The 57,671-nt window shown below is 47.3% G+C and carries 45 protein-coding genes and 1 tRNA gene (2 of these 46 running past the window's edge); 28 read left to right on the top strand and 18 right to left on the bottom strand.

Annotated features, from left to right (window positions below; all coding sequences use genetic code 11):
• A protein-coding gene (locus tag BMZ54_RS02675) for a DMT family transporter (protein WP_089906596.1) crosses the window boundary here: on the bottom strand, positions 1 to 130 show its start. Its footprint begins 734 nt before the window's first position; only the first 130 of its 864 coding nucleotides appear in the window; its start codon is at positions 128 to 130; its stop codon lies off the left edge, out of view.
• Positions 131 to 258: 128 nt separating this feature from the next.
• Between BMZ54_RS02675 and BMZ54_RS02670 the strand changes: the two genes are divergently transcribed.
• The 8 genes from BMZ54_RS02670 to BMZ54_RS02635 all read left to right on the top strand — a co-directional run bounded on the left by BMZ54_RS02670 (position 259) and on the right by BMZ54_RS02635 (position 7,312).
• The gene (locus tag BMZ54_RS02670) at positions 259 to 1,008 is read left to right on the top strand and encodes a PPK2 family polyphosphate kinase (RefSeq protein WP_089906595.1); all 750 of its coding nucleotides are present in this window, start codon (positions 259 to 261) and stop codon (positions 1,006 to 1,008) included.
• 75 nt (positions 1,009 to 1,083) lie between these two features.
• Positions 1,084 to 1,515 (top strand): large conductance mechanosensitive channel protein MscL, encoded by a 432-nt coding sequence (gene mscL / locus BMZ54_RS02665; protein ID WP_089906594.1) that lies wholly within the window; start codon positions 1,084 to 1,086, stop codon positions 1,513 to 1,515.
• Between the two features lie 164 nt (positions 1,516 to 1,679).
• Complete coding sequence (locus BMZ54_RS02660; protein ID WP_202909122.1) at positions 1,680 to 2,621, top strand: DUF3078 domain-containing protein; 942 nt, start codon at positions 1,680 to 1,682, stop codon at positions 2,619 to 2,621.
• A 106-nt stretch (positions 2,622 to 2,727) separates the two neighbouring features.
• A complete protein-coding gene (locus tag BMZ54_RS02655) occupies positions 2,728 to 3,516 on the top strand; it encodes a segregation and condensation protein A (RefSeq protein WP_089906593.1) in 789 nt (262 codons plus the stop codon).
• Positions 3,517 to 4,443, top strand: coding sequence for a helix-turn-helix domain-containing protein (locus tag BMZ54_RS02650; protein ID WP_089906592.1), 927 nt, complete (start codon positions 3,517 to 3,519; stop codon positions 4,441 to 4,443).
• Between the two features lie 689 nt (positions 4,444 to 5,132).
• The gene (locus tag BMZ54_RS02645; protein ID WP_089906591.1) at positions 5,133 to 6,011 is read left to right on the top strand and encodes a pirin family protein; all 879 of its coding nucleotides are present in this window, start codon (positions 5,133 to 5,135) and stop codon (positions 6,009 to 6,011) included.
• 51 nt (positions 6,012 to 6,062) lie between these two features.
• On the top strand, positions 6,063 to 6,587 hold the full coding sequence (locus BMZ54_RS02640) for a YceI family protein (protein WP_089906590.1): 525 nt from the start codon (positions 6,063 to 6,065) through the stop codon (positions 6,585 to 6,587).
• Positions 6,588 to 6,901: 314 nt separating this feature from the next.
• A complete protein-coding gene (locus tag BMZ54_RS02635; protein WP_089906589.1) occupies positions 6,902 to 7,312 on the top strand; it encodes an OsmC family protein in 411 nt (136 codons plus the stop codon).
• A 9-nt stretch (positions 7,313 to 7,321) separates the two neighbouring features.
• Here BMZ54_RS02635 and BMZ54_RS02630 read toward each other — a convergent pair whose 3' ends face one another.
• Positions 7,322 to 9,214 carry a glycoside hydrolase family 3 protein gene (locus BMZ54_RS02630; RefSeq protein ID WP_089906588.1) on the bottom strand — a complete coding sequence of 631 codons (1,893 nt, stop codon included), beginning with the start codon at positions 9,212 to 9,214 and terminating at the stop codon, positions 7,322 to 7,324.
• Positions 9,215 to 9,374: 160 nt separating this feature from the next.
• On the opposite strand from BMZ54_RS02630, the gene BMZ54_RS02625 reads away from it, so the two are divergent.
• The 3 genes from BMZ54_RS02625 (at position 9,375) to BMZ54_RS02615 (ending at position 11,392) form a co-directional block, all read left to right on the top strand.
• Positions 9,375 to 10,088 carry a pirin family protein gene (locus BMZ54_RS02625; RefSeq protein ID WP_089906587.1) on the top strand — a complete coding sequence of 238 codons (714 nt, stop codon included), beginning with the start codon at positions 9,375 to 9,377 and terminating at the stop codon, positions 10,086 to 10,088.
• Positions 10,089 to 10,187: 99 nt separating this feature from the next.
• On the top strand, positions 10,188 to 10,898 hold the full coding sequence (locus tag BMZ54_RS02620) for an HAD-IIB family hydrolase (RefSeq protein ID WP_089906586.1): 711 nt from the start codon (positions 10,188 to 10,190) through the stop codon (positions 10,896 to 10,898).
• A 125-nt stretch (positions 10,899 to 11,023) separates the two neighbouring features.
• On the top strand, positions 11,024 to 11,392 hold the full coding sequence (locus BMZ54_RS02615; protein ID WP_089906585.1) for a hypothetical protein: 369 nt from the start codon (positions 11,024 to 11,026) through the stop codon (positions 11,390 to 11,392).
• Positions 11,393 to 11,536: 144 nt separating this feature from the next.
• Here the strand turns inward: BMZ54_RS02615 and BMZ54_RS02610 are convergent, their stop codons facing one another.
• The 3 genes from BMZ54_RS02610 to dxs all read right to left on the bottom strand — a co-directional run bounded on the left by BMZ54_RS02610 (position 11,537) and on the right by dxs (position 16,019).
• The gene (locus BMZ54_RS02610; protein WP_202909121.1) at positions 11,537 to 12,661 is read right to left on the bottom strand and encodes a PAS domain-containing protein; all 1,125 of its coding nucleotides are present in this window, start codon (positions 12,659 to 12,661) and stop codon (positions 11,537 to 11,539) included.
• A 159-nt stretch (positions 12,662 to 12,820) separates the two neighbouring features.
• Positions 12,821 to 13,879: a ferredoxin--NADP reductase gene (locus tag BMZ54_RS02605; protein WP_089906583.1), complete on the bottom strand. Its 1,059-nt coding sequence runs from the start codon at positions 13,877 to 13,879 to the stop codon at positions 12,821 to 12,823.
• A 214-nt stretch (positions 13,880 to 14,093) separates the two neighbouring features.
• Positions 14,094 to 16,019: a 1-deoxy-D-xylulose-5-phosphate synthase gene (dxs, locus tag BMZ54_RS02600; RefSeq protein ID WP_089906582.1), complete on the bottom strand. Its 1,926-nt coding sequence runs from the start codon at positions 16,017 to 16,019 to the stop codon at positions 14,094 to 14,096.
• Positions 16,020 to 16,326: 307 nt separating this feature from the next.
• Here dxs and BMZ54_RS02595 point away from each other — a divergent pair, with 307 nt between their 5' ends.
• A complete protein-coding gene (locus BMZ54_RS02595) occupies positions 16,327 to 17,364 on the top strand; it encodes a sensor histidine kinase (RefSeq protein WP_089908255.1) in 1,038 nt (345 codons plus the stop codon).
• 94 nt (positions 17,365 to 17,458) lie between these two features.
• The gene (locus BMZ54_RS02590; RefSeq protein ID WP_089906581.1) at positions 17,459 to 18,187 is read left to right on the top strand and encodes a LytR/AlgR family response regulator transcription factor; all 729 of its coding nucleotides are present in this window, start codon (positions 17,459 to 17,461) and stop codon (positions 18,185 to 18,187) included.
• Positions 18,188 to 18,437: 250 nt separating this feature from the next.
• Here the strand turns inward: BMZ54_RS02590 and BMZ54_RS02585 are convergent, their stop codons facing one another.
• A complete protein-coding gene (locus tag BMZ54_RS02585; RefSeq protein WP_089906580.1) occupies positions 18,438 to 19,196 on the bottom strand; it encodes a phosphoglycerol geranylgeranyltransferase in 759 nt (252 codons plus the stop codon).
• A gap of 530 nt (positions 19,197 to 19,726) precedes the next feature.
• Here BMZ54_RS02585 and BMZ54_RS02580 point away from each other — a divergent pair.
• Positions 19,727 to 23,086, top strand: a complete 3,360-nt coding sequence (locus BMZ54_RS02580; RefSeq protein WP_089906579.1) for a vitamin B12-dependent ribonucleotide reductase — start codon at positions 19,727 to 19,729, stop codon at positions 23,084 to 23,086.
• A 560-nt stretch (positions 23,087 to 23,646) separates the two neighbouring features.
• Here the strand turns inward: BMZ54_RS02580 and BMZ54_RS02575 are convergent.
• Positions 23,647 to 24,351 (bottom strand): Dph6-related ATP pyrophosphatase, encoded by a 705-nt coding sequence (locus tag BMZ54_RS02575; RefSeq protein WP_089906578.1) that lies wholly within the window; start codon positions 24,349 to 24,351, stop codon positions 23,647 to 23,649.
• A gap of 127 nt (positions 24,352 to 24,478) precedes the next feature.
• Here BMZ54_RS02575 and BMZ54_RS02570 point away from each other — a divergent pair, with 127 nt between their 5' ends.
• Together BMZ54_RS02570 and BMZ54_RS02565 are read left to right on the top strand one after the other, a co-directional pair.
• The gene (locus BMZ54_RS02570) at positions 24,479 to 25,066 is read left to right on the top strand and encodes a hypothetical protein (RefSeq protein ID WP_089906577.1); all 588 of its coding nucleotides are present in this window, start codon (positions 24,479 to 24,481) and stop codon (positions 25,064 to 25,066) included.
• A 34-nt stretch (positions 25,067 to 25,100) separates the two neighbouring features.
• Positions 25,101 to 25,580, top strand: coding sequence for a YcxB family protein (locus BMZ54_RS02565; protein WP_089906576.1), 480 nt, complete (start codon positions 25,101 to 25,103; stop codon positions 25,578 to 25,580).
• Here BMZ54_RS02565 and BMZ54_RS02560 read toward each other — a convergent pair.
• Entirely contained in the window at positions 25,573 to 25,983 is a 411-nt protein-coding gene (locus BMZ54_RS02560; RefSeq protein ID WP_089906575.1) for a helix-turn-helix domain-containing protein, read from the bottom strand. The genes BMZ54_RS02565 and BMZ54_RS02560 overlap by 8 nt on opposite strands.
• Before the next feature lie 216 nt (positions 25,984 to 26,199).
• On the opposite strand from BMZ54_RS02560, the gene BMZ54_RS02555 reads away from it, so the two are divergent.
• Positions 26,200 to 28,584 (top strand): ABC transporter permease, encoded by a 2,385-nt coding sequence (locus tag BMZ54_RS02555; protein WP_089906574.1) that lies wholly within the window; start codon positions 26,200 to 26,202, stop codon positions 28,582 to 28,584.
• A 133-nt stretch (positions 28,585 to 28,717) separates the two neighbouring features.
• Here BMZ54_RS02555 and BMZ54_RS02550 read toward each other — a convergent pair whose 3' ends face one another.
• The 4 genes from BMZ54_RS02550 to BMZ54_RS02535 all read right to left on the bottom strand — a co-directional run bounded on the left by BMZ54_RS02550 (position 28,718) and on the right by BMZ54_RS02535 (position 35,149).
• Entirely contained in the window at positions 28,718 to 29,452 is a 735-nt protein-coding gene (locus BMZ54_RS02550) for a DUF2490 domain-containing protein (protein ID WP_143080884.1), read from the bottom strand.
• A 122-nt stretch (positions 29,453 to 29,574) separates the two neighbouring features.
• Positions 29,575 to 31,038 carry a SusD/RagB family nutrient-binding outer membrane lipoprotein gene (locus BMZ54_RS02545; protein ID WP_089906572.1) on the bottom strand — a complete coding sequence of 488 codons (1,464 nt, stop codon included), beginning with the start codon at positions 31,036 to 31,038 and terminating at the stop codon, positions 29,575 to 29,577.
• A gap of 18 nt (positions 31,039 to 31,056) precedes the next feature.
• Positions 31,057 to 34,551 carry a SusC/RagA family TonB-linked outer membrane protein gene (locus BMZ54_RS02540; protein WP_143080883.1) on the bottom strand — a complete coding sequence of 1,165 codons (3,495 nt, stop codon included), beginning with the start codon at positions 34,549 to 34,551 and terminating at the stop codon, positions 31,057 to 31,059.
• A 154-nt stretch (positions 34,552 to 34,705) separates the two neighbouring features.
• On the bottom strand, positions 34,706 to 35,149 hold the full coding sequence (locus BMZ54_RS02535) for a GNAT family N-acetyltransferase (RefSeq protein ID WP_089906570.1): 444 nt from the start codon (positions 35,147 to 35,149) through the stop codon (positions 34,706 to 34,708).
• 354 nt (positions 35,150 to 35,503) lie between these two features.
• On the opposite strand from BMZ54_RS02535, the gene BMZ54_RS02530 reads away from it, so the two are divergent.
• Entirely contained in the window at positions 35,504 to 36,274 is a 771-nt protein-coding gene (locus tag BMZ54_RS02530) for a carboxypeptidase-like regulatory domain-containing protein (protein ID WP_089906569.1), read from the top strand.
• 152 nt (positions 36,275 to 36,426) lie between these two features.
• On the opposite strand, the gene BMZ54_RS02525 is transcribed toward BMZ54_RS02530, so the two are convergent.
• The 3 genes from BMZ54_RS02525 to BMZ54_RS02515 form a co-directional block, all read right to left on the bottom strand.
• The gene (locus BMZ54_RS02525; protein WP_162277452.1) at positions 36,427 to 37,746 is read right to left on the bottom strand and encodes a TolC family protein; all 1,320 of its coding nucleotides are present in this window, start codon (positions 37,744 to 37,746) and stop codon (positions 36,427 to 36,429) included.
• Between the two features lie 91 nt (positions 37,747 to 37,837).
• The gene (locus BMZ54_RS02520; protein WP_089906567.1) at positions 37,838 to 40,981 is read right to left on the bottom strand and encodes an efflux RND transporter permease subunit; all 3,144 of its coding nucleotides are present in this window, start codon (positions 40,979 to 40,981) and stop codon (positions 37,838 to 37,840) included.
• Positions 40,982 to 41,155: 174 nt separating this feature from the next.
• The gene (locus BMZ54_RS02515) at positions 41,156 to 42,253 is read right to left on the bottom strand and encodes an efflux RND transporter periplasmic adaptor subunit (RefSeq protein ID WP_089906566.1); all 1,098 of its coding nucleotides are present in this window, start codon (positions 42,251 to 42,253) and stop codon (positions 41,156 to 41,158) included.
• 403 nt (positions 42,254 to 42,656) lie between these two features.
• Between BMZ54_RS02515 and BMZ54_RS02510 the strand changes: the two genes are divergently transcribed.
• From BMZ54_RS02510 to rnc, 3 genes are read left to right on the top strand one after another with little or no spacing between them, the layout of a single operon-like run.
• Positions 42,657 to 42,893, top strand: coding sequence for an acyl carrier protein (locus tag BMZ54_RS02510; RefSeq protein ID WP_012788038.1), 237 nt, complete (start codon positions 42,657 to 42,659; stop codon positions 42,891 to 42,893).
• 24 nt (positions 42,894 to 42,917) lie between these two features.
• Positions 42,918 to 44,171, top strand: coding sequence for a beta-ketoacyl-ACP synthase II (gene fabF, locus BMZ54_RS02505; protein WP_089906565.1), 1,254 nt, complete (start codon positions 42,918 to 42,920; stop codon positions 44,169 to 44,171).
• A 4-nt stretch (positions 44,172 to 44,175) separates the two neighbouring features.
• Positions 44,176 to 44,895 carry a ribonuclease III gene (rnc, locus tag BMZ54_RS02500; protein ID WP_238386466.1) on the top strand — a complete coding sequence of 240 codons (720 nt, stop codon included), beginning with the start codon at positions 44,176 to 44,178 and terminating at the stop codon, positions 44,893 to 44,895.
• A gap of 45 nt (positions 44,896 to 44,940) precedes the next feature.
• Here rnc and BMZ54_RS02495 read toward each other — a convergent pair whose 3' ends face one another.
• The 3 genes from BMZ54_RS02495 to BMZ54_RS02485 all read right to left on the bottom strand — a co-directional run bounded on the left by BMZ54_RS02495 (position 44,941) and on the right by BMZ54_RS02485 (position 47,480).
• Positions 44,941 to 45,312 (bottom strand): VOC family protein, encoded by a 372-nt coding sequence (locus tag BMZ54_RS02495; protein ID WP_089908251.1) that lies wholly within the window; start codon positions 45,310 to 45,312, stop codon positions 44,941 to 44,943.
• A 74-nt stretch (positions 45,313 to 45,386) separates the two neighbouring features.
• On the bottom strand, positions 45,387 to 46,427 hold the full coding sequence (locus BMZ54_RS02490; protein ID WP_089906563.1) for a DJ-1/PfpI family protein: 1,041 nt from the start codon (positions 46,425 to 46,427) through the stop codon (positions 45,387 to 45,389).
• A gap of 93 nt (positions 46,428 to 46,520) precedes the next feature.
• A complete protein-coding gene (locus BMZ54_RS02485; protein ID WP_089906562.1) occupies positions 46,521 to 47,480 on the bottom strand; it encodes a helix-turn-helix transcriptional regulator in 960 nt (319 codons plus the stop codon).
• Positions 47,481 to 49,293: 1,813 nt separating this feature from the next.
• Here BMZ54_RS02485 and BMZ54_RS02480 point away from each other — a divergent pair.
• The 7 genes from BMZ54_RS02480 to BMZ54_RS02450 form a co-directional block, all read left to right on the top strand.
• On the top strand, positions 49,294 to 49,980 hold the full coding sequence (locus BMZ54_RS02480) for a YceI family protein (RefSeq protein ID WP_089906561.1): 687 nt from the start codon (positions 49,294 to 49,296) through the stop codon (positions 49,978 to 49,980).
• A gap of 111 nt (positions 49,981 to 50,091) precedes the next feature.
• Positions 50,092 to 50,781 carry a basic secretory protein-like protein gene (locus BMZ54_RS02475; RefSeq protein WP_089906560.1) on the top strand — a complete coding sequence of 230 codons (690 nt, stop codon included), beginning with the start codon at positions 50,092 to 50,094 and terminating at the stop codon, positions 50,779 to 50,781.
• A 274-nt stretch (positions 50,782 to 51,055) separates the two neighbouring features.
• Entirely contained in the window at positions 51,056 to 54,031 is a 2,976-nt protein-coding gene (locus BMZ54_RS02470) for a SusC/RagA family TonB-linked outer membrane protein (protein ID WP_089906559.1), read from the top strand.
• A gap of 10 nt (positions 54,032 to 54,041) precedes the next feature.
• Entirely contained in the window at positions 54,042 to 55,631 is a 1,590-nt protein-coding gene (locus BMZ54_RS02465; protein WP_089906558.1) for a RagB/SusD family nutrient uptake outer membrane protein, read from the top strand.
• 102 nt (positions 55,632 to 55,733) lie between these two features.
• Positions 55,734 to 55,820, top strand: a tRNA-Ser gene (locus tag BMZ54_RS02460).
• A gap of 218 nt (positions 55,821 to 56,038) precedes the next feature.
• Positions 56,039 to 56,947 (top strand): hypothetical protein, encoded by a 909-nt coding sequence (locus tag BMZ54_RS02455; protein ID WP_089906557.1) that lies wholly within the window; start codon positions 56,039 to 56,041, stop codon positions 56,945 to 56,947.
• Between the two features lie 126 nt (positions 56,948 to 57,073).
• On the top strand, positions 57,074 to 57,671 hold the 5' portion of the coding sequence (locus tag BMZ54_RS02450) for a tetratricopeptide repeat protein (protein WP_089906556.1). 521 nt of this gene lie beyond the right edge of the window; the window shows 598 of its 1,119 coding nt (coding positions 1-598); its start codon is at positions 57,074 to 57,076; its stop codon lies off the right edge, out of view.

The raw sequence follows: 57,671 nt of genomic DNA, 5'->3' as shown, positions 1-57,671 counted from the left end.
CTAGCATACGTACGCTGGCCACCTGGTAGGATTGCAGGCCTTCCATGCCTATTTTCATGAGTATAAAAGAGCTGCCCCAGGTAAGAGATAATAGTAAAAAGATGCTCCAGTGAACCAGGCGTTTATCCAAGACGGTAGATTTTTTGAGGAACAAAGGTCTGTATAAGCGGCCATTCCCCCAAGTGTTTTCATGGGCCCGCAACAGTTAAACAACTTATTTGTTAATTTTAGTCATAGCAAGCATATACCTTCCCTTTTATGGCAAAGATCAAACTGTCGGACATCAGCACTACGGCGCCCAAAAAACTGGATAAAGAAGTAATTAAAGCTAACACCCGGGAGCTGATCGCGGAGCTGGATGAGCTGCAGAACCTGTTGTATGCCCAGCGCCGGCATTCGGTGCTGGTGGTATTACAAGGCATGGATGCCAGCGGTAAGGATGGCGTGGTGCATAATGTGCTGGGGCAAATGAACCCGCTGGGCGTAAGGGTACAACCGTTTAAAGCCCCAACGGAGGAGGAAATGGAGCATGATTTTTTATGGCGCATTCATCGCCATGTACCAGGCAAAGGCATGATACATGTTTTTAACCGCTCGCATTATGAAGATGTATTGGTACAAAGGGTACACAAATGGGTAGATGAAAAGACCATTCAGAAAAGAATGGATGCGATCAACGATTTTGAAAAACTATTAACAGAACATAATGACACCCATATACTGAAGTTCTACCTGCACATATCCCCCGAAGCTCAGGCAGAGCGCCTGGAAGAGCGCATGCAGGACCCGCGTAAAATGTGGAAGTATAACGCGAATGATCAGGAAGAGGCTAAGCTGTGGAAACAATACCGCAAGGCTTATGAAGATGTATTTGAACAGTGTAACAACATACCCTGGACCATTGTACCGGCAGACCACAACTGGTATAAAGAATACATAGTGGCCAAAACGTTAAAGGATACCCTAAAAGGTCTGAAAATGAAATACCCTGGCCTAAAGCAGAAATAATGCCTTAATAATGAACCGGTTCCGGAAGATATGATTATTTTGTGCCCGTAATTCGTAACCATAAAACCTTTCCATATGTCGTTCTTTAAAGAATTCAAAGAATTTGCCGTAAAAGGCAACGTAATGGATCTGGCAGTGGGTGTGATCATTGGAGGAGCTTTTGGCAAGATCGTAACATCGTTGGTAGACAACATTATTATGCCTGTTGTAGGCTTATTCCTGCAAGGCAGAAGCTTTAAGGATCAGTTTGTGTTACTGGACAAAAGTAAAGGTGATTTTGCCACCCTGGATGCTGCCCAAAAGGCAGGGGTAGCTACATTTGCTTATGGTGCGTTTATTCAGAATATCATTGACTTTATTATTATAGCCTTCTGCGTGTTCCTGCTGGTTAAATTTATGAACCGCTTAACACGTAAAAAAGAGGCCGTTGCACCAGCCGGGCCCCCGGAACTTACTACACAGGAAAAATTACTCACGGAGATCAGGGATGCGCTTAAATCCAGGTAAGTATTACTGGTATCTTATGTTGCAAGCTCTTTATTCAATGAATAAGGGAAAGGAAACCAATTGTTGTAATCACTGAAACCTCTGTTACCATGCAACCATTATCGTGCAGTACCATCACCCCGCTGCCGCAAGGCCGGTTTATAAAAAAAACAAACTATTTGCTGATGAAATTGAAGTTTACAGGGTTATTCCTTTTATGCTTTTTAACAGGCATGTATACACTCCATGCCCAGGATTGGAGAACAGAACGTGAGGAGATGGAAAAGAAGTTCAAGCTCACACAGGAAGATACAGCCAAAGCGCGCTGGCGCAAAGGCGGCTTGTTTAATGTAAATATCAACCAGGGCACCCTTTCCAACTGGGCTGCGGGTGGCGATAAATTCACCTTCTCCGTAGCCTCTACCTTTACCGGTTATATTGCCTACCGGCAGGGGCGCAAAACCTGGGATAACGTGCTGGACCTGGCTTACGGTTATGTAAGGACCACCAGCTTAGGCAGCCGTAAAAGTGATGACCGTATAGACTTTACCAGCAAATATGGTTACGACATTGGTAACCATTGGTACCTGAGCGCATTATTTAACCTGCGCACCCAGTTCACTAAAGGTTACCTGTATGACAGTGTGCCGCCGCAGCTTACCTCCCGTTTCTTTTCACCGGCCTATGTACTGTTAGCGCCTGGTTTTGATTATAAGCCTAATGAGGCATTGTCGGTGTTCATGACGCCCATCTCCGCCCGTTTCCTGATTGTAATGGACGATTACCTCTCATCCATAGGCGCTTATGGGGTAGATAGCGGCAAACATGTGCTGTACCAGATGGGTGCTTACGTGTCCGTGAACTATGTAAAGGAGATCATGAAGAATATTACTTTCAAAACCCGGCTGGACCTGTTCTCCGACTACCGGCATAACCCCCAGAACATAGATGTGTTTATGACCAACGCATTGATGCTGAAGGTAAATAAATACATTACTGCCAACCTGAACGTAGACCTGATCTATGACGATGACGTTAAAGAATTTATAAACGAAAAAACCGGTGTAAAGGGGCCACGATTGCAGGTCAAGGAGGTCATAGGCATCGGATTCTCGGCCCGGTTCTAAAGGATTTTCACTATTTTTGGTAGATTACTTTTGCACTAACAGGCATAAATGGTATCATTTATGCCTGTAGTACATTAATTATTAATTCTTCATTATTAATTATAAGGTGAGCGATAACAGCTACAAAATAAAACTACCACAATTTGAAGGGCCTTTTGACCTGCTCCTGTTCTTTATAGAAAGAGATGAGCTGGATATTTACAATATTCCCATCAGCAAGATCACACAGGACTTCCTGGAGTACATTCATCACATGAAGTCCCTGAACATTGAGCTGGCCAGTGAATTCATCCTGTTCGTAGCCACCCTTATGCGCATCAAGGCCAAAACCCTGCTGCCCCGTAAAGAGGTTGATGAGCAGGGGAATGAAATTGACCCCCGCCTGGAGCTGGTGGATAAGATCCTGGAATACAAACGGTACAAGCAGGCCGCAGCAGAGCTGGCAGAAAAAGAGGCGGAACGTATGCTGCAGATAAAACGCGGTAATATAGCCAGGGAGCTGGCAGAAATAGGGGAAGTGACCAGCGAAGGTACAGAGGTGCAAACCCTCACGCTTTTTAAGCTCACCAAAACCTTTGAAAAGGTAATGCAGCGCATTAAGGCGCAGCAAAATAAACCCCAGCACGTGGTGTACAAGTATGATTACACCATGGAAGGTTCCCGCGAGTATATGATGGACCTGGCCCGGGTGGAAAAAACACTGGCCTTTGAAAAGATCTTTGACCACTGTAAAGACCGTATTCACGCTATTTTCCTGTTCCTGAGCATGTTGGAGCTGGTACAGCAGAAATACCTGGGTATTATGGTAGGCGAGGGCCGCAATAACTTTATTATTGATTACGTAGACCCTGCCGACAGGGAAGAAGAAGTAGCAGGCGTGTTTGAAAAAGATTAAATGGCTGAGAAAAGAGATCATATTGAAATAGTGTCCCTGCCGGAGTATGCCACGGCAGATGCGTCTTTTGTGGTATCCACCCTCTGCTCCCTGGGGCCTGATTTTTTTGCTCATAATGAAGCGCCTCACCGGCATGAGTTCTACACTATTTACTGGATCAAAAAAGGTGAGCTTACTCATACTATTGATACCGTTACCCACGTGGTAAAACGGAACACCCTTTTTTTCCTGGCCCCGCGCCAGGTGCATAAAATGCACTTTAGTGAAAAGGTGGATGGTTACATGATCGCTTTCCCGGATGCTTTTATGTGCCTGCAGGAAGCCGCTAATATGGCAGGTATCCAGTCCAGCCTGTTCATCAACAACCAGTTCAGCAGCGTTATTACGCTGGATGCAGAACAGGAAAAAGAGTTTGAGGTGATTGTACAGCGTATGATGCGGGAAATGCAGGAGAAAGAAGCCGGTTATGAAACCGCGCTCCATAGCCTGCTGCGTTATTTCCTGGTGCTGGCATCCCGTATAAAAGGCGCCAGCATGGCTGCTGTGCCGGAGCAGTTTGCCGCGCATAACAGCTCCGTATTCCTGCACTTTAAGAACCTGATAGAAGAGAATTATCACCATTTAAAAAATGTGTCCGACTATGCGGACCAGCTGCATATAAAACCGGTGCTGCTGAACGATATCAGCAAGCAATTATCCGGCATTACCGCCGGTGAGCATATCCGCAACCGCATTATACTGGAAGCCCAGCGCTACCTGTATAATACTGACCTTACGGCCAAGGAAATAGCCTATAAGCTGGGGTTTGAAGATCCGCACTACTTTAGCCGCTTTTTCAAGAAATACACCAATCAAAGCCCTTCTGAGTTCCGGGATGCTGCCCGTGCCGGTGCGCCGGTAAATGGGTTAAGCGCTCCTATCCTGTAAAAGATCATCCTTTTAAGATATGAATGAAGTTGATCCGGGTCAATATGCAGGCGCATATTGGTTTCGGTTAAGCATTCGTGTGCTATACTTCAAAGGCGTGGCACATTCATATGTAACCCCTGCGTAATTGCTGCGCAACCAGGGTACCGCCCTCCTAAAACAGCCCTTTTTCCCTACTGACATCCCTGCGCAACTCCTCCCCCCTACATAAAAACCTACCCTTTTTATCACTCAAGTTTATTCCTATAAGGTTTAGCCTGAAACGCGGAAGAAAAGACGGTTGAGCCGGAGGGTTACAGAAGGTTTATTCCTATAAGGTTTAGCCTAAAAACCCGACCCGAATTGCGCACGGGTTGCACCCGAATTGCGCCCGAATATCAGCCGCATTGCGGAGGGGGGCTCATCCGTCCTTATCTTACTTCATGTTCCTTCCATGTCTTTCTCATGTGTTTCTCATGTCTTTCCCTCCTAAATCCCATGTTTTTCTCTGGTCCATCTCTAGTGAAGTTCATGTCAGGGCCCTGTTAGTATGCTTAAACTGTTCATTTACAATAAATTAATTTGTAATAACCCTATCTTTTGCTTTCCTTGGCTTCCGGCATTTAAAAAAAGTACACCACTTACATCATTTAATCCATTTCCAACATTTGTTGCAACATGTAATTTTGTGTCGTATTCAGGAGGTAAAAATGAATATCACAAAAACAACAAAAAGGGTAATTGAAATATACAAAGCGCCGGCGCCGCATATGGTGGGAGACGGATTCAGTGTACAGAACGTGTTCCCGAACGGGAACCGGCTCGGAAGGCGCATCAGCCCCTTCTTTCTGCTGGATTATGGAGCGCCGGCCTACTTTCCGCCCAGCGATAAACCGCGCGGGGTAGATGAACATCCCCACCGCGGCTTTGAAACGGTAAGTATTGTATACCAGGGAGCCCTGGAACACCGGGATTCTGCCGGTAATTATGGTAAGCTCTATGCCGGTGATGTGCAGTGGATGACCGCCGCTTCCGGTGTGGTGCATGAAGAGAAACATGAGAAAGAGTTCACCAGGCGTGGTGGTACGCTGGAAATAGCACAGTTATGGGTGAACCTGCCTAAAGCGTATAAAATGAGCGCACCGCGCTACCAGGAGCTGTTAAAAGAACAGATACCCGTTGTACCGGTTGGCAATAACAGTAAGGTACGTGTAATAGCCGGCGCGTTTAATGGTCAGCAAGGGCCCGCTCAAACCTTTACTCCCATCAATTTGCTGGATATAAAGCTGGCAGCCGGTGATACAGTTGATCTGCATTTGCCGGAAGCTTATAACACCGGTATTGTAGCGCTGCATGGAGAAGTGAACTATAACGGTACCCATAACGCCCAATCCGTGGAAATAGCAATGTTTGACACTGCCGGGGAGGATATAACGGTAACGGCTATATCCGACGCCACACTGCTGGTGCTGAACGGCCAGCCCATTGATGAACCCATTTTTGCCTACGGCCCGTTCTTAATGAACACGCAGCAGGAGATCATGGAAGCCATTGATGATTACAATGCCGGCAAAATGGGACACTTATAAAAATTGATAATAACAACAAATAATATAACTAACTACTTAAACAAAAAACATATGACAACCTGGAAAATTGATCCTGCACACAGCGAAGTACAATTCAAGGTAAAACACCTTATGATCACTACCGTTACCGGCCAGTTCGGCAGCTTTGATGCTACCGTAGAAGCGCCCGGTGAAGATTTTTCGAACGCCAGCATTAAGTTTGAAACAGAGGTAGCCAGCATCAGCACAAAAAATGCAGACCGTGATGCACATCTGCAGGCAGCTGACTTTTTTGATGCAGCCAATTACCCTAAGATCACTTTTGTATCTAAAGAAGTAAAGAAAATAGACGACGAAAATTATAAAGTAGCCGGCGACCTTACCATTCGTGGTAATACCAAACCGGTAGAGTTAAACGTAGAATACGGTGGTACGCAAAAAGATCCCTGGGGCCAGACCAAAGCCGGTTTTGAGCTTTCCGGTAAGATCAACCGTAAAGATTTTGGCCTCACCTTCCATGCAACTACCGATACCGGTGGCGTGGTGTTAGGCGATGATGTGAAACTGCTTGGCAGCGTACAGTTCATTAAACAATAAGGAATATACACAGAGAGGGTTCATACGGACAGACGACCATAATAAGATTAATCAGCAAGGCACAACAGAACAGGAAACACACCCTGGCAATGGTGAGATTGATAACGGAAAAGGAGTAACAACAGCAAGGCAATAACGATTAACAGCAACATACAATATACCGCTTCGTAAAGATCAGGAAACCATTAGCAAGTACTGTTAAAAGAGATGCAGAATCAGTTGTCAGGAGAAAACGTAAACCGTCCCGGTTATTACCGGGGCGGTTTTTTTTAGTAATTTCATTACCGTTATTTCACCTCAAAAAAAGATAGACGATGAAAAGAACTGCAACTGCTAACTGGCAAGGCACCGGTAAGGAAGGTAAAGGCAACCTTACCACGCAAACGGGCATATTAAATAAAACACCTTATTCATACAACAGCCGGTTTGAAGAAGGCCCCGGTACTAACCCCGAGGAGCTGATAGCCGCCGCACATGCAGGCTGTTTTTCCATGAAGCTGAGCTTTCTGATCTCCGGCGCAGGTTTTACCCCGGAAAATATTGAAACCAAAGCCACCATTACCTTGGAGAATGGCGCTATTACCAACAGCCACCTGGTATTGTACGCCAAAGTACCCAACCTGGATAAAGCCCGGTTTGATGAATTTGTAGAAGATGCAAAACATAACTGCCCGGTATCGAAGCTGCTGAATACAAATATCACACTGGAAGCAACGCTTGCGTAATTCGTAATTCTAATAGCTCAGTCCTGCGCCAAACTTATACAGCGGGTTCTTGGAATCATACGGCACATCTTCTTTCTGCTGCCGTACCGCTTCCATGGAGGATGGCAGCTCAATAGGCAGCTTACCGCCGGGGTTGGCTTTGCCAAAGATCACATCCAGCACGGCAGCGTCACTGGCGCCGAAATCTGCCAGCAGGCCTTTGGCAGCTGCATTAATTTCAGGTATCACAGCCGGCCGGTCCAGGTAAATATCTACAATGGTAGGGGTGGTATGCAGCAACTGCAGAATGCTGTCTTTCTGTTTGCCTTTAAAATCAAGATCGCCGTGGTGGAACATCCGTGCAAAAGCGTTCGGTGAGTTTACCGGGTACCAGGGCGTGTTCAGGCGTATGATGGCAATGTCGGCATCCGCCGGTTTTTCCACCACAATACCGTACTGTGCGGCTACTTTTGCATCAATATTCTTTATATAAATATGCAGCTTGCCGCTGGGCAGCGGCAGCTTTTTTTCATCATTCTTCAGCAGGGTGATGGCTTTGCGCTGGGAGGCTTCCCCGGCTTGCTGAAAGTCCGCATTGCCTATCATGGTAGCGGCATTGTCCACATCTACAAAAGGGTTATCAAACAAACCCAGCTCAAACTTCTGGCGCAGCAGCCTTCTAACGGAACTATCTATACGCGCTTCGCTAACCTGTTTACTTTTTACCAGCTGCACCACTACTTCCGGGAGGTTCTCGCCTCCAAACTGGTCTACGCCGGCATCCAGCAGCTTTTTCACCCGTTCTGCCGTATTCAGTTTTTCCACGCCCCAGGCCCTGGCGGGCCAGGTTACATCACCCATTTTCAGGTCAGTGATCAGGCCCCAGTCCGTACACACCACACCATCAAAATGATATTTTTCCCGCAGCATACCGGTAATAATAGCCTTGTTATAGGCAAAACCTACATTTTCATTCGTCTGGTCCATAGGTACGCCGTAATAAGGCATTATGGCTGCAGTATGTGCATTAAATGCCGCTTCAAAAGGTATCAGGTGGTAGTTGAAATTATGGCCCGGGTATACCTGTCCTTTCTGGAATTCAAAATGTGGATCCAGTCCTTCTTTTTGGGGGCCGCCGCCGGAGAAGTGTTTGGTCATACAGGCCACGCTTTGTGCATTCAGGGTATCGCCCTGGTAGCCCCGTATATAGGCGGCTGTTAGTTTGGCGGCCAGCTGCGCATCTTCCCCAAAGGTGCCGCTAATGCGGGGCCAGCGTGGTTCCGTGGCCAGGTCGGCCTGCGGGTGCAGGGCTTCCCGGATGCCTACGGCCAGGTATTCCTGCCGGGATGCGTTGGCAAAAGTGCGCGTTACCTCCGGGTCGCCAATAGCAGCCAGGCCTAAAGGTTCGCACCACTGTGAAAAGCGGGTAGCCTGCATGGCAAAAATATTATTGCTGAAATGGTTGCGCGGGTCCGATGCAATGGTTACGGGAATGCCTAAACGCGTAGCAGCCGCATGCTGCTGCACATTGTTATACCAGGTGGCCATTTCTTTAGGCCCGGCCGGGATCTGCCACAGGTTAAAGTGGTTCATTTTCTTTTCGTCCATCAGCTTAACAGCCGCCGGCACCGGCATCGGGCTGCCATCCGGTTTATCATCCAGGGTGCCGTCTGCATTCACTTTAGTACCGTTAATGAATAACATACCGGCTTTTTCTTCCAGCGTCATTTGCCGCAATACATCGCCCACACGCTGTTCCAGCGGCTGCCGTTTATCTTCATAAATATCCAGCTGTCCGTTTTTATTAAGATCACGGAACGTAACACCATTAATGGTAAGCGTACCGTCCTTATTCTTTTTGGGCCCCTGGTGGCAGGCTGCCAGCAGGCATGTACCCAGGAGAACGGGGAGCAATGTTTTCATACGTGGGATGTTTTTTGTGTTCCTGAATATACGCATAAATTACTCCTGTCTCAACTACAAAAAGGGAATGTTTTGTACACGCTTTTCCGCTTTCCATCCATTCCCGCGGCCATTGAAAACACCGAAATTTGTATCATAAATAAAAAAGGAGATCAATTATATGGAAAAGATCATTCATCGTGCAAATAGCCGTGGATATGCTAATCACGGCTGGTTGCAGAGCTATCATACTTTCAGTTTCGCAAATTATTATCAGCCGGAGCGTATTCATTTCGGCGCCTTGCGGGTATTGAATGATGATACGGTAAAAGGTGGAATGGGCTTTGGGCAGCACCCGCACGACAACATGGAAATAGTATCCATACCTCTGCAGGGCGCACTGGAACATAAGGATAATACGGGCCGGCATGAGCGGATATTGAGCAATGATGTACAGATCATGAGCGCAGGCAGCGGCATTACACACTCAGAGTTTAATGCCTCTAAAACAGAACCGGTGAATTTTTTACAGATCTGGGTATTTCCCAAACTACGTAATATACAACCGCGTTACCAGCAACAGACCTTTGATCCTGCAGACCGGCATAACCGCCTGCAAACCGTTATTTCACCGGAAGCTAACAGCGGGGTGTTATGGATTAACCAGGATGCCTGGTTTTCATTGGGACAGTTTGATGCCGGGCAAAATGTGGAATTAACACCTGCATTACCGGGGCAGGGCAGCTATCTGTTTGTATTGAACGGGCAGCTGGAAGTAGCCGGTGAAACTCTGCAAACCCGCGATGCCATTGGTATCTGGGACTATGAAAATGCAAAGGTGAATATTACTGCACCCACGGAATTATTGCGTATTGAAGTGCCTATGCTCAGCTGAGCATCCTTCCTTTCATAAAAAAATAATATAAAGACTGGTCATAAAGGCCGGTCTTTTTTATGATACTTACTATCTTGTATACTGAGCAAACAACGGAACATGTTATTACTGGCTACAGATCTGGATGGTACTTTCCTGGGTGGAAGCCCCGGCGACCGCACCGCTTTATATGAATGGATACGGTTGCAGAAGGATCTGTGCCTGGTATTTGTAACCGGCCGCGGCCTGGCCAGTGTACAGCCTTTGCTGGATGATGCGGAAATACCCAACCCGGACTATATTATTTGCGATGTAGGCGCAACGGTGGTAAATGGCAATGACCTGCAGCCCATGCAGCCGCTGCAAAAAGACATTGAGAAAAAGTGGGCCGGGCAGGAGCTGGTGCGCACCCGTATGGAGCAGGTATCCGGCCTTACCTACCAGGAGGTGCCGCAGCAAAACCGCTGCTCTTTTTACTATGATGCCACTACCGCTATTGATGTAGCTACGCAGATAGCAGCAGAGCTGGGCTGTGATGTAATACAATCCGCCGGCCGTTTCCTGGATGTATTACCCGCCGGTGTAAACAAAGGCAGCACGCTAACACAGCTGATACAGCTAATAAACTACCCGGCCGGTAAGGTGCTGGTAGCCGGTGATACCATGAACGACCGCTCCCTGTATGATACAGGTTTCCGCGGGGTAGTAGTAGGCGAGGCAGAACCCGCGCTGGTACAGTACACCCTGCATCATATCCATGTGCTGCAAAGCCCAAACCCAGGCGCAGCGGGCATCCTGGACGGCATCAGGTGGTTTGGGAGGAATATGTAAAAAGTTTGTACCTTAGGTATGGCTTTCGCTATATACAATGGATATTGAATAAAAGCTATTGGAAATGATGAGCACTCCACTACTATTTTTTTCATCATTTAACTGCTACAAAAAATCAATACACCATGGAATTTCCAACACAGACTACCGACCTGCAGCAAATTAATTCCTGGAAAAGTGAAGTAGACCATGTGCGCCAGGATATGCGTGATATGCGCAGCAGGTTAGAAGAAATGGCACATAAGAAAACCGATGCAGAAATGCTGGCCCACGTTGAGCATTTCCAAAACCAGTTCATTTGCCAGCTGGAAGTGGCGGATGAATTGTTCCATGATCTGAAACAATCTGCCAAAAAATTATCCAACAATGTGTATGTGATACATGACGACCGTCCTGTAGCGGACTATCCCACCCTGCACGATCGTATGGAAACCTTTCAGAAACTATACAGGGAGCTAAGGCATGAATTTCAGCAATTCATGTTTAACGGATGATCCCGTCTGTTGAACAGCATTTTGCTGATCCGGCTTTAAATGAGCTTAACTAAAATTTATTGGAATAATTTGCTCAGCGCAGCTTTGAGAACATTGGAGTTGTAAGGTGTTCCTGCATGCATGTGTCAGCTCTGTTCATTGTTACTAACTACTGCTTTCCGGTCCGTGCTCAATTTCCCTCACTTTTTCTTCCAGCTTGTGAATAATATCATCCAGCTCAGAAGTGCTGGTATGCAGCCAGTTTATCAGCTGATTATTAAGCATAGGATCTTCCTGGCACTGATCTGTGAGCAATTGTGTAATGCCCAGTATAGATACTACGGGGCGCCTTATTTCATGTGAATTGATCCAGGCTATTTCACGTAATCCTTTGCCCTGTTGCAGCAGCCGCCGTATGATCCGTTGTTTTTCTATGATGGGGTCAATATCCTGCAGCAGGCCTACTATGCGCACCGCTACATTATCTTCCCGTATGATATAACCGCGGCTCAGCACATTTTTATAACGCCCGTTTGCGCACAGGATACGGTATTGTTGTTCATAGAATACATCGGTGCTTGCCATGTAGCCACGTAGGTTGTTTAATACACGCTCCCGGTCATCAGGGTGCAGCTTGTCCAGCCACCAGTCCCTGGTTTTAGCCACCACATCCGGCTGGTAGCCGAACAGGGTATACAGGCCATGGTTCCAGGTTACATAATCATTTACCGCATCCCAGTCAAAGATGGCATCTTTGGTGGCTTTGGCCAGCAGTTCATAACGGATGCCCATTTCTTTAGCTTCCAGGCTTTCTTTTATTTTTTCATCCACATCTACCGCCATGATCACGCGGGCTCTGCGGCCCCGGTAGCGCTGATCGTGTCCGTATAGCTCTGAGTAGAAGCTGGTACCGTCTTTTTTGCTGTGTTTCCAGATGCCGCGGTAATGTGCGCCATCCTGGTGCAGCCGCCGGTTTTCCACCACTTTTTCCTCTTCCTCCGGATCGCGTATATCCTTAATCGTTAGTGACAGGAATTCTTTTCTGCTGAAGCCATATTTTTCAATGGCAGCCTGGTTCACGGCCAGGAAACGCAGGGTACCGCATTCATAGATCCACATGGGAATAGGATGTGTATTAAACACATGCTGGTATTGCGCTGCATTGCGATAGCGATGGGGCAGGAAAAATAACAACCCTGCGCTTACCCCGGCAAAAGCGCCGTAAGTAACCCAGGGGGGAAGAGAGAGGAAATGGTTGCTCAGATACAACAGGTACACCCATAGGCTCATACTTGCAAGACATCCAAAGAACAGCCCAAGCGAGGCATAACGCATATAGGATTTTCGTAAAAATTAAGTCAAAATGCGCTAAGCAGCAAATAGTTACGCGAAGGCTTGAATTAGAATAATCTTTACATTATGATAATTTGAAAGATGGGGTTGAGAGCCCTACAACGCTATCACCACCCTGTCACTCACCGCATATCCTACACAGGTAAGCACAAAGCCCTGCGCCAGCTCAGCATCCGTTAGCACTTCATTCACGGCCAGCCATACCTTACCCTGTGTACATTTAGCCGTACAGGAGCCGCATACACCGCCCTTACAGCTATAAGGCAGGCTAATACCCTGCTGCAGGGCGCTGCTCAGTATATCCTGGTTACCCGGTACACTGATCTCATAAGTAGCGTCGCCTATGCGCAGCTGCACCTGCTTAAGCGATGCATCCTGCGGGCGCCCGGCCTTTTCCAGCTTTACACCGGTATTCACTACAAAGTTCTCTTTATGCAGCTGCGATTCATCGAATCCCATAAAGGTGAGCGTTAGCATCACCATCCGCATATAATCCGGCGGCCCGCAAATGAAGAACTGTGCGGCAGTACGGTCAAATGTCAGCAGCTCATTCACCATAGGTTCCAGCAGCATATTACTCAGGCGGCGGGGAATGCCTTTATCATCCGGCATTTGCTGGCTGAATAAATAAATGCAGTGCAGCTGTTGGCTAAACTGCACCTGCAGTGCCTGTAGCTGCTGAAAAAAGATAGCCTGTTGCGGGCTGGCGGCGCTGTATACCAGTGTTACACGTGCGGCGGGCTCCCGGTACAGTATGTGTTTGAGTAAAGAAAATACCGGCGTAATACCGCTGCCGGCAGCAAACAAAAAAATATGACGGGGCTGCGCGGCTATCCTGTCCAGGGTGAAGCGTCCGCTGGGCAACAGGGAGGTAATGATATCGCCCTTTTTCCAGTGGCTGATAATATAGCGGGATATTTCGCCATTCTGCTTTTGGCGGATGGTAACGGCTAAATGTGCATCAATACCCGGTGTGGAGCTTAAAGAATAAGAGCGGCGGTGGGTAATGCCGTGCAGCTCCACCAGGAAGGTCAGGAACTGGCCGGCCTGGTATACCACCGGTTCCGGGCCGGTATTTTCCAGGTAGTACGTATAGGCGTCCGGCGTTTCCTTTATAATATCGGTAATGCGTAAACGAAGATACAGTTCAGGCATGTACAAATTTACGATCTTAGATTTACGATTTTAGATTTATGGAAATAGTTCGGGAGGAGGGCTGTAAGATCTATGATTTTAGATTTATTGGGAATAGTTTGGGAGAGAGGTCTGTAACCGTAAAGGAGATAATGGACTTACGATCTTAGATCTATCAGTGCAGATTAAAAAATCGCTTCTATTAAATCTAAAATCGTAAATCTAAAATCTAAAATCAAGCTATAACAGTGATCTTGCTTTTCAGCATTTCCCGTACTTTGGCTGCAATAGCAGGCGCGTCATAACCGCACTCGCGGTGCAGCTCTTCCGGTTTGCCATGTTCTACAATACGGTCAGGAATGCCTAACATCTTCACTTCTGCGTGGTAGCCGTTCATGGCCATAAATTCCAGGATGGCGCTGCCAAAGCCGCCGGGTAAAGAGGAATCCTCTACCGTAATTACTTTGCTGAAGTTCTGGAATATTTCATGCAGCATGGCAGTATCCAATGGTTTTACAAAGCGCATATCGTAATGCGCCGGCTGCAAACCATCTGCCAGCAGCTCTTTGCAGGCTTCTGTTACAAAGTTGCCGGGGTGGCCAAGGGAAAGTATCGCAATATCTTTACCGTCGCGGATCTTGCGGCCGGTACCTATTTTAATTTCTTTGAAAGGCTGGCGCCATTCGGGCATAACACCCTGCCCGCGGGGATAGCGGATCACAAACGGCAGCTCGTTAGCTGGCAGCTGGGCGGTATACATCAGGTTACGCAGCTCCTCTTCATTCATAGGTGCGCTTACCACCAGGTTCGGAATGCAACGCATAAACGCTACATCATAAGCGCCGTGGTGCGTAGGCCCATCATCGCCCACCAGGCCGGCACGGTCCAGGCAAAAAACAACCGGCAGCTTTTGAATGGCTACGTCGTGTATCACCTGGTCGTATGCACGCTGCATAAAGGAGGAGTAAATGTTACAGAACACCCGCATACCCTGCGTAGCCAGGCCGGCAGAGAGGGTTACGGCGTGCTGCTCGCAAATACCCACATCAATGGCGCGGTGCGGCATTTTCTCCATCATAAACTTCAGGGATGAGCCGGAGGGCATGGCAGGGGTAATACCCATAATGCTTTCATTCTGCTCAGCCAGTTCTATGATGGTGTGGCCAAATACATCCTGGTATTTAGGTGGCTGTGGGGTGGTAACCGGCTTTTTAAATATTTCACCGGTTATTTTGTCAAATAGACCCGGTGCATGCCAGGTAGTCTGGTCCTGCTCTGCCAGCGCATATCCTTTACCTTTGGTGGTAACAATATGCAGCAGCTTGGGGCCGGGAATATCTTTCAGGTCCTGCAGGGTATCTACCAGCTTAATGATATTATGCCCGTCAATAGGTCCAAAATAGCGCAGCTTAAAGCTTTCAAAGAGGTTGCTGGAGCTGGATACCACGCCTTTAAACCCGGCTTCCAGCCTGGAGGCCATTTCCCGGGTAAAACGTTTGCCCACCGGCAGCTTGCCCAGCAGGTTCCACACATCATCACGCAGCTTATTGTACGTATGTGAGGTGGTAATATCCGTTAAGTATTCTTTGAGCGCGCCCACGTTGGGATCTATGGACATGCAGTTGTCGTTCAGGATGATCAGCAGGTTAGCATTGGAAACACCCGCGTGATTCAGGGCTTCAAAGGCCATACCGGCGGTCATGGCGCCATCCCCTATTACGGCAATGTGCTGCCGGTCAAATTCGCCTTTCTGCTGGGAGGCAATGGCCATGCCCAAAGCGGCGGAAATGGAGGTGGAGGAGTGGCCTACGCCAAAAGTATCATATGGGCTTTCATCGCGCTTGGGAAAACCGCTCAGGCCTTTATACTTACGGTTGGTGTGAAAATTTTCCCGGCGGCCGGTGAGTATCTTATGGCCGTATGCCTGGTGGCCTACGTCCCACACCAGCTGATCATACGGCGTGTTGAACACATAATGCAGGGCGGTGGTTAGCTCTACTACTCCCAGGCTGGCCCCAAAGTGCCCACCATGCACGCTTACCACATCAATAATGTATTGACGCAATTCTTCGCTTACCTGGTGAAGCTGCTCTTTGCTGACTTTCCGCAAATCGGCGGGATACTGTATCTGGCCCAGTAGCGGGCCGGGAGTTATGTTCATACCGGATCAGGGTGTATTATAAATATAGGCAAAAATAGCTAAAAAATGTGCAAATACGCAGATGTGCATATATGCAAATGATTGTCTGGCTTTTGCATTGATTATCAGGCCTCTCCATCGCGCATTCGCAGATCCGCCCGTTCACCTGTTTCCAGGAATTCCTATCTTCCTATTTGCCTGTTTACATATCCGCACATTGATTGTATCCACCTATCCGTACTTCCGCCCATTGATAACATTTACTTTCAGGCCGGCAGTACCGTATGGTATTTTTGAAATAAAGGAACCGTTTACTAATTTCAGATTGATGTTTAGACACATATCAAAATATTGGTGGTGCCAGATCTTGGGATGGACAGCGTATTTTGTGACCAATGTTTTTTTTGCATATTCGTATGTGGGTAAGGTTCAAACATCTTATCTGGTAGATTTTGCGATCTTAATAGCTTTTGGTTTACTATCCACCCATTTGCTCCGCAAGCTGATCAACCGGCAGAACTGGTTCCAGTACAGCTTTGAAAAGCAGGTGCTCCTGTTCTTTTGTTTAATGATCGGGTCCGGTGTTATCATTTACCTGGGTGCTACGCTGGTAGGTAACCTGCTGCGCCCGGAATCCAATAAGTTATTCACCCGCCGGCAGGTAGTGGGCGGGCTATTGTCCAACTTTCTCATTACCTCCATCTGGTGGCTTATTTACTTTATCTGGCACTACATAGACCGGAGCCGGAATACGCAGCTGGATAAGCTAAAGCTGGAAAGCACCGTTAAAGAGCTGGAGCTGAAAACCATTAAATCACAGCTGAACCCGCACTTTATTTTTAATGCATTAAACAGCATACGGGCCCTGGTAGATGAAAATCCACAGCGGGCCCGCACTGCCATTACAGAGCTGTCTAATATTCTGCGCAGCTCCATGCAGGTGGAAAAGGTAGAAACCGTAAGTTTGGAGAACGAATTGAATATTGTAAAAGATTACCTGGCGCTGGAAAACATCCGCTTTGAGGAAAGGCTGAAGGTGCAGTATGATATTGACCCGGAAACGCTGGAGCTGCCTATACCCCCGCTCATGTTGCAAACCCTGGTGGAAAATGCCATTAAACACGGCATATCACGGGTGGTGAACGGCGGCGTGGTGCGCATTAGCTCCCATATGCGGCAAATGCAGCATGAGCTGACCATTGAAAATACCGGGCAAATAATGGGCAACATCATTAACGGGCAGGGGTTTGGCCTGCAAAGCACCCGGCAGCGCTTAAGCCTGTTGTTTGGCCGCCGCGCCTCTTTTGACATTTATAACAAGAACGAACAAACGGTAGAAGCAAAAGTGCTGATGCCCTTAATATAAGCGGTGGCTTTTAGCTATTAGCCTTTAGCCATTAGCGTGAATTACGCAGCAAAGCTGATAGCTGCCAGTCATCAACCAAACAAATAGTTTTAAGATGAAGAAAGCATTAATAATCGATGATGAACGCCTGGCCAGGAGCGAGTTAAAGAAACTGCTGGCTGATCACCCGGAGATTGTGATCGTAGGGGAAGCGGTGAATGCAAAGGACGGATTGGAAAAGATTGAAACCCTGCACCCGGACCTCCTGTTCCTGGACATCCAGATGCCGGATAAAACAGGGTTTGATCTGCTGGCGGAGCTGGAAAGAACGCCCCAGGTGATCTTCACCACCGCCTATGATGAACATGCCCTCAAAGCTTTTGAGTACAATGCGCTGGACTACCTGTTAAAGCCGGTGGAGCCTAAACGCCTGGCAGATGCCATTCACAAGCTACACCAGCAGGAAGAAAAGGAGCGCCAGGCCGCCGTAGGCGGCATCCGTAATATACTTTCTGAGAACGACCAGGTGTTTGTAAAGGATGGCGATCGTTGCTGGTTTGTAAAGCTGCAGGAAATACGCCTGTTTGAAAGCGTGGGCAACTATGCCCGGGTGTATTTTGAGAATAATAAACCCCTGATCCTGAAATCATTGAATGCGCTGGAGGAGCGCCTGGATGAGCGTACTTTTTTCCGGGCCAACCGCAAGCATATTGTGAACCTGCGCATGATAGAAAAAATAGACACCTACTTTAACGGAGGGCTGCTGCTGGAAATGAGGGGCGGGGAAAAGATTGAGGTGAGCCGCCGGCAGGCTGTGAAGTTTAAGGAGATGATGAGCCTTTAATGCAAGTTGGCAGTCTGCAGTGGGCAGTTGGCAGTCAGAAGGCAGGTACATCAAGTAAAAGACTGTTAGTGCAAGTTGGCAGTTTGCAGTGGGCAGTTGGCAGTCAGAAGGCAAGCTCATAAAGTAAAAGAGCTGTTACATTATCGCAATGTAACAGCTCTTTTTATTTAAAATATCTTTTTCCCGAATTATTCTTTCACTGACTGCCAACTGCCCACTGCAGACTGCCAACTAAATCAGCAACTGCCAACTATTTCACGATCAGCGGTGCCGAATGCACTGCATTTGCGATCTCTTTTATCAGGGAAGTATCTTTTTCAATAGCATTGCCTACCACAATCACATCAGCGCCTGCTTTACAGTTCAGGTAAGCCTTTTCCGCATCCCGGATACCGCCGCCCACAATAATAGGCACGGTTACCTGGCTGGCTACACGGGCAATCATGCTTTCGCTGATGGCATCCCGGGCGCCGCTGCCGGAATCCATATATATCAGGCGCTGGCCCAGCATTTCACCGGCCATAGCCGTACACATGGCTATATCATCCTTATCGGAAGGAATGGGAAAAGTATTACTAATGTAGGAAACCGTAGTGGGAACGCCGCCATCTATCACCATATACCCGGTAGGGATCACTTCCAGCCCGCTTTTTTTCACAGCTACTGCAGATACTACGTGCTGGCCTATTAACAGGTCGGCATTACGGCCGGATATTACGCTCAGGTATAATAACGCATCAGCATACTGGGATACCTGGCTGGGGCTACCGGGGAACAATATCACGGGAATATCGCAGCTGGCTTTAATACGCTGTACACACTCATCCAGGTGCTGGGTAATTACCAGGCTGCCGCCCAGGAATATATAATCCACCTGCGCCGCCGTACACTTTTCTGCCAGGTCGGTGATACCCGCAGGCGTAACCTTATCCGGATCAATCAGGACGGCAAATGACTTTGTACCTTTTGCTTTTCTTTCAGCGAAAGAAGTGTATAATTTTCTGTACATCAATTAATGCGTTGTTCCGGTTGTCGCAAATGTATAAAAAAATTGGTAATAAGTGACAGCTCATATTGTGGAATAACCGAATATGCATAAGGCTCATTTTTCATGAGAAAGGGCATTCTCCGATGGTAACAACCGGGCTGTTAATTAACATTTATAGCAATGTTTGGGCCATTTTTTGTTTATACACACCTTGTCAAAATGCTGATACTGAGCCACTTTTAGCTGATTTTATTGTGGCAAAAGACTTTCCCGGGCCATAGCCGCCCATCCGGCATATTATCCACAAGCTGTTAATAAGAAAAGCAAGGTATCACGGATTTTAAAAATTAATTTTAAAGTACCTCAACAAGCATTGAAAATTCGATTGTTAAATCCTCCAAACATTGGGATATGTAACCGAGCATGCAGGCCTTTTTCACCCCTGAAAACAGCCGCCCGAAGCGGGTCGCACAAGAAAAGAGTACAATAAAAGGAGTGTGAATAGTGAATGCAAGGTTCCGTCCGATCAATGGAACAAACTTATAAAACGGATGAAGCATACCAGTAACCAAAGCGGGCTTGTATTTTCCCGCCATTTTACCCAGGAAGGTAAAAGCCCCTATGAGCAGTTTGAATACGAGTTCCGTTCGTCGGTGATCCGTAACCCTGGTGGTGATGTGGTGTTTGAAATGAACAATGTAGAAGTACCTAAGGCCTGGTCCCAGATAGCAACAGACATACTGGCGCAAAAATATTTCCGGAAAGCGGGCGTACCCCAGCCGGATGGCTCCAAAGGCCGGGAAACCTCTGTAAAACAGGTGGTGCACCGTATGGCTAACTGCTGGCGTGCCTGGGGCGAGCGGGGTGGTTATTTTGCCAGCGAAAAAGATGCCCAGGTGTTTTATGACGAGCTGGCGTATTGTATGCTTAACCAGGGTTGTGTTCCTAACTCCCCGCAATGGTTTAATACCGGCCTGCATGAAAGCTATGGCATTACGGGTAAGCCCCAGGGCCACTATTTTGTGAACGCCAAAACCGGCGAGCTGGAAAGATCTACTTCCGCCTACGAGCGCCCCCAGCCTCATGCGTGTTTTATTTTAAGCGTAAGCGATGACCTGGTGAATGATGGCGGTATTATGGACCTGTGGGTACGGGAAGCCCGGATCTTCAAATATGGCTCCGGCGTAGGCACCAACTTCTCCCACATCCGGGGCGAAGGTGAAAAGCTGAGCGGCGGCGGCACTTCCAGCGGCTTAATGAGCTTTTTGAAAATAGGCGACCGGGCTGCCGGCGCTATTAAATCTGGCGGCACTACCCGCCGGGCAGCCAAAATGGTATGCCTGGACCTGGATCACCCGGAAATAATGGATTTCATTAACTGGAAGGTAGAGGAGGAAAAGAAGGTAGCTGCGCTTATTAACGCCGGTTATTCCTCAGATTACGAGGGCGAAGCATACCGCACCGTAAGCGGCCAGAACTCCAATAACTCCGTACGCATACCCAACAGCTTTTTTCACCGCCTGGCGGAAGATGGTGACTGGGAGCTGAAAGCCCGTATGGACGGCCGTACCATGAAAACAATAAAGGCCAAAGACCTGTGGGACCAGATTGCCTATGCTGCCTGGCGCTGCGCAGATCCCGGCACCCAGTATGATACCACCATTAATGAATGGCATACCTGTCCCCAGGGCGGACGCATTAACGCCTCCAATCCCTGCTCAGAATACATGTTCCTGGATAATACGGCCTGTAACCTGGCATCCGTAAACCTGCGCCGTTTCTTTAATGAAGAAAAAAATGAGTTTGACGTAGCCGGTTTTGAATATACCGTGCGCCTGTGGACCGTGGTGCTGGAAATATCCGTGCACATGGCCCAGTTCCCCTCCAAAGAGGTAGCGCAACTAAGCTATGAATACCGCACCCTGGGCCTGGGATATGCTAACCTGGGCTCTATGTTAATGGTAAGCGGTATTGCATATGACAGTGAGGAAGCAAGAGGTATTGCAGGCGCTATCACCGCTATTATGACCGGCATCTCCTACAAAACATCTGCAGAAATGGCCGGCCACCTGGGCGCTTTTCCCAAGTATGCAGAGAACCGGGAGGATATGCTGCGTGTAATGCGTAACCACCGTGCAGCTGCGTATGATGCTATAGATGCCTATGAAGGCATTGAAATAAAACCCCAGGGTATTAATGCCCGCTACTGCCCCAACTACCTGCTGAAAGCAGCCACCAAAGCCTGGGACGATGCAGTGCAGCTGGGTGAAAAAAATGGCTACCGCAATGCGCAGGCCACGGTAATTGCACCTACCGGCACTATTGGGCTGGTAATGGATTGTGATACCACCGGCGTGGAGCCTGATTTTGCGCTGGTAAAATTCAAGAAGCTGAGCGGCGGCGGTTACTTTAAGATCATTAACCAAAGTATTCCTACCGCTTTACAGAACCTGAAATATAAGCCCAATGAAATAAAAGCCATTGTGGATTATGCCAAGGGCGCCGGCAGCTTTGCAGGAGCCCCTTATATCAACCACCAGTCATTAAGCGAAAAAGGATTTATTGCAGAAGAAATGAAAAAGCTGGATACTGCAGTAGCATCCTCTTTTGACATTGCTTTTGTATTTAACGTATACACCCTGGGCGAAGAATGCCTGCAGCGCCTGGGCTTTACACCGGAGCAGTATTTTAACATGGAGTTTAGCCTGCTGCATGAGCTGGGCTTTACCGATGAACAGATAGAAGCTGCAAATGATTATGTGTGCGGCACCATGACGGTAGAAGGCGCGCCCTACCTGAAAGCAGAGCACCTGCCTATTTTTGATTGCGCCAACAAGTGCGGTAAAAAAGGCGAGCGTTTTATTCACCCGCATGGCCACATTCGTATGATGGCCGCTACGCAACCGTTTATTTCCGGCGCTATCTCCAAAACCATTAACCTGCCTAATGAAGCAGTGGTAGCGGAAATAGAGGATGCCTATAAATTAAGCTGGGAGCTGGGCCTTAAAGCTTGTGCCCTGTACCGCGATGGTTCTAAGCTGAGCCAGCCGCTGAGCAATAAAAGCGATAAAAAGAAAAAGGCAGATGCAGTGGCAGACGAAGCAACTGCTGCACCCGTAGCCGCATCACAGATCATAGATCTGAATGAGCTCACGATCGATGAGCTGCTGGAAGAAGTGAGCAAGCGTATGCAAGCCAGCCCCGATACTACACTTAAACGCCAGCTGTCGCGCATTATAGAACGCAAAACATTACCGGCCAAACGCCGGGGGTTTACACAAAAAGCCAAGGTAGGCGGGCAGGCTATTTTCCTGCGCACAGGCGAGTATAATGATGCCACGCTGGGCGAGATATTCATAGACCTTGCAAAAGAAGGATCTACTTTGCGCAGCCTGATGAACTGTTTTGCCATAGCTGTTTCTGTAGGATTGCAATACGGGGTGCCGCTGGAGGAGTTTGTAGATAAATTTGTGTTCACCCGTTTTGAGCCGGCTGGTATGGTGGACCATCCGAATATTAAGTCCGCCACTTCGCTGATCGATTACATATTCCGGGTATTAGGGTATGAGTATTTAGGCAGAACTGACCTCGTACATGTATTGGATGCACCCGGTAATACCGGTGAGGAGGATGAAGAAAATGAGCAGGCGGCAAGACCCGCATTATCTAATGTGCATGTTACCTTTTTAACAGGGGGTACTGCCTCTAATAATAATCCGGTTGCAGGGGCTAACAAATCGCAGAAACAACCGGCGCTTGCCAAGCAGGCATCCGGCGAAAGCAGCACCCAGGACTACATGCGCAGCATGCAGAGTGATGCGCCTGCCTGTAATACCTGTGGTCATATCACGGTACGATCCGGCACCTGTTATAAGTGTTTGAACTGCGGAAACAGCATGGGTTGTAGTTGAATATCAGCCTACTAGCCTTGTTAATGATTTGTTATTCCGCACCGAAAATTTCAACATAAAATAACAGGAACTTACATTTGTATTCAAATAGGGTTTTCATAGGATAGTAACAAATTGAGGGCGCTTTTCTAGGCGCCCTTACCTTTTATACAAAAGTTACCCTCTCTCTCCTTAAAAGATTATTATAGCATATACGTAATTGATTAGATGATGGTTTAAGTTCAAACCATCACTGAACGGCGCTTTACTACTATCGTTTTATTAATTCTTTGCTTATCATATCAATAGCTTAACACGTTTCGTGTATTTTCAAAAACATCCTTCTTATTTATTTTATTTTTAATATTAGCTGACTTCTTTGGATATATTATAAATCTTTAACATTCCTATAACACTATAGGGTTTTTTTATATATTTGTACCGTATTAATTTTTATTATGGTTACTGTCCTATGAAAAACCAAATATTTCTACAAGCGTGACTCTTCATGCACTGTAAATGACTCTCGAAAGCAATGGATAAAACCATTGCTTTTGTTTTTTCAGGGTTTTCCAGAAAGCCTATTCAGGTGGTAAGAGTTCTTTAAAAAAGAAGCGGCTGTCCCAGTTAGGGTGGGTATCCCCGTCCGGCTGGTAGCTACGTTCTACGGTTTCGCCCGGGCTAAAGGCCACCGGCGCCTTAAATAAAGGGCCATCAAACACAAAGGTGTGAAACTCACCGTTTTCCCCGCAGGGGTCTACATCAGCCGGCAGGTCGGCCAGGAACTGTTCATCAACCAGCCGGCCGGCAAAGCTGCTATCCAGGTAGCGGGCATTGGCGCATACCACTACCGCTTTAAAGCCCGCCTGTATCATTTGCAGCACCAGCTGGCGGCTATCCTGCTTCCAGATGGGAAACACGGCCTGCATACCTATACGGGCCAGCTGGGCCTCCCGGTATAAGCGCAGGTCGTCCAGGAAAATATCTCCAAAAACAGCATGCTGAATACCTTCCTGCACCATGGCTGCCATTTGTGCCTGCATCATCGCATTATAATCCTCCATGGAGGCATGCTCCTGTAAATAGGCTTTTTTCAGGGGAATATTCACCTGGCGGGCCTGTTCATCCAGCAGGGCCTCCCGCACCCCATGCATGGATACCCGGTTAAAGCCCGCATTCAGGGTGGTGAACAGGTAGCGTACATCATACAATCCCTGCTGTTGCAGGGTCCAAAGAGCAAAACAGGCATCTTTACCGCTGCTCCAGTTCATAAAGGCAGGTATCATAGCACTTGATAAATTGTAATGGATGGGTCCGGAATGTTAAATATTGTTAATTGTAAATGTAGCGTCATTTTGTTTTTTGGGATTTATAAATTGTATTTTGTATTTTTAAAGTTGAAAATTTACCTATATGAGACCAGGCAAACCCTCCTTATCACTGCAACGTATGAGTACCATGCGTGGTTTCATATGGATATTACTGCCGGTAGCAGCCCTGTTATTCACCGCGGTTACCACTTATGCCAACGATGGGCATAAAGAAAAGGATAAGGACAAGTGTCCGGAGAAATGTGATAATAACGGCGATAAATCTGCCAGCAGCAACAAACCCACTCCCACCATTAATAAAATACCTACAGCCATAAAACCCAGCCGTGTAGAAGAATACGTGTGGATGCTGAACCGTGAGCCTGAGGTAGAGGATGGTGAGCTGGAAAATGCCGTGGTGGACCTGTACAAATGGTACCTGCAAAATGAAACCAGGATCAATAACAATGATTATCTGAAAGGCGGTGGTAAATCACTGGTATTTCCTTTTAAGATAGATGTAAAAACCTTACAGCAATACTTCCAGTTCATTAAAAATAACTTCCCGGGTCTGAATGAAGATGACCTGGATACCAACACCAAGAAAATACTGGCCAACCGCAAGAAATACGCGCCGGTTACAGAAAGGGACGACATGGAAAACCCCATGTCAATCGCTGTTCCCAAATAGTTGAAGAACCTAAAAAACTGTTGCCTGGCCAATAATGTATGTAGAGTTCAGCTATAACAAAGAGGATGTATTGACCGCATTACGCTATCATTTTATGCAGCGGGGGGAAGTTAAAGTATACCGCATCACCCTGGCTATTCTGCTGCTGATCACACTCATGGGCTTTTTCTTTAACGTAGTTACTCCCAGCGCGCTTATTGGCATATTTGTGATGGTAGCTATTATTATATGGGCCTTCTGGTACCTGCTGCCACTCTCTACCTACAACAAAGCCGCTACCTTTAAAGATGAAATAAAGCTGGGTTATTCGGAAGAGGGCTTACTCATATCTACCCGCACCAGCGATCACCAGCGCCAGCTATACTGGAATAATTTTACACGGCTGGTGGAAACGCGTAAATTCTTTTTCCTGTACCGTGATAAAAAATCCTTTCTGCTTATACCCACCAGCGCGTTTGAGAACGATGCGGCGCGTAATACTTTCAGCAATCTTGTAAAAGGAAAAATTAACTAGCTATACTAACCGGCACGGCTACCCTTACCGGTACAGCTTTCCCTGTTGGTACAGCTGCCTGCTGGCGGTATTTTGAAGGAGTAACACCTGCAAATGCCTTAAACCATTTGGTGAAGTTGGAGGGATCGTATGTGAGGGTGTAGGCTACATCTGCCACGGAATGCTGCGGGTTCTGCAACATTATTTTAGCCTGCTCCATAATCTTTTGCTCATAAAAAAAACAGGGGTGGTGGCCGGTATGCTGTTTTATTACAGTGCTCAGGTGTGTAGGATGAATAAAGAGGTGCGCAGCTATATCCTGCAGCTCATACATGCGGTCTGTTCTGCCGCTTATCAGGTCATCCAGGTGGGTATCGATAATCTCCAGGTAATGCTGAAAGATCTCTTCATTTCTACTCATCATACCATTGCATTTAAAAGTTAAGCACAAAGTTCGGTAAATTAAATGATGTGCAAATGGTGAGCATTTAAGTATTTGCCTGTCCGGAATTGAACACTTTTTGTACTGAAAGCGGACATAACCGGCGTAAATATATTATTAACCTGTTGATTACGAATGCTGTAATAAACGGGCATCCTGCTTGGGACGGGTAGGGTCTACTCTTAAAACCATTGGCGCATGTTCAAAAACTACCTGAAGGCTGCCTGGCGCAATCTGTTAAAGAACAAGGCACACTCCTTCATTAATATTACCGGCCTTTCTGCAGGTATGGCGGTGGCCATGTTAATTGGCCTCTGGGTCTGGGATGAGGTAACGTTTAATCATTACCATAAAAATTATGACCGCATTGCCACATTAAAACAAAACCAGCTGCTGAATGGTGGTATTGATACCTGGCAATCTATGCCTTACCCTATTGGAGATGCACTGCGCAACAGTTATGGTAATTACTTTAAGCATGTGGTAATGTCATCATGGACACAGCCACATTTACTGACCGTGGGAGATACGCGGATCATGAAAAATGGGAACAGCATGGAGCCTGAAGCGTTGGATATGCTTAGCCTGAAAATGCAGCAAGGCACCTACGCTGCGCTAAAAGATCCTTATTCCATTGTGCTCTCTGCCTCTTTGGCCAGGACGTTGTTTGGCGATGCCAACCCAATGGATAAGCTGATTAAAATTGATAATAAGGACGAATTAAAAGTAACCGGTGTGTATGAGGACCTGCCGGCTAATACTTCCTTTGCCAGCACTACTTTTTTCCTGCCCTGGGAATATAAGCTGATCACTGATAAATGGATCAGGGAAAATCCAAATCCCTGGGGCAGCAACGGGTTCCAGGTATTTGTGGAGATGGCAGACCATATGGACATGGCGCAGGTATCCCGGAAGATCCGCAATATACGGCTGGATCATCAACAGCCGGATGAACGCAAATTCCATTCTCAGATCTTCCTGCACCCTATGCGTAAATGGCATTTGTATGAGCAGTTTAAACAAGGGGTTAATACCGGCGGCCGTATTCAGTTTGTATGGCTGTTTGGTATTATTGGTGTGTTTGTGTTATTGCTGGCCTGCATTAATTTCATGAACCTGAGCACGGCCCGCTCTGAGAAACGGGCGAAGGAAGTAGGTATCCGCAAAGCCATTGGCTCATTCCGCCTGCAGCTGATCTGGCAGTTCTTTGGTGAATCTTTAATGATGTCGGTGATCGCATTTGTACTGTGCCTGATACTGGTGCAGTTAATGCTTCCCTTCTTTAATGAAGTGGCAGATAAAAATATAAGCATGTTATGGGGCAGTCCCTTGTTCTGGCTGGCAGGAATTGGCTGCACTGTTATTACCGGCCTGGTGGCCGGTAGCTACCCGGCGCTGTACCTGTCGTCTTTTCAGCCGGTAAAGGTATTAAAAGGAACTTTCCGGGTGGGCCGTTTGGCTGCGGTGCCCCGCAAAGTGCTGGTAGTGGTGCAGTTTACGGTATCTGTTGTTTTGATCATTGGTACTATTGTCATTTTCCGGCAGGTGCAGTTTGCCCGTGACCGCCCGGTAGGTTATAACCGGGATGGTTTGGTAAGTGTAGACCTGATGGCCACGGAGGTAGCTGACCATTTTGAGGCGGTAAAACACGCATTACAAAGTAACGGCGCGGTAACAGAGATTGCGCAGGCAGAAAGCCCTTTAACACAGGTATGGAATACTAACGGCGGCTTTGATTGGAAGGATAAAGATCCCAGCCTGTCTGTTGATTTCCCAACCACCGGTGTTTCCCCTGAATTTGGCAAAACTATAGGCTGGCAATTCAAAGAGGGCCGTGATTTTTCCCGTGAGTTTGCATCTGATTCTGCTGCTTTTGTTTTGAATGAAAGTGCTGTAAAATTTATGGGGCTTAAAAATCCAGTTGGTGAAATTATTAAATGGGATGGAATGTCCTTTCATGTGATCGGGGTGATTAAAGACATGATTGTAGAATCACCTTACGCACCGGTACGGCCATCTGTTTTTTGTATAGCCAAGAACCCTAATAATTTTTTGATCCTGCGCCTGAACCCTGCTGCCAGCGCTACGGAAGCGCTGCGTAAGATTGAAGCGGTATTTAAACAATATAGCCCTGCCGCTCCCTTTAGTTACAAATTTGTGGATTTGGAGTATGCCCGAAAATTTGAAAATGAACAACGCATTGGTAAACTATCCAGTGGGTTTGCTATACTGGCTATTTTCATTAGCTGCCTGGGGTTATTTGGTATGGCCACTTTTATGGCAGAGCAGCGTACCAAGGAAATTGGGATACGTAAAGTAATGGGCGCCTCTGTGCTGAATGTATGGACCCTACTATCAAAAGATTTTGTAATGCTGGTAGTGATTGCCCTGCTGATAGCTGCGCCCCTGGCCTATTTCGGCATGTATAAATGGCTGCAGCATTATGAATACCGTTCCGGTATTGCCTGGTGGATATTTGCGGTAACCGCTGCCGGCGCAGTGATCATTACCTTACTAACCGTCAGCTACCAGGCCATTAAAGCGGCGTTAATGAACCCGGTAAAAAGTTTGAGGTCGGAGTAGTCCATGGTCCATAGTCGATGGTCCATGGACTATTGCGTTATAATTATAGTACGGGGGATTTATGTTTTTGCATATTGTTGTAAAACAGATATTGACGATCTATGCAATGGACTATGGACGATCGACTATGGACCTATAGCATAAACTCATGTATCACTGAAAAGTGCACAATATGGTTCATAGCCTTGTCGCCGGAAGCAAATTGCTGGTAATGGTTCATATACCCTACTTCCACCTTCAGGTTAGGTTTTACGGAATAACCGGGCGCTATTAAAAAGCGGTTTTGGTCTATAAATTTATCATTGATCTCGCTGCCCCAAAGGTTCATGAACAGCTCATTTTGCAGGGCTACATAAAAACCGGTAGGCTCTTTTTCCTTCTTCACCGGGAACAGGGTACGGTTAAAATAACGGGCACGGTTACCGTATTTCCAGTCTGTTAATTTCAGATCGCCATTATTGCCGGTGCGGGTTTTTTGCCCGCTCCAGCGCTGTTCCAGGCGCGCACGGTGTGTCATGTTAAACACGCCGGGCTTTTCCATTTTATAAATGAACTGCTCAAAAATGCGGTGCTCCGGCTGGTAAGCATCCAAAGCAGGGCTATAGGTAGGTATATGGGCGTAACCGACCAGGTAACCTGTTTTTTTGTTAGGCATATACTGCAGGCCGCCCCGCATCATGATCTGGCCTTTAGTGCTGATGCCATCGCGCATACGGAACTGCACATCAAAAGGTACTGACCAGTGTTTGTTAATGCCGGCTGTACCAAAATACGTGTACCAGTTGTAATAATAATGCGTAAGCGATTGCGCCTGCAGGCCCGCATACAGGCCCTGCAATAAAAACAGTACAAATAATAGTTTTCTCATCAGCTTCAAAATTCAGGAGCTTAAAGATAATAGAAAAAAGCTGCAGGAAAAGTAAAGGGCCGTTCTGTTGTTAGCAGAACGGCCCTGATATTTGAACAGTGCCTCCCCCAAGTGATAATTGGCTACTGTTTATTCCACCACAGTTTAGTTTTCTTGGTATCGCCGCCTATGGCGCTGGCTGCAGCGTCATAGCTGGCTTTATTCTGCTGCTGCTCACTTACCAGGTAAGTAAGGCGGTAAGGCACATAGCTTACATTCGGGTCCAGCGAACCATCTAGCGGGGCACGGAACAGGCTGTCGCCGCCGGGTTTCTGGAAGTTCAGGCGGGTTCTTTCAAACCAGCCCTGGAAGCCCTGCGGGTATAGCGCCAGCCATTTCTGAGAGCCTATTACATTGCGCCAGTCGCCAGCTACATAGGGTACACGTGCCAGGTAATTGGCTATGCTGTCTGCATTGCTTATGCCCCAATATTCCATAGAGGCTTTTACGCCGTTCTGGTAGTGGGTAGCTGCATCGCCGGTAGCCATACCGCGGGCAGCTGCTTCCGCCAGTATAAACTCTACTTCAGGGTAGGTCATCAGAATGCCCGCCATGTCTGCAGCATATATACGTTTGCCGGGGTATGAATAGTTCACCGGCGGCAGGCGGTTAGGATTGGTTTCTGATGTACCATAAGCCAATCCGCGGTAGGTACTGTCTGCAGCTTTACGCGCGTAGATACCCAGGCGCGGATCTGTTACACTCTGCATATAATCTACCAGCGTGGCAGTTACAAAAAATTCTGACAACGGTCTTTCAGATTCGTTGTAAGGAAATTTATTGGGCGCTATGCCCAGGTACTGGAACTGTGCATTATCTGCATTGCTGGTCATAGCTTTGGCGAAATTGGCTTCTATCGCGGCTTTGGCAGCTGCAGGGTCGGCATCTGCCATGCGAATGCCCAGGCGTAAAATTAAAGAGTAAGCCAGTTTTTGCCAGGCCGCTACATTCCCGTTGTACAGCACATCACCGGCGTCAAAGCTGGCCAGGGAAGGGTCCATGCCGGCAGCCTGCATAGCCAGGGTATCTATCAGGGACTTATAAATGGTTTTGGCATCATCATACGCTGGGCGCAGGTTATTTTCATTCAGCTTAAATGCCTGCGTGTAGGGCACGTTACCATACGCATCTGATAAGAACTGTATGATCCATGCTTTCAGGATCTGTGCAATGGCAATCTGGTTCTTCGAATTGGCAATGGGTGTTGCGCGGTTCATCTGTATGATCTGATCCAGGTTATGGAGCGATACGCTGTACAGGTTATCCCATAGCCCGCCGTTAATGCCTTCATCCAGCAAATAACGGCTGTCGTTAGCCTTATCATTCCCGGTCCAGTATTGTGCGTAAGGCATGCCTATACGGCCGTTCTGCGGGCCGGCGTAGAGGATATCCATGGCCGATTTCTCAGCGCCGGTCAGCAAATACTGCGGCTGCGTAGTGGTGGGCTTGGTAGGATCGTGATTAATATCTTCCAGTTTTTTGCAACCTGCTATCGCCAGGCAACTCAATAAAAGATAGCAGCTATATTTTAAATATCGTGTAAGCATCTCCGTTAGTTTGTTGTTTTAAAAAGAAACATTCAGGTTCACACCATAGGAACGCAATGATGGCAGCGCACCCCCTTCAATACCCTGCACGTTGGAGGCAGAGTTGGTAATGTTGGAGGGATCCACATTCGGCGCGTTACTATGTATCAGCCACAGGTTACGGCCGTACAGAGAAATACGGGCTGCCTGTGCGCCTATCTTTTTATACCATGATTCCGGGAAGTTATAACCCAGCTTTACTTCACGCAGGTAAACATAGCTGGCATCATACAGGTCCGCTTTACTGATCACATTACCAAAGTTCTGGCTGAAGTGGTCTTTGGCAGAGATCTTTACGGTATTTTCCTTACCATCATCCGTTACACCGGGTACAATAATACCGTTCTCACGAATGTTGTTTTCTGCAGTTACATCCAGCAGGCCGGATTTTTTACCATACAGATTGGTGTAAGAGAAGAAGTCGCCACCATGCTGGAAGTCAACCAGGGCGCTTAAATAAATACCTTTAAAAGAGAAGCTGTTGGTAACACCGCCTACATAATCAGGGTTGGCGTTGCCGATAGCTTTAATAGCAGATGCCTGGTAAAAGCCCTGTGCCGTTACCTTCTTCCGGCCCTGTTCATCATACACATAATCCGTACCCATAATGGTGCCCAGTGCGCTGCCTACTACGGCGGCAATAGCTACTTTCTTTGTACGGCGGTCTATAGCCAGTGTCAGCTGGTCCAGCTGGGTATCAAACTGGTCAATGTTCATATCCAGCAGCTTGTTACGGTTGCGGGCAAAGTTGGCATTAATATCCCAGCGGAAACCACCTTTCAGACGAATGGGGTTCAGGTTCAAACCAACTTCAAAACCCTGGTTACGTACGCTGCCGCCATTCACTACCAAAAAGCTGAAACCGGTTGCGGTAGGTACCGGCATGCTAATGATCTGATCTTTGGTCTTCCTGTTATAATAGGTAACGTCAAAGCCTATACGGCTATCCAGGAAGCGCATTTCTGTACCAAACTCATACTCATTGGTACGTTCCGGTTTCAGGTTCAGGTTGTTCTTAACCGAGGAGAACTGCGTAACCGGGTTGGAGCCAAAGGGCGGTATGAAAGCGTAGGTATCATACACCTGAAAAGGATCGGTATCGCTGCCTACAGCAGCTAAGCTACCGCGGATCTTGCCAAAGTCCATCCACTTCCATTTCAGCAGGTCAGAGAATACCAGTGAAAGGGATGCGGAGGGGTAGATGTATGGATTATTATCTACATTGATCGTAGAGCTCCAGTCGCTGCGGCCGGTAAGGTCCAGGAACAGGAAGTTCTTGTAACCTAAAGTGGCGGTTGCAAAAGCAGAGTTGATCTGCTTTTCATAGTACTGATCTATGGGCTGGGCGGTTTGTATGGAATTATTCAGGTTATACACACCGGGTATAATAAGGCCGCCTACTGTAGAACCGCCGGTGGTGGTGGCTTTGCGGTGCAGTATGTTACCACCCAGGGTTGCATCCAGTGTAAGATCGCCGAATTTTTTATTGATGTCGGCAGTGAACTGGTAGTTCATTTCACGGGAGTCGCGGATACGTTTTACGTAAGAGCCGGTAATGTTGGGCTGCTGCGACATTCTCTCCTCTGCCTGCATATTATACTGATCCATGAACACACGGCCACTCAGCGTTAACCAGGGCAGCACGGTATAGTCAAGTCCTACCTGGCCAAACAGGCGGTTACGGGAATCATTCTCATAATCGCGATAGCTGTTCCAGTAAGGGCCGTTGCTGAACTTCACGGTAGCATCGTCCCAGGTGGTGCGGTTCCAGGTGATCTGCGATCCATCCGGATACACATAGTTCTTGGCCCTGTTCATATCCAGCTGCCGCTGGCCAAACATGGTGAACTGCAGGGTAGGGTTGGGGCCTGTAAAGCCGGTACCGGGGCGGCCTTTTGCCTGTAGTATGCTGTAGTTAACAGATGCTACGGCATTTAAATTCTTGGCCAGCTGGTAATTACCGTTTACGGAAACGTTATTCCTGTTTAAGGATGCATTGGGTAATACAAAGGTTTGTTTGGTATTACCGTAAGAGAAGCGGATAGATCCTTTATCGCTATTGCCTGCAACGGCAATATTATTTGTAAGCGTAGTACCTGTTTTGTAGAAGTCCCTTACATTATTCGGCTGTGGCGCCCAAGGTGCGGTTTTTCCAAAATCCGGGTTGCCTTTATCCTTATCAAATGACCAGTAGTGGCGCACCTGGCGGCCATCTAATTTAGGTCCCCAGGATTCATCCGCATAGAACTGCGGCATCAGGTCATAACGGCCTTTGCCATTATTATCATCATATGTTGCAGCCTGCTCATTCAGGAAAGCTTCCGGGTGCTGGTTGTAGTACAAGGTATCAAATCCGGTATAACCGCCACCATACTGGTTCTGGTAATTCGGTAATTTATATACCTGGTCTATCTGCGCATTCAGGCTGTAGGTAATGCCCAGGCCTTTATCTGTATCCGGTTTCTTTTTAGTTGTGATCAGCAGCACGCCATTGGATCCGCGGCTGCCGTACAGTGCAGTAGCAGCTGCGCCTTTCAGTACAGAGATGTTCTCTATATCTTCAGGGTTAATATCCTGTATGGGGCTGCCGTAATCATAACCGCCGCCACCGTTCTGCTGGCCGGGTTCATTAAGTACGTTGTTGATAATGGGTACCCCATCTACCACAATAAAGGCATTGTTATCGCCCAGGATGGATTTATTACCGCGGATGGTCATTTTGGTAGAGCCGCCCATGGAGCCGGTATTGGTGCTAACCTGCAGGCCCGCTACCTTACCGGACAGCGCGTTCACAAAGTTCACTTCCTTGGCTTCCTGTACAGCATTACCGCCTACTTCCTGCAGTGCGTAACCTACGGCGCGGGAATTTTTGCGGATACCCAGTGCGGTTACCACTACTTCCGACAGCTGTTTTTGCCCGGATGCAGCGGCTTTTAGTGATACATTGATCGGCTCCTGCCCTTTCACCGGTATGGATTGCTCTCCATACGAAACAGCCGATACCACGATCACATCGTTGTTAGCTGCCTGTATAGTGAACTTACCTGTTGGGTCGGACATTACGGCCTGGCCGGTGTTCTTGTTCAACACCTTGGCGCCCGGGATGGGCGTATTAGCTGTATCCTGCACCTGACCGTTAACGGCAAATTTAGGCCCGGTTGATTGCGGCGTGGTAGTGGCATTGCCACCCGGCACTATCAGCCCGGTGTCCTGCGCCGGCTTGCGGGAGGTTTCCTGTGCCGTTTTACCGGATGTATCTGTTTGTGTTTTTTTAGTGCTATCCGGTAGTATTACCCCGGAGTTAGCTGGTTGCCCACCTGTAGTATCTTTACGTATGGTTGTGTCTTTTTTGGTAGTATCCTGCTGAACTGTTGAATCTTTACGTACCGGCGCTGTGGTATCCGACTGCGCTTTGCCGGTGGTACAATAAAAAAGACAGCACAGCCCTAACCCGGCGAGTACATGGCTTTTCATAATATATGCGAGATTTTTGATTACGCGGTGATCTACCAGCGAAAGGTGAATGGCTTTCAATAAATCATGGTTTCACTTGTTCAGTTTTCACCCTTTCATGGCTTCCTGTTGTTCTTTTTTTTGATGCGGACATCTCTAAAGTGCATACATACAGTTACAGTGCTTTCATCATTTCATAGTGCGCGATGCCTACTTCCGTAAATTCATTCCCATGGATCTTGTACCCCAGCTTTTCATAAAAGCCCGCCGCTGTTTTACGGGCGTGCATCATCAGTGTTGTAAAGCCATTTTGTACGGCCTGCTGTTCTGCAAAACTGATAATGCCGCTACCTATGCCCCTGCCCTGGTATGCCTGATCTACTGCCATTTGCCGGAGTTGAATAGTGGATTCATCAACCGGCGATAATATGCAGCACCCGATCAGTGCTTCCGTATCATTTTCCTTTGTATAACAACCTATCAGAAAGTCGTTGATCTCCTGTTGCAGATAGTCCTGCGTGAATGTAAGTCCCAGCGGTTTGCGCAAGATCACATCACGTAAGGCTACCATATCCTGGTAATCACAACTACCGTATTCGATTATACGAAAATGCAGCATACTACGAAAGTGATGGATCTGAGTACAGTATTGCGTTATACGTGATATACAAATGTCCGTCAGCCGGGGTACAACAAACATCGGGCCAGCGGGCCAATCCACTGGCTTTGCGGGGTTTAGGAGGGGCATATGGGGATACCAGCTTCATATAAAGTGCGTACTGGTGGCGTTGAACAGCGAAATCATTCCGGTAGGGCATAGGATTTGGGTATAATTACCAAAGGTAACCAATAAATGTCAGGGCCCGCCAGGCGGCACTTATATCTGGGGACTATGTCAGCAATGTGTGGATAGAAAGACGGCTGATAGCCATTTTTTAACTTTTCATTTGCGAGGGGAAAACTATATTTGACGATGCCTATTCGGAAAAATAGACAGTATACGTATATATACACTGGAGCACTTTTATCACTACTTCTGTTACTGCTGGCCGGTTTACAGCCTGTGTGCGCGCAGCAGGTAAAGCTGAATGGCATGGTGGTGGATGCGGATACCAAAACCGGTCTGCCTGCTGTAACCATCATTAACAAGCGTACTCAAACGGGCGCTATGACCAATGAAACCGGCCGCTTCCTGATCGAAGCCATGCCCGGTGATACCATTGAATTTTCCATGTTAAGCTATTACAAGAAAGAAATAGTAACCCCGCTGGAAGCAGCCAGCTTCAACATTTACCTGAATAAAAGGATCTTTGGCCTGCAGCAGGTAAACGTACGGGGTAAGAACTACCATAACGATTCACTGGCTACACGGGAAGAATACGGTAAGTATTTTAATTATAAAAAGCCGGGCGCCATGGATGTGCTGAAAACACTGCCGGCCAACCCCGTAACAGCATTGTCGTACCTGATGCCCAGCAAAACCCGCAAACGTAAAGAGCAGTTCCATGAACAGCTGTTGTATTGGGAAAAGGAAAAGTTTATAGATTACCGCTATTCACCGGAGCTGGTGGCAAAAATGACGAAGCTGGAAAGCCCGGAGCTGGACAGCTTTATGCTGCATTACCGCCCTGGTTACAACTTCCTGCAAAATGCAACGGATTACGACCTGCTGCTGTACATTAAACAAAGCTTTGAGCAGTATAAGCAGGAGAAGAAGGAGCAGCCGGCTGCGCAGCAGGATTAATGCGCAGATGTGGGGATGACGGGGAATTTGCTGATGTGCTGGTTTTGTTGTTGCCTGCCTTGTTAAAACTACTTTACCATAAAATAAACGCCCTGACAGATCTAAATTTGTCAGGGCGTTTTATTAATCAACCAGCTTATTATTCCTTCTTATCATTGCTTCAGCAGCTCTCCTTTTAACCGTAACAATTCAGTTTCTGCCAGCTTGGTATTATACCGCGCTAAGATCAACCGGTTAAAAGCATCCTGCAGGCTTTGCTGGGCCAGCTTTACTTCCAGGGTAGTGGAAACACCCTGCCGGAAACGCTCTAAGGCTACCATAGCATTTTCGCGGGCCAGGCCAATATTCTCTTCTTCCAGGGTTACAGATTGTTTGTAATACTCGTAGTTCTTAAAAGTAGAATCGATGCTGAGACTGACGCGTGTTTGCGCATTCTCCAGCCATAGCTTCTGGTACTCCACATTCAGCTTAGCATTTTTTACCTGTCTTTTTACATCCAGTCCGTTGAAAATAGGAATGGTAGCGGTAAAGCCGTAGTTGAACACACCGTTCTGGTTAAAGATAGGGCTGAAGGAGTTGGTGGCTGCATTGGAATTTACCCGGCTGAAGTTGTATGCAGAGTTAAAGGACACTACCGGAAAATAGGCGCCCTTAGCGGTTTTCAGATCAATCTGTGAAATGAACAGGTTTTGCTGCGCTACTTTCAGCGCCGCGTTATTACGCATAATCTCCTGCTGCAGGTTACCATAGACCAGCTCCAGGTTAATGGGAATAGAATCTTCCACCTCATAGGTGGTGTTAGCCACAGCTACCACCATTAGCTGGTTCAGGGCTGCCTTGCGCTGTGAGATAACGGTTTGCTGGCGCAGGTATGCCGCTTTTTGCGCGTTGTAGTCCACGCGGGATTGCAGCAGGTCTGTTTTAGGCCCCAGCCCGGTCTGGAACTTTGCATCCGACAGCTTTACTCTTTCTTCAGAAATAGACATCTGCTCTGAGAGATTGCGCAGCTGCTGTTTTTGCTGCACTATATCGTAATAGCCATTAATAATATCGGCAATGGTATTGATCATTTGATCGCGCAGGGCCAGGCCGCCCAGGTCGCGGAGGCTTTCCAGGCGCTCGCGGGAGGTGAACATGCGCAGCCCGTCAAACAAAGTCCAGTTAAGATTTACGTTGCCGGTGTAGTTGTTACTTTTAATACCGCTGGTATCCCGCTTATTGCCATTGGCAAATTCCTGCTTGGTGCGGGTATGGCTCCAGGTTCTGCCCGCGGTTGCATTAACACGGGGTACAAAAGCCATGTTTGCATAGGCATAATCGTTTGCATAGATCGCTGCATCATTCTGCGCCAGCCTGATATCGTAGTTGTTCTTCAGGGCCAGGTCTATGGCCTGGTCCAGTGTAAGCACCTGCTGGGCATACCCTTGCATGAACCCTAACAGCAGTGTACAAAATATGATAGTTGATCTCATTTTAATTTTAGATATACGATTTACGATTTTAGATTTTTGAGATACTTGCGTTCCAATTCTAAAATCGTAAATCTGAAATCGTAAATCGGTTTTATGCATGTGCAGCTGCTGCATCTTTACTGATGGAAGCTTCCTGCCCTTCTTCCATCTCCGCCTCTTCCTGAATTTCTTTAGCAGGCTTTCTCCTTGAAAGAAAGCTGTACATAGCCGGTATTACAAATAAGGTAAGTATCAGTGAAAAGATAATGCCTCCCACAATTACAATCCCCAGCGGAATACGGCTGGTGGCCGCTGCGCCCAATGACATGGCAATGGGCAGCGCACCCAGGGCCATGGCCAGGCTGGTCATGAGAATGGGGCGTAAACGCATGGTGGCTGCTTCAATTACCGCGCGTTTTTTGATCATACCGCCATCGCGTTTGTGGTTGGCAAATTCCACGATCAGGATCCCGTTCTTGGTTACCAGCCCAATTAACATGATAACGCCGATCTGTGAAAAGATGTTCCAGGTTTGATCAAACAGCCACAACGACAACAGCGCACCGGCAAAGGCCAGCGGCACCGTGATCATAATAATGAGCGGATCTACCCAGCTTTCAAACTGTGCGGCCAGCACCAGGTAAATAAGCACCAGGGCCAGTATCAGCGCAAACATAGTATTGGAGCCGCTTTCCGCAAAGTCGCGGGAGGAGCCGGAGAGCGCGGTGTTAAAGGATTCATGGATCACGCCTTCTTTCTTCAGCCGGTTAAAAATGTTGTACATGGCGTTAATACCATCTCCAATAGTTTTACCCGGCGCCAGGCTGGCGGATACAGTGGCGGACTTATACCGGTTAAAGTGGTAAATAACGGGCGGGCTGGTTTCTTCCCTGATGGTTACCAGGTTATCCAGCTGAATAGCTTCGTTGCGGTTGTTGCGCACATAAATGTTCTGCAGGTCGGCCGGGTCATCGCGGTTGGCGCGGAACACCTGGCCCATTACCTGGTATTGTTTACCATTACGTATAAAATAGCCGTAGCGCAGGTTACTGAGCGCCAGCTGTAAGGTTTGCGAAATGTCTTCTACGGATACGCCCAGCTCACTGGCTTTTTCCCGGTTAATATGAATGCGCAGCTCCGGTTTGTTAAACTTCAGGTCCACATCAATAGCCTGGAAGGTAGGGTCGCTGTTGGCTTCTTCCAGGAAACGGGGCAGCACGGCGGCCAGCGTATCAAAGTTGATGTGCTGCAGCACAAAGGCTACGGGCAGGCCACCACGGCGGCCTACCTGTATGGTTTGCTGCTCAATGGCAAATACGCGGCCTTCCGGAAAGCGGTACATGTTACGGTTGATCATGTTCACAATATCTTTTTGTGAACGCTTGCGTTCATGCGGCTCTGTAAGCACAATGTTGCCAAAAGCGCTGTTTACGGAGCCGGCGCCGCCAAAACCCGGTGCGGTAACCGTGTATAGGACCCTTTTTTCCGGTATGGAATCCAGCAGAAAGCGGGTTAGCTGATCCACATAGTTATCCATGTAGTCATATGCGGTGCCTTCGGGTGCAGTTACAGAAAGGCGTATCTGGCTGCGGTCTTCCAGCGGCGCCAGCTCTGATTTCTGGGTTTTGAACAGGGCATAGATCAATCCCAGGCAGGCCAGCACAATAATAGTGGCTACCCAGCGTACCCGCATGAATTTTTGCAGGGATCCTTTATAGCCACTTTCCATCCATTCAAAGAAAGGTTCTGTTTTGGTATAGAACCAGGAGTGGGTATGTTTTTTACGGCCCAGCTTTACGTTCAGCACCGGGGTAAGGGTAAGGGATACAAAGGCGGAGATCAGCACCGCGCCGGCTACTACGATCCCGAACTCGCGGAACAGCTGCCCCACAAATCCCTGCAGGAATATGATAGGCAGGAATACAAAGGCCAGGGTAATGGAGGTGGCTATTACTGCAAAGAAGATCTCCTCAGAACCTTCACGGGCCGCGCGCATACGCGGCATGCCCGCCTCTATTTTTTTATAGATGTTCTCCGTTACCACAATACCATCATCCACCACCAGACCCGTGGCCAGTACAATAGCCAGCAGGGTTAGTATATTAATGGTGAAACCGCATGCGTACATGATAAAGAAGGCGCCTATCAGCGATACCGGTATATCTATCAGCGGACGGAGGGCCATTAGCCAGTCGCGGAAGAACAGGTACACGATCAGGATCACCAGCACCAGGGCTACGATCAGCGTTTCCTGTACTTCGTCAATAGATTTTTTAATAAAGCGGGTGTTATCGATGGCCAGATTGGTAATAAAGTCAGGCGGAATATCTTTCTTCAGCTGATCATAGCGGCGGTAAAACTCGTTGGCAATAGCTACATAGTTGGAGCCGGGTTGTGGTATCAATGCCAGCGCAATCTGCGGAACGCCGGATTCTTTCAGCATGGTTTCCTCATTTTCCGGGCCCAGTATGGCCTGGCCTATGTCCCGCAGGTGTATCACTTTACCATCTACATTCTTAATGATCAGGTCATCAAATTCTTCTTCCGTATCCAGGCGGCCAAAGGTACGCACGGTAAGCTCTGTGGCATTACCGGCTATTTTACCGGAAGGCAGCTCCACATTCTCCCGCAGCAGGGCGTCCTGCACATCGGAAGGCGCCAGGTTATAAGCGGAGAGGCGTGCGGGGTCCATCCAGATGCGCATGGCATATTTCTTTTCCCCGAGTATGCGTATGGAGCTTACGCCCGGTATGGTTTGCAGGCGCTCCAGCAGTACGTTATTGGCATATTCGGTAACTTCCAGCTGGTTGCGGGTATTGCTTTGCACCGTCATGGAGATGATGTAGTCCGAGTTGGCATCTTCCTTAGACACCACGGGCGGTGCATCCAGGTCGGGCGGCAGGCTGCGCAGGGCCTGGGATACTTTGTCGCGCACATCATTGGTAGCGGCTTCCAGGTCAATGTTCAGCTCAAACTCCACTGTAATATTACTGGTGCCCTGGCTGCTGCTGCTGGAAATATTTTTGATACCAGCTATCCCGTTAATGGATTTCTCCAGCGGTTCCGTGATCTGTGTTTCTATAATATCTGAGTTGGCGCCGGAATAAGAAGTACGCACATTCACAATGGGCGGGTCTATAGCCGGAAAGTCCCTTACCCCCAGAAATGAAAACCCTACTACGCCAAAGATCACAATGATGATGTTCATCACAATCGCCAGTACCGGGCGTTTGAGGGATATGGAAGGAAGACTCATAACACTTCGTTTTAATTACGGATTAGGCTGAAAGCAGAAAGCAAAAAGCTGATCATGTTCTGCTTTCAGCATCATTCGCAATTCATGATTTATTATTTATGCCGTCCATAGCCCCATTGCCCGTATTACTTTTAAAACGTAGTATGCAGTTGACCATGGACTATGGACAGTGGACTAATTAACTGTATTAAACCTGATCGTCATGCCGGCGCGCAGCTGCATAAGGCCGCTGGTAATAACGGTATCGCCTAAGTTCAGACCACTGGTTACCTGTATATTGTTCTCGTCCCGAATGCCGGTTTCCACCACTACAAATTTGGCTTTGCCGCTATCGGCTATAATCACCTTCTTATCGCGGGTGCCGGGTATGATAGCTTGTGTGGGGATCATAATGGCCTCCGGCATATTCTTTAAGGGTACGGTTACCCGGGCAAAGGAGCCTGGCAGCAGCTGGCCGCCATTGGGCATAATGGCCCGTATGCGGATGGTGCGGGTAGCCAGATCGATCTTAGGGTCCATGGCGTAAATGCTGCCTTTGTAGGTATCATTGTCGCCGGCCACCTTAAAAGTTACAGCATCCCCTAATTTAATAGCGGTACGGTATTTTTCAGGGATGGAGAAGTCGATCTTCAGCGGGTCTATCTGTTGCAGGGTAGTGATCACCGTAGTGGGTGATACAATGGCGCCCAGGCTCACATTACGCAGGCCCAGGCGGCCGTTGAAGGGCGCGCGCAGCTCTGTTTTCTGCAGCTGGGTACGGGTATAGTCCATATCGGCCCCATAGGCGCTAACCTGGTTGCGGGTTACATCCACATCCTGCTGGCTGATGCCGTTTATCTTTAACAGGTTCTCCTGGCGTTCCAGGGTGGTTTTAGCCAGCTGTTGCTGCAGCTGCAGCTTTTGCAGCTGAGCTTTCAGGTCTTCGTCGTAGATCTTTACCAGCAGGGCACCCTTGGTTACGTTCACCCCTTCTTTAAAATAAAGGCCTACTATACGGCCGGAGATCTCGGGTTTTACTTCCACCTCCTCGTTGCTCTGCAGGGTACCGCTGGCATCAATGGTTTCGTCCAGCTGGGTGGTTTTTACCACGTAAGCATCTGCCAGCAGGGATTTGCTGCCCCCGCCGCCAGCTCCGCTGTTACCGCGTGATGCTGCAGGGCCCGCTGGTTCCTTTGTACCTCCATCAGCCACCTTTTTATAAATGAAGAAAATGACAATTGCTGCTACAATAGCAAGCAGTATGGTCCTGAGTATCTTTTTACTGCTGGTCATGTGTTGTTTTAGTTCGCCTTATATATATTAATGAGTTCGCCCGGTTTCAGATAACATAGCTCCTTTAGTACAGGTTGCCCTGGCAAATTTAATAAATGGTATAGGTGGTTACGCCGGGCGAGTGTTAATTAAAGTTAAGAGTAACCAATACGTATATAAAAGGTTACATTACCGGTTGAATGGTGTTTTTGCGGTTATAACAGCCATTTTCCTGGAATAACGGCCAAAATGGGTTATGAAGTAAAATGCATATTAATAATAATAATCCTGCGAAAGCTGGGCGCACACAGGGTTTGCAGGCATTCTCACCGTTGCGTATGTGTGAAAATTTAGATGCGTAGTTGCCAATTCAATAAAAATTATATTTTTGCAGTCAAGTTTTAAACCAAAAACACTTAAAATTATGTCAGACATTGCATCAAGAGTTAAAAAGATCATCATTGACAAATTGGGCGTTGACGAAGCCGAGGTAACTCCTGAAGCCAGCTTTACCAACGACTTAGGTGCTGACTCTTTGGATACGGTAGAACTGATCATGGAATTCGAAAAAGAATTTAACATCTCCATTCCTGACGAACAAGCTGAAACTATTACTACTGTTGGCCAGGCCGTAGCTTACCTGGAAGAACATGTAAAATAATCCTACTTAACCAGAATTGTTTTAATGCAACCAAAACGCGTAGTCGTTACAGGTTTAGGCGCGCTTACACCGCTCGGCAATTCCGTTCAGGATTACTGGCAGGGGTTGACGAACGGTGTATCCGGCGCCGATTTTATCAGACAATTTGATGCTTCCAAGTTTAAAACCCGTTTTGCTTGCGAACTGAAAAATTTTGATCCCACCCAATATCTTGACAAAAAGGAAGCGCGCAAAATGGATCCGTTTACCCAAACGGCCGTTATTACTGCGGACCATGCTGTACAGGATGCCAACATCAGCCGCCACACCGTGGATATAAACAGGGTAGGCGTTATCTGGGGGACCGGCGTAGGGGGAATGATCAATTTCTGTCATGAAATGAGAGATTTCTACCTGGGGGATGGAACGCCACGTTTCAGCCCTTTTCTGATTACGCGCCTGATCACTGACATAGCTGCCGGCCACATTTCTATCCGGCATGGGTTCCGGGGACCAAACTTCTCAGTGGTTTCTGCCTGCGCCTCCTCTACCAACGCTATTATTGAAGCCATGTACCAGATCCGTTACGGGAAGGCTGATATAATGATCACCGGTGGTTCTGAAGACGTGATCAACGAAGCCTGTGTAGGTGGGTTTAATGCTATGAAGGCTTTGTCTGAAAGAAATGATGATCCTAAAATTGCTTCGCGGCCTTTTGACCTTGACAGGGATGGTTTTGTAATGGGCGAAGGAGCAGGCGCACTGGTGCTGGAGTCATATGAACATGCGATGGCCAGGGGCGCCAAGATCTATGTAGAGTTAGCGGGAGGAGCCGCCACGGCTGATGCCCACCATATTACAGCACCGCACCCGGAAGGACTGGGGGCTATGAATGTAATGCGGCTGGCATTGGAAGATGCCGGGATGAGCAACCAGGATATTGATTATATTAATGTGCACGGCACCTCTACGCCTTTGGGCGATGTGGCAGAGGTAAAAGCCATTCAGCAGGTTTTTGGAGAGCACGCATATCAATTAAACATTAGCGCCACCAAATCCATGACCGGGCATTTACTGGGCGCAGCCGGCGCAGTGGAATCCATAGCAGCCATCATGTCTATTATTGACGGCATTGTACCTCCTACCATTAATCATTTTACTGACGATCCTATACTGGACGCCCGCTTGAACTTTACTTTTAACGTCGCACAAAAAAGAGCTGTCAACGCTGCATTAAGTAATACCTTTGGCTTCGGCGGCCATAATGCCTCCGTTATTTTCAAAAAATTTGTTGCTTGATTGTGTGAAATTACTGCCAGGATTTTTATATCGCTTCGTAACCAGGAAAAGGCAACTTTACAAAGACCTTTACAACCTGCTTGGCTTTGCGCCAGGTAACTTCTCATTGTACGAAGTGGCCCTCAGCCACCGCTCCAGCAAAGAAAAGTTCCTGGAAAGCAATGAAAGGCTGGAATACCTGGGTGATGCCATTTTGGGCGCCATTATTGGCGATTACCTGTTCCGCAAATACCCCTACAAAACAGAAGGCTATTTAACTGAAATGCGTTCCAAGATCGTGAACCGCCAGCAGCTGAATGAAATAGCCATCAAAATGGGCCTGCGCAAGCTTACCATTTACGATAAATACAACAGCTTTCTTAAGATCAGCCAGATCTTTGGCAATACCCTGGAAGCCCTGGTAGGCGCGGTATACCTGGATAAAGGTTATAACCGTACCAAACAGTTCGTGTACAAACGCATTATCCTGCCCTACATTGACCTGGAAATGCTGGAAAGCGTGGAAATGAACCACAAGAACAAGCTTTACGGCTGGGCCAATAAGAACGGTAAGGTGCTGGAGTTTGAGCTGCTGGAAGAGCAGATGGACAACGGCCGCCGTATTTTCACCGTAGGCGCGGTGGTAGATGGAGAGCTGATCTGCAGCGGCAAAGCCTTTAATAAGAAAGATGCCAGTCAGATAGCTGCCCAGCAAGCCATAGACCTCTTAGGGCTCGGGGAATGATACCCGCGTTAATTATTCCTTGTTACCAGACCATTTTCTGCACTTTTATTTTTCCCCGTCATAATCCGTAATGCCGATCACGTTCCCGGCCGGGTCCTGTAACTCTGCTGCCCAACCGGTATTAATACGATAAGGCTTTTTGGTAAAGGGCACTCCTTTTCCTGATAATGTAGCATATAGCTCCTGTACGTCTGATACCTGTAATAAGATGGCAGGCCTGGCATCCGGGAATTTGGTGCTGTCTTTTAAGATAATGGCTGCTTCATCATTCCCTACCCGGAAGGCCAGCAATCCCTTTTCTGAAAAATCAAAGTGTACGCCCAGGCCCAGGGTGTTGGCGTAAAACCGGCGGCTTTCCTGCAGGTTATTAGCCGGCAGGAAAAAGTTGTCGATGCAAAGGATTTTGTTAGTATTCATTACACGGTGTTTTAGTTTATTGTTATTCATCCAAAGAGCTATTACCAGTAGCCAGGGCAGCCAGATGTGCATTTTCATGCGGGATCAGTTTTAATACCTACCTGCACCCGCGTAATGTTAGCCGCAGGGTGTTCAAAGTCGCAGTGAATGTATTGTTCCCTGTTATGGCCGCTCATGGGCAGGCCGGCTGACAGCATACCGTTAATCAGTTTTTCGTAAGTCTCATGCAGGTTATCCCAATCGCCGTTGTGCTGCATGCTTACACACTGGAAAGCCGGTACGGTTTTGCAGGCATAAGGGGCGGGCACTTCTTTCAGGGTAGTTACCGGCACGCCTATTTCCAGGGTAAAATAACTTTCGGGGTCGCCGTTAAAACCATAGTAATGCCAGTGCTGCGGACCGGCCAGCTCTAGGTCGTTCGCTATTGCGGCACGTACCAGCTCTTTGGGAGCCATGCGCACTAAACCCATCATACCGGCCAGGTTGGTGTAGTAGCTGCGGTAAAAGAAGCGGAAAGGGGCTATGTGCTCAATTTGCGGGGCGCCGCTTTTCAGAAAGAACTGTAACCAGAAGCACAGGTTCTCGTGCTGCGCTAAGCCCAGCTCCTGGTAAATGGCCTGTGTAAATTCTACCATAGCGGTGCCGGCAGCCGTAATAATATGCCGGTCGGTGATGACCGGCGCCTGCACATAATGTTTTGCTGCCTTATAACCCGGTACCCGTGTTTTTAATAATTGCAGATCATTGCTGGTATGCTGTACATGATCCAGGAAACCATGGCGGGCCAGGAAAACAGTGGCGCCACAAATAGCGGCCAGGGTTTTTTGCGCCTGCAGCAGCTGCGTTATCAGGGGAATGAGCTCCCGGTGCTCACCATTTTCCATTGAATGGCCGCCAGGCAACAGTAAAAAGTCAACAGCTGCAGCATCCACATCTGCCAGGCTTTTAGCCGGGTTTAACACAATGCCTCCACCGGAAGTAACCGGTTTCCCATCTTCAGAAAAGGTGATCACCTCCACACTGGTAAAAGTGTTTAAGCCATACAGGGCAAGCGCAGGTTCCCAGTCGGAATAACCATCAAAAACAAACAGGTAACAATTTTTAGGTGGCTGCATAACATCAGTTTTTAATACTGTATGTAAAGCAACACCGGGGGAGTGACAATGTTATGTCAGCAGCAGCAAAAGAATTTTGAGCTGAAATGCGGATTAGATATTATAATGCGTGACCAGCTGCCGTGTAAGCTCCTGCATACGTTCGGTTAGCTCGTCGGGGGTAATGATGGTTACATCGTTGCCCCACATTAAGATCCAGCGTGCAAAATATTCAAGCGGGTAGCTATTCATGAACGTAAGCGTTATATGCTGGTCGTCTGCTTTTTCTTCTACCAGCCCGTAGTAATATTTCTGGCTGCCCAGGTAACGCGCTACCCGCTGGCTGAAACATACCTTGTAAGTATGGCTGGGCGCAGGTTCTGAGTTATGGCGCTCCAAAAATTCCTGCAGGGAAATGTGTTTGGATTTATCGTAGCTGCTGTTGGTGATGTGCAGGTTGCGAATACGGTCCGTACGGAAGTTGCGGTAGTCGTGGCGCAGCAGGCACCAGGCAATCAGGTACCAGGTATTGTTGTTATGATAAATGCCGATGGGCTCTACCTCTCTTTTGGTGAACTCACTGGTATGCGCGGCGCGGTATTCCAGCTGCAGCACCTGCTGCTTGCCCAGGGCCTGTTGTATATCGGTAAGAAAGCGGTTGGGAAATTCATCCAGCTGTGGTGTGTGGTTACGTACTACGGCAATATTTTCATCCAGCACTTCCAGGAAATCTTTTTCGCTGCCGCGCAGCACAGCCCTTATCTTTTGCATAGCGCTGCTGAACTGCTGCCGGTTGGAGCGGTCGCTGAAATGTTCCATCAGCTTTTCGCCGGTAAGCAGGGCGGCCGCTTCTTCCCGGTTAAACATTACGGGCGGCAGGTGATAGCCTTCTACAATATAATAACCGGTGCCGGCCTCTGCTCCTATGGGCACGCCGGATTCCTGCAGGGCCTTTACATCGCGGTACACAGTGCGCAGGCTAATGTTAAACCGTTCCGCTATTTCGGCGGCTTTAACAATCTTTTTACCCTGGAGCTGGATGAGTATAGCGGAAAGGCGGTCTATGCGGTTCATGAAATGCAATTTAATGTTTCCCTGGCAACCTTATTATATCACATTCCGTATACATGATATTGCCAATTATTATATCTTTAGGTGGGACAATTTGAGAGAGAAACTAAAAAAAATTTTTTTACAGATTAAACCTTTCGTCAAATGGGCTGTCTGATAGATAGCAACTTTCCCGAGGAAATTATAAATAATTGATACTGAGCAGTTTTACATCGTTTTCCCCTGAAGATATTTTAAAGTTTTGATGCTACAGTACAGAATATAGGTTAAATGGTAAGTCCCTGCAATTTTTTGCGGGGACCTTTTTTTTACACGCAATTTTCCCTGCAAACGTACGAGTGTTAAATAGTGTTAACGATTTTAGCCTGCTGCTGAAATTTTTTTCAACTTTTTTTTGAAGCAGCAGCACTATTTTTTTTGATAGGGAATAACACTTCCGTGATATTATAAAACCCCTGGATACCGCGGCGGTACTGATTGTTACCCCGGGAGGCAGAGCGGTGAGGTCCTCTTACAATTTCCGTTCTCAGTAGTGATGATGTTGAGGATGATACTACAAGAGGCATTTTTTCAAACAATGTTTTTCTTGTTAAGGCGAATGCTTTGGGAGGGGTGATGCTACAAGAAGCGTTTTACAGAAATGTTTTTGTTCCTGCTTTGTTTTTATCGCCGATACTTTAGATGGATGTCACATAGTAAGACAATGATGGCGGGTTCAAATGGCAGAACAAAGAATACAAAAGGCGCTAAAATTCCGTGGATAAATGTTGCACAAACATCCTCAAACCTGGGCGCAAAAAAGCAAACACGGGCATCAGTAAACAGCTATTTATCATCTACTGCACAGGGGCTGCAGTGAGCTGCTGCAGCCCGGCCGCACTTTATTATAATTGACCTGGAACCCACTACCACAGCGCATTTCAGAAAGCATAAAATACAGGTTAAAATCTTTTTACGTTAACCGATGATTAACATATTAAAAATTAGAATCTGTTTAATTTCGGTCCAGAAACGAAGGGAGATACCAACCCATCTTCCGGTTCAGGAATAGCTGTTTATTGAGTTCAAAATATTGGGGTACTGCATTTAAAAGATCATTACCCGGCCATATCTGGAAGGGGGGACATTTTTTTTATGGCTGCTTTCAGAGCACAAATAAATAAAACGAAATAAACAGCAGTCCTCATCATAACCGGCCCCGCATAAAATTCTTTTACCGTACGCATTGCTACGGGTTAACATATTGTCATTGTCATGTGAATGTTTGCAAGAATCATTTTGTGTCTTTTAATGGTTAAACCAAATAGGGAATGAGCCTGATATTCATCAGGCTTCCTTTTTGGGGGGATTCGCAGGCATCGCCTTAAACTTACCGGATGATCTCATACATCATCCGTTTTTTACTAAACGTTGTGTCTTAATGGATAGCTTGACGGAGCTTGATGTCTATCCGGCTCTTATATTTATGCTGTTATTTTATTAGTCTACAAAATTTGTAGGATATTATTTGGTAATTCAATAAGCCTCTTTTATATTTGTATCACCACCCTAATTAATCACCACCATTAATTAGTTGATTTATAAAAACCAGCACCTATAAATTAACTAACATGCCTTCAAAACCTTTACTAACCTCGTCTTCCGGCTGCATGCCCTGTTGTTGCTGAATGCAACCTTTTTCTTTTATACCATCTTACTAAAATACTAAGTAAAGATCCAGAACCAACGTTTAACTTTTGTTCTCTGTTGTTAGGCCTGCGAGGCTGCCACGGTGGCCTTGCAGGTATTTGTAACAGGGACAGTCAATCCTTTTTTTATGCAATACGCAGCTTCCTTTGCCTCTATAGGCGTGATCGTTATACTCATCGCATATACTGTACAATCAACCGTAACACAGGTGAATAAGCTTAGCCCTTTTACTACCGGTACCGTGCAGCACAGCAACCGTTTATTTAACAGCAGCACCGCTGTTAAGCCTACCATTTTCCTGGTAGATAAAACTAACAGCACCCTGACCTGGACCGCCAGGAAAGTAAGCGGGCAGCACACCGGCAATATCCGTATCAGCGATGGTACCCTGGAGCTGGATAATAACCAGCTGCAGCGCGGCAGCTTTGAGCTGGATACCCGCTCAATTACCGTTACTGATCTGAAAGATGCAGACAGCAATGCCAGGCTTACCGGGCATTTGAAAAGCGATGATTTTTTTGCGGTGGAAAAATTTCCTGCTGCTAATTTTACTATTAACAGTGTAACACCGGTAAGCGGCAACCAGCATAAGGTAACAGGTAAGCTTACCATTAAAGGCATTACCCATGATATAAGCTTTCCTGCAACGGTTACCATTAATGGCAGTAAGCTTAGCGCTAAAGCATTAGTGAAAATAGACCGTACCAGATACGATATTAAGTTCCGCTCAAAAAGTTTTTTTGAAAACCTGGGTGATAAAGCGATCTATGATGATTTTGACCTGGATATAACATTGCTGGCCAGCGCACAGTAATTTGTATTATATCATTTGCCGGTGGGAGGTTTGATCTGCTTGTTGCGTGGCTGGAAGAAAGCAGCTATCTTGGTGCGCCAACCAATAAACAAGCAGATTAAACTAAAAACTATGAGTAAATGGTTAATGGGGTTACCCGCCCTGCTCTTGCCTATGCTGACTGTGCAAGCACAGAACATCAGTAAATACAATAACCGCGATAAGATCCAGCACGGCCGATATACATTGCTGGTGATAAACAAAGACTCCACCTTTAACCCGGAGGTAAAGCAAAAGCTGGAAGATGTGTTCTTTAAAGTGTATCCCAAGCTGGCCGACACGTTCAATAAAAAAACCTTGCGGAAAGTAACCTTTATAATAAACCCGGAATACGATGGGGTGGCGGCCACTAATGCCAGCAGCGGTGAGGTAAACTTTAGCCCCGAATGGTTCCGTAAACACCCGGAAGATATAGATGTGGTTACACACGAAGTAATGCACATTGTACAGAACTATCCAAATTCTGACCCCGGCTGGTTAACAGAGGGTATTGCAGATTATGTACGCTATGCGTTTGGGATAGATAATGCAGGCGCTAACTGGCAGCTGCCTTCTTACTCATCTGCACAAAACTATACGCAAAGCTACCGCACTACTGCCCGCTTCCTGGCATGGCTGGAAAAGAAAGTAAAACCCGGTATTGTAAAAGTGCTGGATGACAGCATGCGCAACCAGAAATACACTCCGCAGATCTGGCAAACCTTAACCGATAAAAGCCTGGATGAGCTGTGGAGCAGCTACGCGCAAAACCCGGAATTATAAGATAATAGATATATAAATTAAGAACGCCGGTGCAGGTTACCTGTACCGGCGTTCCCGTTTTTTAGCCCCCGGAATATCTTATCAAGTTTGCAGGCAGTTAATTTTCGCAAACAATCGGTTAATTAGTGTGACATAGACACTTATTTTACTGTGTAATTTTAGTCTCACAGATAGTACTGAACAATCAACCAAAGGAAGGAGACCAGCATTGGCCGGGGCATAGTTAGCCGGCACTGTAATTCATGTAGCTTTTTTACCATTAAAACATATGGACATGCGCTTATTTCACGTTAAGGCCACGCTGTTATTAATACCGTGGTTATTTGCATCGGGGTACCTGCTGGCTCAGGGACCGGTATCCGGTAAGGTCACAGATGCAAAGGAAGGCAATCCGCTGCCAGGCGTCAGCGTGTCGGTAGCCGGCACCAATACCGGCAGTATTACGGATGTGGACGGTCATTATACACTTACCGTACCTGCCGGCGGCAAAACACTGATCTTTAAGTTTACGGGTATGAAAACCGTGGAGATGCCGCTGAACGGGCGTTCCACCGTAGATATACAGCTTGAATCAACCGAAGTAGGTTTGAATGAAGTAGTGGTAGTAGGTTATGGTACGCAGCGTAAAGGCGATGTAACCAGCGCCATTGCCAGCGTAAAATCAGAGAACTTTGTAAAAGGCGCGGTACGCGATGCGGCGCAGCTGATACAGGGTAAAGTAGCCGGGTTAACCATATCCACCCCCAGCGGCAACCCCACGGCTAATACACAGATCCAGCTGCGCGGTATCACTACCTTAAAAGCAGGCACCTCGCCCCTGGTATTGATAGATGGTATTCCTGGCACTTTGAATACAGTAGCGCCGGAAGACATTGAATCCATTGATGTGCTGAAAGACGGATCTGCAGCGGCCATTTACGGCACGCGCGGTACCAATGGCGTAATCCTGATCACCACTAAAAAGCTGCATGGCGATATGCGGCCCACCCTGCAGTACGATGGTTATGTAAGTGTACAAACCATTGCCCGCCGTCCGGAATTTTTAACCGGGGATGATTACCGCCGGCTGATCAAGGAAGGTATCGACTTTACAGATTATGGCACCTCTACCGACTGGCTAAAGGAAATTACGCGTACCCCGGTGAGCCATACGCATAACCTTAGCTTCCAGGGTGGCAGCGCCACTACCAATGTTACTGCATCATTGAACTACCGCAACTGGCAGGGGCTTTTCCTTAACTCCGACAATAAACAGGTAACCGGCCGTGCGGATGTGAACCATACTATGCTGGATGGCAAGCTGAAGGCCAATCTGAATGTGATAACACGCAGCCGCACCTACTGGTCTGGTGTGGATGTTGGCGAAGGTGGTTTCAGCGATGGCAATAGCTTTAATAACTATGTATACCGGCAGGCGCTGATCCGTAATCCAACAGACAGCGTACGCAATTCAAAAGGCGACTGGCTGGAACGTAATATTTATTTCTATGATAACCCGGTGGCTTACCTCATGGAATCATACGGGCAAAATGACGAAAGGGAAACGCGCCTGAACGGCAGCCTTACGCTGGAACCCATTAAGGACCTGAAGTTTAAGCTGCTGCTGTCCGGCAATCAATGGTCGGAAACAAGAGGATATGCAGAAACTAAGAAACATGTATCTACCGTAAAGAATAACCGCAATGGGTATGCTTCCCGTGGCAGCTCTGAACAGCGTGATAAGCTGCTGGAATTTACCACGGAATATGCGCGCAGCTTTCAAAAGCACCGTTTGAGCTTATTAGGCGGTTACAGCTACCAGGATAATACGCGGGAGAATTTTTACATGCAGAACTGGGATTTTCCAACGGATCAATATTCCTATAACGCTATGGAAACCGGCAATGCCTTAAAACGTGGCGATGCTGTGATGGGCAGCTTTAAAGATAAATGGAAGCTTATCGGTTTCTTTGGAAGGTTAAGCTATAACTGGGATGATAAGTACCTGTTGCTGGCCAGTGTGCGCCATGAAGGATCCACCAAATTCGGCAGCAATAACCGCTGGGGTACATTCCCCGCTGTGTCCCTGGGATGGCGTGTAAGTAAAGAGTCTTTTATGAGCGGCCTTACCTGGCTGGATGATCTGAAACTTCGTGCAGGCTTTGGCGTTACCGGCACTATCCCGGATGATCTGTACGCTTCCCTGCGCAGCTTTAATTATGGTAGCCGTTTCCTGGTAAACGGCGTATGGGTGCAGGGGCTGGATGCCGTGCGCAATCCCAATGCAGACCTGCGCTGGGAAAAGAAAGAGGAGTATAATATAGGACTGGACTTTTCATTGATGGACAGCCGCATTTATGGTAATATAGATGCCTACCGCCGTTTAACAAAAGATGCCCTGTTTGATTACCAGGTACCGGTGCCACCCTACCCTATGCCGCAGATTGTGGCTAACGCGGCGCAGATCAGGAATACCGGGCTGGAGGTGCTGCTGAACTTTGTACCGGTACGCAGTAAAAATTTCCAGTGGACATCCGGCTTTAATTACTCCACCAACAAAAATGTGCTGGTGTCCCTTTCGAGCAGCAGCTTTGCCGCTACCAACGATTACTTTGATGCAGGCTATACCGGGGAGCCCATACAGGAAGCCACCCATCGTGTGCAGGTAGGTAAGCCTATTGGTAATTTTTATGGTTATAGATCCATTGGCATTGATGATAACGGCCGCTGGATCATTGAAGGAAAAGACGGCAAACCGGTAGCCAGTGCAGATAAAAGCCCGGATGACAAAAAGATCCTGGGTAATGGGCTGCCCAAACATTTCCTGGGATGGAACAACACGGTGCAGTACAAGAATTTTGACCTGAATGTTACCATGCGCGGTGCTTTCGGTTTCCAGGTATTGAACTTTCAGCGGCTGTTTTATGAGAACCCGAAGGTAGTACAGTATAACATGCTTAAAACTGGGTTTGATAATGTGTATGGTAAAACCCGGCTGAATGATGACCTGGCATTGGTAAGCTATTACGTTGAGAATGGCGATTACTGGAAGATAGATAACGTTACCCTGGGGTACAACTTCAACACCAAAGGTTTAAAGTATATACGGAATGCGCGCATTTATGTAGCAGCCCTGAACCTGGCTACCATTACCGGTTATAAAGGTATTGACCCGGAAGTGAACCGTACGGGTCTGGCGCCAGGTGATGATGAGCGGGATAAGTACCCTACCACCCGCACTTTTACCGCAGGCGTAAACCTTACTTTTTAAAACAATAGTTATGAAAAACAGGCATTGTATATATACAGGTTTGATGATGATAGCTGTGATACTATTCACGGGCAGCGCATGCACCAAACTGGATCCGGAAACTTTTTCGGAGATCGTGGAAGAAAATATTACTTATAAGGAATCAGATACATCTGCCATCATTGCGCAGGCCTACAGCCCTTTGCGGCCTGTAATGGCCGACTGGATGGGCCTATTTGACCTGCAGGAGGAAAGCGCCGATGAAATTATTACACCGGCACGGCCCAACGGCTGGTATGATGGCGGCACCTATCAGCGTATGCACCGTCACACCTGGACCTCTTTACAGGAACAGCCCAGCGCATTGTGGGGGCGTGTATACCTTGGCGTTGTAAATGCCAACCGTGCCATCTCATTAATTGAATCCGGCGAGCTGCCGGTAGGGGCGGCAAAGCCCGGCCTGCTTGCAGAGCTGAAGGCACTGCGCACTTACTATTACTACATTTTGTGCGACAACTTTGGCAATGTACCGCTGATCACTGACTACAAGGATCTTTCTGTTCCTAAACAAAGCAAGCGGCAGGAGGTATATGATTTTATGGTGAAGGAGCTGAATGATAATATGGCGCAGCTTCGTGAATCGGCCGGTACCGGCATGTACGGCCGGTTTAATAAATGGGCGGCTAAAACCCTGTTAGCTAAAATATATCTGAATGCACAGGTGTATACCGGTACAGCAGCGTTCCCCCAATGTTTGCAGCAGTGCAATGATATCATACAGGCTGCCGGCACGGTGGGCTATATGCTGGAGCCGCAGTACCGCGATAATTTCAAGACCAATAATGAAACCTCCCGGGAGCTGATCTTTACCATTCCTTATGACGATGTGAATGCGCCGGGCTTTATTATCCATATGAAAACACTGGATCCCCTGAGCCAGCAGGTATTCCGCATGGAAGCGCAGCCCTGGGGCGGTAACTGTGCGGTGCCGCAGTTCATTGACACCTATGATGCCGCTGACACCCGGTTAAAAGATACCTGGCTGCAGGGCCCGCAGAAAACGCCGGCTGGTGTGGAAGTGATCAACTATGTAAAATTTGTGGAGAGCATAGAAAAAAGTAAGTCCAATGAAGGCTACCGGATCGGTAAGTACGAGATCAAGGTGGGCGCTAAAGGCTCTTTAAGCAACGACTTCCCGGTATTCCGCTATGCAGATGTGCTGATGATGAAGGCGGAATGCCTGTTACGTGCCGGTCAGACTGCGGAAGCCGCTGCGTTGGTAACGCAGGTGCGCCAGCGTGCATTTGCCAGTACCACGCCTGCCAAAGCCACGGTTACTGTAGCTGACCTGCAAAAAGGCAGCAGCTACCAGTATGGTTACTGGAACAACGGGCAGATCACGGAGCTGCAGGGTGGGGCAGATGTTGCCTACGGCCGTTTCCTGGATGAGCTGGGCTGGGAGTTTGCGGCGGAAGGCCACCGCCGGCAGGACCTGATCCGTTTTGGTATTTTCACTACTAAAAAGTGGTTCCAGCACCGGCCCAACGGGGATAACCGGAAGCTGTTCTTTATACCGCAGGAGGAGATGAATAAGAACCCGAATTTGATACAAAACCCATAATAAGGCCTATAACCGCCCGCCATGTTTAAAGCATGGCGGGCTTTTTTTTGGAATTGTGGGTAAAAACCTTATTTTTGCGTCCCTGAATAAGGATTTTCAACCGGAGAAGTGCAGGAGTGGTTGAACTGGCACGCCTGGAAAGTGTGTAAACTCGAAAGGGTTTCAAGGGTTCGAATCCCTTCTTCTCCGCAAGCTTTAATGGGATGGACGCAAGTCTGTCCCTTTTTTATGCACACAGGTGAACATTCAAAAATTTACAATTACATTTGTGTCGCAAAACAATTAATGTTTGTTACCGGAAAAATATTTGAATTTTAACAGTCATTGTCTCATGTAAACCCTTTATTAACTTCAATAATCCATAAACATTTCAATTTAAAATTTGAACATCCCTTATCTATTTATCTATGAAAAAAAGCTTATTTGCAGCGTTATCACTGAGCGTATTGCTTTTTGCATGCTCGAAGGAAAAAGTAACCCAGGACAAGCCCGCTCCATCAGGAAAGAAAGTCCCTATTAATGTTAGTATTACTGATTTTGTAAAGAAGGTTGAGCAGTTACCCAGCCCTTTAGGCAGAAAAGGTAACATGTCTGCCAAGGACTCTGTACTCAGCACTAAGATTTCCGATATTTATTTCTTTTCATATGATAAAGATGGAAAGATCATCAATTTAATACATCAACGATCTACAGATGCTGATTTTGGGTACATTGCGGACTCCTTACCAACAGGAGAGAATACAATAGCGATGTTTGCATCCAGCGATTCTCTCAATACAACATCCAATGGGATCAACCTTAATATGAACCCCGTGACTTTCGAAATAATATCAGCATTTCCGGACATCTTTTACAAAAAAATAAAAATTAATGTAAGCCCTGATAGCACCAATAACTTCGATTTGTCTTTGGAACGTATTATGGCTCTTTTGGAAGTAAACATAACAGATGCTCCTGCCAATTCAAATATTAAAGTAAGCCTGAATGGTGAACATACTTACTTTGATCCATTTAGTGGCACGGGTTATACTGGAATTCCTATGCCGATGAATATTCCGCAAAGAGATCAGCATGTATTTAATTCACTTGTTATAAATACAAGTGATCCAATGTCTGTAGTTATCAGTTATCCTGACAAAACAACAAATGCTATCTTAACAAAGAGAATTAACGATATCAAACTTGAAAGAAACACGAAGACAATATTAACTGGTGTCCTGTACCCAGCGATACCGCCGGTGAATAACGTTAATGGTGGTTTCAGCGTTGTTAGCATTAATGATATCTGGAATCCTGATCAAACAATTGATTTTTAACAGCAACCAGGAAACGATTGCAGTCACTGTATATCATAAGCTTAAAGCTCTGATAACGGAAGTTATCAGGGCTTTTTTTGTTTTCTGTTTTCCTGTTACTTTTGCAACATATTTATCCACTAGCCCATGAACTGTAATACCGCTACAAAGTATATTTTCCTGTCATTTCTTTTTTTTGCTATAGCCTGTTCTGAGCCGGAAAAGCCGGTAACGAAGGAGGAGGCAGCAGCCGTAGCCACCTCACTGGCAAATGCCTTTGCCCATCGTAATGCCAGCCGGTTCAATGAGCTGCTGGATCTGGACGCCTTTAAAAAAAGGATCATGAGCCACGCCGGTAATAAACTTGCGCCAGCAACGGTGGAAGGTGTAATGAAAAGTATGAGATCGGGAGAATTTGGCCTTCAAATAGTAAGAGCCCTTGGCAATAAAGGAACTTATGAGCTGGTAAAGCAGTATGAAAAAGACAATCACCAGCACCTGGTCTTCCGGCTGTACAATGAGCAACTTAACTACCACGACTTAGAGATTATCAAAAAGGGGAACCAGGTTAAAATAGCAGACATATTCGTTTACATCACAGGAGAAAATCTAAGCAGTACTTTAGCTGAATCACTCCAGTCCATGACTGAACAAGAAGAAGCAGTAAAGGAAGTCGGCAAAAGAGATGTGAAAAAAGTACAGCTGATCAAAAAATACATCAATGCAAATGATTATGAAAGGGCCA

This window comes from Chitinophaga rupis, assembly GCF_900109685.1.
GTDB classification, from domain to species: Bacteria; Bacteroidota; Bacteroidia; order Chitinophagales; family Chitinophagaceae; genus Chitinophaga; species Chitinophaga rupis.
Note: the sequence above shows the minus strand (reverse complement) of the source record. Positions and strands in the feature narration are given on the sequence as shown.

Excerpts from the sequence above, each read along its gene's own strand:
- fabF (WP_089906565.1), top strand. The coding sequence starts at position 42,918 with ATGCAACCAAAACGCGTAGTCGTTACAGGTTTAGGCGCGCTTACACCG.
- BMZ54_RS02470 (WP_089906559.1), top strand. The coding sequence starts at position 51,056 with ATGCGCTTATTTCACGTTAAGGCCACGCTGTTATTAATACCGTGGTTA.
- BMZ54_RS02670 (WP_089906595.1), top strand. The coding sequence starts at position 259 with ATGGCAAAGATCAAACTGTCGGACATCAGCACTACGGCGCCCAAAAAA.
- BMZ54_RS02660 (WP_202909122.1), top strand. The coding sequence starts at position 1,680 with ATGAAATTGAAGTTTACAGGGTTATTCCTTTTATGCTTTTTAACAGGC.
- BMZ54_RS02610 (WP_202909121.1), bottom strand. The coding sequence starts at position 12,661 with ATGAGCCTATGGGTGTACCTGTTGTATCTGAGCAACCATTTCCTCTCT.
- BMZ54_RS02515 (WP_089906566.1), bottom strand. The coding sequence starts at position 42,253 with ATGACCAGCAGTAAAAAGATACTCAGGACCATACTGCTTGCTATTGTA.
- BMZ54_RS02560 (WP_089906575.1), bottom strand. The coding sequence starts at position 25,983 with ATGATGAGTAGAAATGAAGAGATCTTTCAGCATTACCTGGAGATTATC.
- BMZ54_RS02550 (WP_143080884.1), bottom strand. The coding sequence starts at position 29,452 with ATGAGAAAACTATTATTTGTACTGTTTTTATTGCAGGGCCTGTATGCG.
- BMZ54_RS02630 (WP_089906588.1), bottom strand. The coding sequence starts at position 9,214 with ATGAAAACATTGCTCCCCGTTCTCCTGGGTACATGCCTGCTGGCAGCC.
- BMZ54_RS02615 (WP_089906585.1), top strand. The coding sequence starts at position 11,024 with ATGGAATTTCCAACACAGACTACCGACCTGCAGCAAATTAATTCCTGG.
- BMZ54_RS02535 (WP_089906570.1), bottom strand. The coding sequence starts at position 35,149 with ATGCTGCATTTTCGTATAATCGAATACGGTAGTTGTGATTACCAGGAT.
- BMZ54_RS02525 (WP_162277452.1), bottom strand. The coding sequence starts at position 37,746 with ATGAGATCAACTATCATATTTTGTACACTGCTGTTAGGGTTCATGCAA.
- BMZ54_RS02495 (WP_089908251.1), bottom strand. The coding sequence starts at position 45,312 with ATGAATACTAACAAAATCCTTTGCATCGACAACTTTTTCCTGCCGGCT.
- BMZ54_RS02480 (WP_089906561.1), top strand. The coding sequence starts at position 49,294 with ATGCAATACGCAGCTTCCTTTGCCTCTATAGGCGTGATCGTTATACTC.
- BMZ54_RS02545 (WP_089906572.1), bottom strand. The coding sequence starts at position 31,038 with ATGCTTACACGATATTTAAAATATAGCTGCTATCTTTTATTGAGTTGC.
- mscL (WP_089906594.1), top strand. The coding sequence starts at position 1,084 with ATGTCGTTCTTTAAAGAATTCAAAGAATTTGCCGTAAAAGGCAACGTA.
- BMZ54_RS02580 (WP_089906579.1), top strand. The coding sequence starts at position 19,727 with ATGAAGCATACCAGTAACCAAAGCGGGCTTGTATTTTCCCGCCATTTT.
- BMZ54_RS02540 (WP_143080883.1), bottom strand. The coding sequence starts at position 34,551 with ATGAAAAGCCATGTACTCGCCGGGTTAGGGCTGTGCTGTCTTTTTTAT.
- BMZ54_RS02620 (WP_089906586.1), top strand. The coding sequence starts at position 10,188 with ATGTTATTACTGGCTACAGATCTGGATGGTACTTTCCTGGGTGGAAGC.
- BMZ54_RS02465 (WP_089906558.1), top strand. The coding sequence starts at position 54,042 with ATGAAAAACAGGCATTGTATATATACAGGTTTGATGATGATAGCTGTG.
- BMZ54_RS02640 (WP_089906590.1), top strand. The coding sequence starts at position 6,063 with ATGACAACCTGGAAAATTGATCCTGCACACAGCGAAGTACAATTCAAG.
- BMZ54_RS02575 (WP_089906578.1), bottom strand. The coding sequence starts at position 24,351 with ATGATACCTGCCTTTATGAACTGGAGCAGCGGTAAAGATGCCTGTTTT.
- BMZ54_RS02475 (WP_089906560.1), top strand. The coding sequence starts at position 50,092 with ATGAGTAAATGGTTAATGGGGTTACCCGCCCTGCTCTTGCCTATGCTG.
- BMZ54_RS02490 (WP_089906563.1), bottom strand. The coding sequence starts at position 46,427 with ATGCAGCCACCTAAAAATTGTTACCTGTTTGTTTTTGATGGTTATTCC.
- BMZ54_RS02510 (WP_012788038.1), top strand. The coding sequence starts at position 42,657 with ATGTCAGACATTGCATCAAGAGTTAAAAAGATCATCATTGACAAATTG.
- BMZ54_RS02530 (WP_089906569.1), top strand. The coding sequence starts at position 35,504 with ATGCCTATTCGGAAAAATAGACAGTATACGTATATATACACTGGAGCA.
- BMZ54_RS02485 (WP_089906562.1), bottom strand. The coding sequence starts at position 47,480 with ATGAACCGCATAGACCGCCTTTCCGCTATACTCATCCAGCTCCAGGGT.
- BMZ54_RS02455 (WP_089906557.1), top strand. The coding sequence starts at position 56,039 with ATGAAAAAAAGCTTATTTGCAGCGTTATCACTGAGCGTATTGCTTTTT.
- BMZ54_RS02585 (WP_089906580.1), bottom strand. The coding sequence starts at position 19,196 with ATGTACAGAAAATTATACACTTCTTTCGCTGAAAGAAAAGCAAAAGGT.
- BMZ54_RS02605 (WP_089906583.1), bottom strand. The coding sequence starts at position 13,879 with ATGCCTGAACTGTATCTTCGTTTACGCATTACCGATATTATAAAGGAA.
- BMZ54_RS02565 (WP_089906576.1), top strand. The coding sequence starts at position 25,101 with ATGTATGTAGAGTTCAGCTATAACAAAGAGGATGTATTGACCGCATTA.
- dxs (WP_089906582.1), bottom strand. The coding sequence starts at position 16,019 with ATGAACATAACTCCCGGCCCGCTACTGGGCCAGATACAGTATCCCGCC.
- BMZ54_RS02555 (WP_089906574.1), top strand. The coding sequence starts at position 26,200 with ATGTTCAAAAACTACCTGAAGGCTGCCTGGCGCAATCTGTTAAAGAAC.
- BMZ54_RS02595 (WP_089908255.1), top strand. The coding sequence starts at position 16,327 with ATGTTTAGACACATATCAAAATATTGGTGGTGCCAGATCTTGGGATGG.
- BMZ54_RS02520 (WP_089906567.1), bottom strand. The coding sequence starts at position 40,981 with ATGAGTCTTCCTTCCATATCCCTCAAACGCCCGGTACTGGCGATTGTG.
- BMZ54_RS02650 (WP_089906592.1), top strand. The coding sequence starts at position 3,517 with ATGGCTGAGAAAAGAGATCATATTGAAATAGTGTCCCTGCCGGAGTAT.
- BMZ54_RS02625 (WP_089906587.1), top strand. The coding sequence starts at position 9,375 with ATGGAAAAGATCATTCATCGTGCAAATAGCCGTGGATATGCTAATCAC.
- BMZ54_RS02570 (WP_089906577.1), top strand. The coding sequence starts at position 24,479 with ATGAGACCAGGCAAACCCTCCTTATCACTGCAACGTATGAGTACCATG.
- BMZ54_RS02635 (WP_089906589.1), top strand. The coding sequence starts at position 6,902 with ATGAAAAGAACTGCAACTGCTAACTGGCAAGGCACCGGTAAGGAAGGT.
- BMZ54_RS02645 (WP_089906591.1), top strand. The coding sequence starts at position 5,133 with ATGAATATCACAAAAACAACAAAAAGGGTAATTGAAATATACAAAGCG.
- BMZ54_RS02590 (WP_089906581.1), top strand. The coding sequence starts at position 17,459 with ATGAAGAAAGCATTAATAATCGATGATGAACGCCTGGCCAGGAGCGAG.